At 67.9% G+C, this 55,910-nt stretch carries 55 protein-coding genes (2 of these 55 cut by a window edge); 34 read left to right on the plus strand and 21 right to left on the minus strand.

Going from position 1 to position 55,910, the window contains the following annotated elements; all coding sequences use genetic code 11:
• Nucleotides 1-11, minus strand: partial view of a VOC family protein gene (locus tag ACWGE0_RS17905; RefSeq protein ID WP_452261981.1) — the 5' end (the start) only. 814 nt of this gene lie to the left of the window's left edge; only the first 11 of its 825 coding nucleotides appear in the window; it begins with the start codon at nt 9-11; the stop codon falls past the left edge of the window.
• Between the two features lie 88 nt (nt 12-99).
• Here ACWGE0_RS17905 and ACWGE0_RS17910 point away from each other — a divergent pair, with 88 nt between their 5' ends.
• The 4 genes from ACWGE0_RS17910 (at nt 100) to ACWGE0_RS17925 (ending at nt 7,636) form a co-directional block, all read left to right on the plus strand.
• Nucleotides 100-843, plus strand: coding sequence for a class I SAM-dependent methyltransferase (locus ACWGE0_RS17910; protein WP_452261982.1), 744 nt, complete (start codon nt 100-102; stop codon nt 841-843).
• 8 nt (nt 844-851) lie between these two features.
• A complete protein-coding gene (locus ACWGE0_RS17915; RefSeq protein ID WP_452261983.1) occupies nt 852-1,640 on the plus strand; it encodes a GNAT family N-acetyltransferase in 789 nt (262 codons plus the stop codon).
• Nucleotides 1,641-1,721: 81 nt separating this feature from the next.
• Nucleotides 1,722-6,644, plus strand: a complete 4,923-nt coding sequence (locus ACWGE0_RS17920; protein WP_452261984.1) for a fibronectin type III domain-containing protein — start codon at nt 1,722-1,724, stop codon at nt 6,642-6,644.
• Between the two features lie 17 nt (nt 6,645-6,661).
• On the plus strand, nt 6,662-7,636 hold the full coding sequence (locus tag ACWGE0_RS17925; RefSeq protein WP_452261985.1) for an aldo/keto reductase: 975 nt from the start codon (nt 6,662-6,664) through the stop codon (nt 7,634-7,636).
• A 1-nt stretch (nt 7,637) separates the two neighbouring features.
• Here the strand turns inward: ACWGE0_RS17925 and ACWGE0_RS17930 are convergent, their stop codons facing one another.
• Entirely contained in the window at nt 7,638-8,024 is a 387-nt protein-coding gene (locus ACWGE0_RS17930; protein WP_319970140.1) for a PadR family transcriptional regulator, read from the minus strand.
• A 194-nt stretch (nt 8,025-8,218) separates the two neighbouring features.
• Between ACWGE0_RS17930 and rlmN the strand changes: the two genes are divergently transcribed.
• From rlmN to ACWGE0_RS17950, 4 genes are read left to right on the plus strand one after another with little or no spacing between them, the layout of a single operon-like run.
• Entirely contained in the window at nt 8,219-9,325 is a 1,107-nt protein-coding gene (rlmN, locus tag ACWGE0_RS17935; RefSeq protein WP_452261986.1) for a 23S rRNA (adenine(2503)-C(2))-methyltransferase RlmN, read from the plus strand.
• A 21-nt stretch (nt 9,326-9,346) separates the two neighbouring features.
• Nucleotides 9,347-10,126: a toll/interleukin-1 receptor domain-containing protein gene (locus tag ACWGE0_RS17940; protein ID WP_452261987.1), complete on the plus strand. Its 780-nt coding sequence runs from the start codon at nt 9,347-9,349 to the stop codon at nt 10,124-10,126.
• A 43-nt stretch (nt 10,127-10,169) separates the two neighbouring features.
• Nucleotides 10,170-10,829 (plus strand): hypothetical protein, encoded by a 660-nt coding sequence (locus ACWGE0_RS17945; RefSeq protein WP_452261988.1) that lies wholly within the window; start codon nt 10,170-10,172, stop codon nt 10,827-10,829.
• A complete protein-coding gene (locus ACWGE0_RS17950; RefSeq protein WP_452261989.1) occupies nt 10,826-11,050 on the plus strand; it encodes a hypothetical protein in 225 nt (74 codons plus the stop codon). Before ACWGE0_RS17945 ends, ACWGE0_RS17950 begins: the two co-directional genes overlap by 4 nt.
• A 62-nt stretch (nt 11,051-11,112) precedes the next feature.
• Here ACWGE0_RS17950 and ACWGE0_RS17955 read toward each other — a convergent pair whose 3' ends face one another.
• On the minus strand, nt 11,113-12,312 hold the full coding sequence (locus tag ACWGE0_RS17955) for a ricin-type beta-trefoil lectin domain protein (RefSeq protein WP_452261990.1): 1,200 nt from the start codon (nt 12,310-12,312) through the stop codon (nt 11,113-11,115).
• Nucleotides 12,313-12,448: 136 nt separating this feature from the next.
• On the opposite strand from ACWGE0_RS17955, the gene ACWGE0_RS17960 reads away from it, so the two are divergent.
• On the plus strand, nt 12,449-14,020 hold the full coding sequence (locus tag ACWGE0_RS17960; protein ID WP_452261991.1) for a serine/threonine-protein kinase: 1,572 nt from the start codon (nt 12,449-12,451) through the stop codon (nt 14,018-14,020).
• On the opposite strand, the gene ACWGE0_RS17965 is transcribed toward ACWGE0_RS17960, so the two are convergent.
• Nucleotides 14,021-14,383, minus strand: coding sequence for a winged helix-turn-helix transcriptional regulator (locus ACWGE0_RS17965; RefSeq protein ID WP_452262092.1), 363 nt, complete (start codon nt 14,381-14,383; stop codon nt 14,021-14,023).
• A gap of 103 nt (nt 14,384-14,486) precedes the next feature.
• Here ACWGE0_RS17965 and ACWGE0_RS17970 point away from each other — a divergent pair, with 103 nt between their 5' ends.
• On the plus strand, nt 14,487-15,386 hold the full coding sequence (locus tag ACWGE0_RS17970; protein ID WP_452261992.1) for an NADP-dependent oxidoreductase: 900 nt from the start codon (nt 14,487-14,489) through the stop codon (nt 15,384-15,386).
• On the opposite strand, the gene ACWGE0_RS17975 is transcribed toward ACWGE0_RS17970, so the two are convergent.
• A complete protein-coding gene (locus tag ACWGE0_RS17975) occupies nt 15,383-15,640 on the minus strand; it encodes a DUF2631 domain-containing protein (protein ID WP_452261993.1) in 258 nt (85 codons plus the stop codon). The genes ACWGE0_RS17970 and ACWGE0_RS17975 overlap by 4 nt on opposite strands.
• 155 nt (nt 15,641-15,795) lie before the next feature.
• On the opposite strand from ACWGE0_RS17975, the gene ACWGE0_RS17980 reads away from it, so the two are divergent.
• Together ACWGE0_RS17980 and ACWGE0_RS17985 are read left to right on the plus strand one after the other, a co-directional pair.
• Nucleotides 15,796-16,935 carry an ABC transporter ATP-binding protein gene (locus ACWGE0_RS17980; RefSeq protein ID WP_452261994.1) on the plus strand — a complete coding sequence of 380 codons (1,140 nt, stop codon included), beginning with the start codon at nt 15,796-15,798 and terminating at the stop codon, nt 16,933-16,935.
• Nucleotides 16,928-18,061, plus strand: coding sequence for an ABC transporter substrate-binding protein (locus tag ACWGE0_RS17985; RefSeq protein WP_452261995.1), 1,134 nt, complete (start codon nt 16,928-16,930; stop codon nt 18,059-18,061). The genes ACWGE0_RS17980 and ACWGE0_RS17985 overlap by 8 nt, the downstream gene beginning before the upstream one ends.
• On the opposite strand, the gene ACWGE0_RS17990 is transcribed toward ACWGE0_RS17985, so the two are convergent.
• Together ACWGE0_RS17990 and ACWGE0_RS17995 are read right to left on the minus strand one after the other, a co-directional pair.
• Nucleotides 18,048-19,160 carry a cytochrome P450 gene (locus ACWGE0_RS17990; RefSeq protein ID WP_452261996.1) on the minus strand — a complete coding sequence of 371 codons (1,113 nt, stop codon included), beginning with the start codon at nt 19,158-19,160 and terminating at the stop codon, nt 18,048-18,050. The genes ACWGE0_RS17985 and ACWGE0_RS17990 overlap by 14 nt on opposite strands.
• Nucleotides 19,135-19,674, minus strand: coding sequence for a TetR/AcrR family transcriptional regulator (locus ACWGE0_RS17995; RefSeq protein WP_452261997.1), 540 nt, complete (start codon nt 19,672-19,674; stop codon nt 19,135-19,137). Before ACWGE0_RS17995 ends, ACWGE0_RS17990 begins: the two co-directional genes overlap by 26 nt.
• A gap of 64 nt (nt 19,675-19,738) precedes the next feature.
• Between ACWGE0_RS17995 and ACWGE0_RS18000 the strand changes: the two genes are divergently transcribed.
• The 3 genes from ACWGE0_RS18000 (at nt 19,739) to ACWGE0_RS18010 (ending at nt 22,320) form a co-directional block, all read left to right on the plus strand.
• Nucleotides 19,739-20,578 carry an ABC transporter permease gene (locus tag ACWGE0_RS18000; protein ID WP_452261998.1) on the plus strand — a complete coding sequence of 280 codons (840 nt, stop codon included), beginning with the start codon at nt 19,739-19,741 and terminating at the stop codon, nt 20,576-20,578.
• Nucleotides 20,575-21,381: an ABC transporter permease gene (locus ACWGE0_RS18005; RefSeq protein WP_452261999.1), complete on the plus strand. Its 807-nt coding sequence runs from the start codon at nt 20,575-20,577 to the stop codon at nt 21,379-21,381. The genes ACWGE0_RS18000 and ACWGE0_RS18005 overlap by 4 nt, the downstream gene beginning before the upstream one ends.
• A gap of 87 nt (nt 21,382-21,468) precedes the next feature.
• Nucleotides 21,469-22,320, plus strand: a complete 852-nt coding sequence (locus ACWGE0_RS18010) for an ArsR/SmtB family transcription factor (RefSeq protein ID WP_452262000.1) — start codon at nt 21,469-21,471, stop codon at nt 22,318-22,320.
• On the opposite strand, the gene ACWGE0_RS18015 is transcribed toward ACWGE0_RS18010, so the two are convergent.
• Complete coding sequence (locus tag ACWGE0_RS18015) at nt 22,260-22,712, minus strand: peptidase inhibitor family I36 protein (protein ID WP_452262001.1); 453 nt, start codon at nt 22,710-22,712, stop codon at nt 22,260-22,262. The genes ACWGE0_RS18010 and ACWGE0_RS18015 overlap by 61 nt on opposite strands.
• Before the next feature lie 188 nt (nt 22,713-22,900).
• Here ACWGE0_RS18015 and ACWGE0_RS18020 point away from each other — a divergent pair, with 188 nt between their 5' ends.
• A complete protein-coding gene (locus ACWGE0_RS18020; RefSeq protein ID WP_452262002.1) occupies nt 22,901-24,505 on the plus strand; it encodes a sensor histidine kinase in 1,605 nt (534 codons plus the stop codon).
• A complete protein-coding gene (locus ACWGE0_RS18025) occupies nt 24,502-25,152 on the plus strand; it encodes a response regulator (RefSeq protein WP_452262003.1) in 651 nt (216 codons plus the stop codon). Before ACWGE0_RS18020 ends, ACWGE0_RS18025 begins: the two co-directional genes overlap by 4 nt.
• 122 nt (nt 25,153-25,274) lie before the next feature.
• Here ACWGE0_RS18025 and ACWGE0_RS18030 read toward each other — a convergent pair whose 3' ends face one another.
• Nucleotides 25,275-25,541: a GlsB/YeaQ/YmgE family stress response membrane protein gene (locus ACWGE0_RS18030; RefSeq protein ID WP_166043136.1), complete on the minus strand. Its 267-nt coding sequence runs from the start codon at nt 25,539-25,541 to the stop codon at nt 25,275-25,277.
• A 134-nt stretch (nt 25,542-25,675) separates the two neighbouring features.
• Between ACWGE0_RS18030 and dxr the strand changes: the two genes are divergently transcribed.
• From dxr to map, 7 genes are all read left to right on the plus strand, one after another.
• The gene (dxr, locus tag ACWGE0_RS18035) at nt 25,676-26,806 is read left to right on the plus strand and encodes a 1-deoxy-D-xylulose-5-phosphate reductoisomerase (RefSeq protein ID WP_452262004.1); all 1,131 of its coding nucleotides are present in this window, start codon (nt 25,676-25,678) and stop codon (nt 26,804-26,806) included.
• Nucleotides 26,807-26,813: 7 nt separating this feature from the next.
• Nucleotides 26,814-28,025 (plus strand): M50 family metallopeptidase, encoded by a 1,212-nt coding sequence (locus ACWGE0_RS18040; RefSeq protein ID WP_452262005.1) that lies wholly within the window; start codon nt 26,814-26,816, stop codon nt 28,023-28,025.
• A gap of 52 nt (nt 28,026-28,077) precedes the next feature.
• Nucleotides 28,078-29,208 (plus strand): flavodoxin-dependent (E)-4-hydroxy-3-methylbut-2-enyl-diphosphate synthase, encoded by a 1,131-nt coding sequence (gene ispG, locus ACWGE0_RS18045; protein ID WP_452262093.1) that lies wholly within the window; start codon nt 28,078-28,080, stop codon nt 29,206-29,208.
• A gap of 178 nt (nt 29,209-29,386) precedes the next feature.
• Complete coding sequence (locus ACWGE0_RS18050; RefSeq protein WP_452262006.1) at nt 29,387-30,238, plus strand: GNAT family N-acetyltransferase; 852 nt, start codon at nt 29,387-29,389, stop codon at nt 30,236-30,238.
• A gap of 18 nt (nt 30,239-30,256) precedes the next feature.
• Nucleotides 30,257-32,047, plus strand: coding sequence for a penicillin-binding transpeptidase domain-containing protein (locus tag ACWGE0_RS18055; RefSeq protein ID WP_452262007.1), 1,791 nt, complete (start codon nt 30,257-30,259; stop codon nt 32,045-32,047).
• Complete coding sequence (locus tag ACWGE0_RS18060) at nt 32,047-32,178, plus strand: hypothetical protein (RefSeq protein WP_452262008.1); 132 nt, start codon at nt 32,047-32,049, stop codon at nt 32,176-32,178. The genes ACWGE0_RS18055 and ACWGE0_RS18060 overlap by 1 nt, the downstream gene beginning before the upstream one ends.
• Before the next feature lie 10 nt (nt 32,179-32,188).
• Nucleotides 32,189-33,046 (plus strand): type I methionyl aminopeptidase, encoded by an 858-nt coding sequence (map, locus tag ACWGE0_RS18065; RefSeq protein WP_452262009.1) that lies wholly within the window; start codon nt 32,189-32,191, stop codon nt 33,044-33,046.
• Here map and ACWGE0_RS18070 read toward each other — a convergent pair.
• A complete protein-coding gene (locus ACWGE0_RS18070) occupies nt 33,033-33,713 on the minus strand; it encodes an alpha/beta fold hydrolase (RefSeq protein WP_452262010.1) in 681 nt (226 codons plus the stop codon). The genes map and ACWGE0_RS18070 overlap by 14 nt on opposite strands.
• 28 nt (nt 33,714-33,741) lie before the next feature.
• Between ACWGE0_RS18070 and ACWGE0_RS18075 the strand changes: the two genes are divergently transcribed.
• Nucleotides 33,742-35,241, plus strand: coding sequence for a cobyric acid synthase (locus ACWGE0_RS18075; protein WP_452262094.1), 1,500 nt, complete (start codon nt 33,742-33,744; stop codon nt 35,239-35,241).
• Here ACWGE0_RS18075 and ACWGE0_RS18080 read toward each other — a convergent pair.
• The gene (locus ACWGE0_RS18080; protein WP_452262011.1) at nt 35,165-36,058 is read right to left on the minus strand and encodes an EamA family transporter; all 894 of its coding nucleotides are present in this window, start codon (nt 36,056-36,058) and stop codon (nt 35,165-35,167) included. The genes ACWGE0_RS18075 and ACWGE0_RS18080 overlap by 77 nt on opposite strands.
• Before the next feature lie 73 nt (nt 36,059-36,131).
• Here ACWGE0_RS18080 and ACWGE0_RS18085 point away from each other — a divergent pair, with 73 nt between their 5' ends.
• Nucleotides 36,132-37,031 carry a LysR family transcriptional regulator gene (locus ACWGE0_RS18085; protein ID WP_452262012.1) on the plus strand — a complete coding sequence of 300 codons (900 nt, stop codon included), beginning with the start codon at nt 36,132-36,134 and terminating at the stop codon, nt 37,029-37,031.
• Here the strand turns inward: ACWGE0_RS18085 and ACWGE0_RS18090 are convergent.
• Nucleotides 37,006-37,578: a cytochrome P450 gene (locus tag ACWGE0_RS18090; RefSeq protein ID WP_452262013.1), complete on the minus strand. Its 573-nt coding sequence runs from the start codon at nt 37,576-37,578 to the stop codon at nt 37,006-37,008. The genes ACWGE0_RS18085 and ACWGE0_RS18090 overlap by 26 nt on opposite strands.
• 34 nt (nt 37,579-37,612) lie before the next feature.
• On the opposite strand from ACWGE0_RS18090, the gene ACWGE0_RS18095 reads away from it, so the two are divergent.
• Nucleotides 37,613-38,146, plus strand: a complete 534-nt coding sequence (locus ACWGE0_RS18095; RefSeq protein WP_452262014.1) for a hypothetical protein — start codon at nt 37,613-37,615, stop codon at nt 38,144-38,146.
• A 22-nt stretch (nt 38,147-38,168) separates the two neighbouring features.
• On the opposite strand, the gene ACWGE0_RS18100 is transcribed toward ACWGE0_RS18095, so the two are convergent.
• The 4 genes from ACWGE0_RS18100 to ACWGE0_RS18115 all read right to left on the minus strand — a co-directional run bounded on the left by ACWGE0_RS18100 (nt 38,169) and on the right by ACWGE0_RS18115 (nt 44,963).
• Nucleotides 38,169-41,975, minus strand: coding sequence for a phage tail protein (locus ACWGE0_RS18100; RefSeq protein WP_452262015.1), 3,807 nt, complete (start codon nt 41,973-41,975; stop codon nt 38,169-38,171).
• A 72-nt stretch (nt 41,976-42,047) separates the two neighbouring features.
• Nucleotides 42,048-43,139 (minus strand): winged helix DNA-binding domain-containing protein, encoded by a 1,092-nt coding sequence (locus ACWGE0_RS18105; protein ID WP_452262016.1) that lies wholly within the window; start codon nt 43,137-43,139, stop codon nt 42,048-42,050.
• Nucleotides 43,136-44,239, minus strand: a complete 1,104-nt coding sequence (locus ACWGE0_RS18110; RefSeq protein ID WP_452262017.1) for an epoxide hydrolase family protein — start codon at nt 44,237-44,239, stop codon at nt 43,136-43,138. The genes ACWGE0_RS18105 and ACWGE0_RS18110 overlap by 4 nt, the downstream gene beginning before the upstream one ends.
• 52 nt (nt 44,240-44,291) lie before the next feature.
• Entirely contained in the window at nt 44,292-44,963 is a 672-nt protein-coding gene (locus ACWGE0_RS18115; RefSeq protein ID WP_452262018.1) for a FadR/GntR family transcriptional regulator, read from the minus strand.
• Between the two features lie 105 nt (nt 44,964-45,068).
• Here ACWGE0_RS18115 and ACWGE0_RS18120 point away from each other — a divergent pair, with 105 nt between their 5' ends.
• Nucleotides 45,069-46,256 (plus strand): MFS transporter, encoded by a 1,188-nt coding sequence (locus ACWGE0_RS18120; RefSeq protein ID WP_452262019.1) that lies wholly within the window; start codon nt 45,069-45,071, stop codon nt 46,254-46,256.
• 78 nt (nt 46,257-46,334) lie between these two features.
• Nucleotides 46,335-46,739 (plus strand): VOC family protein, encoded by a 405-nt coding sequence (locus ACWGE0_RS18125; RefSeq protein WP_452262020.1) that lies wholly within the window; start codon nt 46,335-46,337, stop codon nt 46,737-46,739.
• 28 nt (nt 46,740-46,767) lie between these two features.
• Here the strand turns inward: ACWGE0_RS18125 and ACWGE0_RS18130 are convergent, their stop codons facing one another.
• The 3 genes from ACWGE0_RS18130 to ACWGE0_RS18140 all read right to left on the minus strand — a co-directional run bounded on the left by ACWGE0_RS18130 (nt 46,768) and on the right by ACWGE0_RS18140 (nt 49,544).
• Nucleotides 46,768-47,181, minus strand: coding sequence for a hypothetical protein (locus ACWGE0_RS18130; protein ID WP_452262021.1), 414 nt, complete (start codon nt 47,179-47,181; stop codon nt 46,768-46,770).
• A 98-nt stretch (nt 47,182-47,279) separates the two neighbouring features.
• A complete protein-coding gene (locus tag ACWGE0_RS18135; RefSeq protein WP_452262022.1) occupies nt 47,280-48,653 on the minus strand; it encodes a mycothione reductase in 1,374 nt (457 codons plus the stop codon).
• A gap of 363 nt (nt 48,654-49,016) precedes the next feature.
• Nucleotides 49,017-49,544 (minus strand): YbhB/YbcL family Raf kinase inhibitor-like protein, encoded by a 528-nt coding sequence (locus ACWGE0_RS18140; RefSeq protein ID WP_452262023.1) that lies wholly within the window; start codon nt 49,542-49,544, stop codon nt 49,017-49,019.
• On the opposite strand from ACWGE0_RS18140, the gene ACWGE0_RS18145 reads away from it, so the two are divergent.
• From ACWGE0_RS18145 to ACWGE0_RS18160, 4 genes are all read left to right on the plus strand, one after another.
• Nucleotides 49,543-50,406, plus strand: coding sequence for a polysaccharide deacetylase family protein (locus ACWGE0_RS18145; RefSeq protein ID WP_452262024.1), 864 nt, complete (start codon nt 49,543-49,545; stop codon nt 50,404-50,406). The genes ACWGE0_RS18140 and ACWGE0_RS18145 overlap by 2 nt on opposite strands.
• A gap of 66 nt (nt 50,407-50,472) precedes the next feature.
• On the plus strand, nt 50,473-50,919 hold the full coding sequence (locus tag ACWGE0_RS18150; RefSeq protein WP_452262025.1) for an AMIN-like domain-containing (lipo)protein: 447 nt from the start codon (nt 50,473-50,475) through the stop codon (nt 50,917-50,919).
• 20 nt (nt 50,920-50,939) lie between these two features.
• Complete coding sequence (locus ACWGE0_RS18155) at nt 50,940-51,407, plus strand: AMIN-like domain-containing (lipo)protein (RefSeq protein WP_452262026.1); 468 nt, start codon at nt 50,940-50,942, stop codon at nt 51,405-51,407.
• A gap of 63 nt (nt 51,408-51,470) precedes the next feature.
• Nucleotides 51,471-51,947: an AMIN-like domain-containing (lipo)protein gene (locus ACWGE0_RS18160; RefSeq protein ID WP_452262027.1), complete on the plus strand. Its 477-nt coding sequence runs from the start codon at nt 51,471-51,473 to the stop codon at nt 51,945-51,947.
• 66 nt (nt 51,948-52,013) lie between these two features.
• Here ACWGE0_RS18160 and lon read toward each other — a convergent pair whose 3' ends face one another.
• On the minus strand, nt 52,014-54,365 hold the full coding sequence (gene lon, locus ACWGE0_RS18165; RefSeq protein WP_452262028.1) for an endopeptidase La: 2,352 nt from the start codon (nt 54,363-54,365) through the stop codon (nt 52,014-52,016).
• A gap of 481 nt (nt 54,366-54,846) precedes the next feature.
• Here lon and ACWGE0_RS18170 point away from each other — a divergent pair, with 481 nt between their 5' ends.
• Nucleotides 54,847-55,644 (plus strand): SAM-dependent methyltransferase, encoded by a 798-nt coding sequence (locus ACWGE0_RS18170; protein WP_452262095.1) that lies wholly within the window; start codon nt 54,847-54,849, stop codon nt 55,642-55,644.
• Here ACWGE0_RS18170 and srmL read toward each other — a convergent pair.
• Nucleotides 55,617-55,910, minus strand: partial view of a PheS-related mystery ligase SrmL gene (gene srmL / locus ACWGE0_RS18175; RefSeq protein ID WP_452262029.1) — the end only. 735 nt of this gene lie beyond the right edge of the window; only the last 294 of its 1,029 coding nucleotides appear in the window; its start codon lies beyond the right edge, outside the window; its stop codon occupies nt 55,617-55,619. The genes ACWGE0_RS18170 and srmL overlap by 28 nt on opposite strands.

Genomic DNA, 55,910 nt, shown 5'->3' on the forward strand with positions numbered 1-55,910 from the left:
GACACTGCCACCTCCTGCAGGGAAGAGATGCGATCACGCTACGCCGCAGATGGACGAATTCGAACGGTCACCGGCAAATCGAAGCCCTACAGTGTCTTCGTGAGGGGATTCGTGCGGGCGGCGCTGAACGCGGTGCGCCCGGCAGACGTCGTGCCGAGCCCGAACATCTGGCATTGGCCTGACGTCTACGAGGTCGAGAATCGCGCGCAGGACGTGCATGGTGCGATTTGGACGGCGATAAGTAACGAATGTCCGTTTGACGGCCTGGACGTCGTCGACGTCGGCTGCGGCGACGGCTTCCACCTGCCGATCTTCGCCCGGTCCGCGAAGTCCGTGACAGGTGTCGAACCGCACCCGCCGCTCGTCGTGCGCGCCAAGCACCGGGTGGCTCATCTTCAGAACGCCCGCGTCGTTTCCGGTCCCGCGCAAGGGCTGCCGCTCGACGACGCCTCCGCGGATCTGGTGCACGCTCGCACCGCCTACTTCTTCGGGCCGGGCTGCGAACCGGGGCTGCGCGAGGCGGACCGGGTGCTGCGGCCTGGAGGTGCGCTCGCGATCGTCGACCTGGACGGCGCGGCCGATCCGTACGGGCCGTGGCTGCGTGCCGACGAACCGCGCTACGACCCCGCCGCGGTCGAGAAGTTCTTCGCGGACAACGGTTTCTCGCTCACCCGTGTCACCGCGGAGTGGCGGTTCGAAAAACGGGAAGACCTGGAGTCCGTGCTGCGCATAGAGTTCTCGGCCGAGGTCGCCGCACGCGCGATCGCGTCGGTGGACGGACTGAGCTTCCCGGTCGGTTACCGGTTGCACGTGCGCCGCAAGCCGAAGGGACTGATCGTGTGATCCGTGAGATGCAACGTCTCACCCAGCGGCTCTGGTCGCAGAGCGCGAACTGGCACGTCGGAGACCTTGCGTGGCAATGGTTCGAGCACGTCGGCCGCGAGTCGGAGTGGCAGTTCGAGCTGTGGGAGCGCGACGGCGAGACGGCCGCATGGGCCTGGGAGCAGCGCGGCACCGATCTGTTCCTCCAGGTCGACCCCGCGCACCCCGATCTCGCCGACGAGGTCCTGAAGCGGTTCCCCGACCGCGAGGTGATGATCCTCGACGCCGAAACCCACCTGGTGGCGGCCCTGGAACGCCACGGATACTCGCGGAACGACGGCGAGTACCAGGTCTTCATGACGCACGACCTGCGCGATCTGCCCGAGCCGTCGCTGCCGGAAGGCTTCACCGTCCGGTCCATCACCGAGGCGGATCTGGCCCGGCGCGTCGAGATCCACCAACGGGTCTGGCACCCGTCGCGTGTGACTGAGGAGAGCTACCGCAACGTGATGGCGGCCTGGCCGTACCGCGCGGATCTCGACTGGGTGGTGGAAGCACCGGACGGCCGATTCGCGGCCTATTGCCTGATGTGGCTGGACGACCAGAACCGCGTCGGCGAACTCGAACCCGTTGGCACGCATCCTGATTTCCGTCGAAAGGGCCTGGGCGCCGCGGCCTGTTTCGGCGCGATGCGGGCGTTGCGCGACTTGGGGGCGGATCAAGCGATCGTGTACCCGTTCCACGAAAATCCCGCGGAGAGGTTCTACGAGCGGCTGGGGTTCCGGCCCTACGCCCGCACGCTGAATTTCACCCGCTAGACCGTTCGGGCGCTGTTGCCCGAGGTCATCTCATATGTACATTCCCTCAGCTTCGTCGCCGCGACGTACTGGGGGTACGCGATGAGACGCCGGTTCCTGCTCGCGCTGTTGCTGTTGCTGGGTGTGTTCGTGGTGCCGCCAAGTCACGCGGCGCCGGCTTCAACCGACCTAAACAACTTGTTCAACACCTACGGCGACCAAGGCGGGCATTGGACCGGCGCCGACAGCACGGTGTCCGTGCAGCTGCCCGACGGACGTGTCGCGTGGCTGTTCTCCGACACGTTCCTCGGCACCGTCAACGCGGACCACTCACGCCCCAAGAACGCGCCGTTCATCCACAACTCGATCGTCGTGCAGCAGGGCAACCAGCTCGTGCAGACCTTGCACGGCGGCACGACGGCGAGCCCCACTTCGCTGGTCAACGCCACCAACCCCGACGAGTTCTACTGGATCGGCGCGGCCAAGGTGCAGGACGGCGTGCTGAAGGCGATCTACGGCCGCTACAGCAAGGCAGGCGAGGGACCGCTCGGTTTCACCAGGGTCGGCACCGCGCTCGTCACGTTCTCGCTGCCCACGCTCGCCGTCGCCAGCGTCACCGACCTCACCCTCGACCAGAAGGTCGGCTGGGGCTCGGCGATCGTCTCGGACGGCGGCTACGACTACGTCTACGGCACCGAGGACGTCGACGGCTACAAGTTCGCCCACGTCGCCAGGACGACGAACCTCGGCGGCGCGTGGCAGTTCTGGAACGGCACCACCTGGGTCGCGCAGGAGAGCCAGTCCGCGCGCCTGCTCTCCGGCGCCGGCACCTCGTTCTCCGTGGTGCGCAACGGAAACCAGTTCGTGCTCGCCACCCACGACGGCAACACGCCCTTCGGCCCGTGGCTCGCCGCGTACACCGCGCCCAGCCCGGCCGGACCGTTCTCCGGGCCCACGTACCTGTACAAGGCGCCGGAGCCGGAGAGCAGCACCAACTGGCAGTTCCCCTACGACGCCCAGCTGCATCAGGAACAGGCGAGCCCAGGCACGCTTCTGTTGTCCTACAACAACAACAGCCTCAACAACGAGGACAACTACAGCGACGCGCGGATCTACCGACCGCGGTTCGTCGACGTGCCGTGGCCGCCCGCCACGCCGGACCCGTCGACCGTGCCCGCGGCGCCGGCCGGGGTCGCGGCGACCACCGACACAGAGGGCGGCGGCAAGGTCACCTGGACCGCCCAGAACGGCCTGAGCTACTGGGTCTACCAGCGCGACGTCACGGCAGGGCAGACGCACTTCGCGCGCTCTCCCAAGCAGGACACGGCCGGAGAACACGGCCTCGGCGGCCTGCGCGACGGGCACACCTACGAGTTCAAAGTGTCCGCGACCAACTCGAACGGTGAAGGCGCCTTCTCCTCGACCGTCAGCGTCACCGCGCACGTCACGCCCCCGCCCGCGCCGGGCAACCTGCGTGCCACACCAGGCACGAACGCGGACGTGGCACTGCAGTGGAACGCCGTGACGGGCAACGCGCAGTACCAGATCTACAAGCGCGACGTCACCGCGAACGAAGCCGACTTCACCGAGGTGTGGTTCCCGAGCCCGAGCAACACCAGCTTCACCGTGACCGACCTCGTGCCCGGCCACACCTACGAGTTCAAGGTCCTGGCCCGCAACGGCGGCGGTCAGAGCGGCCCGTCCAACGTCGTTCAGGCCGTCGTGCAGGTCGCGCCACCGCCCGCGCCGACCGGCCTGACCGCTGCCGCGCAAAACGATGGCAGCGTGAAGCTGCAGTGGGCGTCCGCGGGCGAAGGCCTCTGGTACTGGGTCTACCAGCGCGATGTGACGGCGGGGGAGACCGACTTCAAGCGGCTCACCTACCCCGTCGCGGACGGCACCACCGCGCAGCCGGGTCTGCTGCAGAGCGGGCACGTCTACGAGTTCGCGGTCACCTCGATCAACCGGTTCAACGTCGAGTCGGCACGGTCGGGCGTCGTGTCCGCGACGGCTCGATGGGACAAACCCGCGGCGCCCACCGGACTGACCGCGGCCGCTCAGGGAGACGGCAGCGTGAAGCTGCAGTGGAACTCCGCGGGCGAGAACCTCTGGTACTGGGTGTACCAGCGGGACGTGACCGCAGGTGAGAGCTTCATCCAGCTGCAGTACCCGATCACCGACGGCACGAGCTTCCAGCCTGGTCTGCTGCTGAAGGACCACGTCTACGAGTTCAAGGTCAGCGCCATCAACGCGGGCGGTGAAGGTCCCGCGAGCACGGTCGTGCAGGCGACGGCCCGGTACGACGCACCCGGCGCTCCGGCCGGGCTGACCGCGACGCCAGGCGATGGCACGGTCGCGCTGAACTGGACCGCGGTGCCGAGCGCCTGGTACTGGGTCTACCAGCGTGATGTGACGGCGGGCGAGGAGAACTTCACCAAGCTGGAGTACCCGATCACGTCCGGTGCGTCGTTCACCGCGGGCTTGCTCACCAACGGGCACACCTACGAGTTCAAGATCTCCGCGATCACCAACGGCGGTGAGGGCGCGGCAAGTGCGGTGGTGTCCGCGAAGCCGATGCCACCGTTGCCCGCCAAGGTCGCCGGGCTCACCGCGACGCCGAAGCCGTCCGGTGAGATCGAACTCGGCTGGACCGCGCTGCCGAACGTCTACTACTGGATCTACCAGCGGGATGTCACCGCAGGTCAGGGCTTCACCAAGCTGCCTTACCCCGCCGGTGAGGCGAAGTTCACGGCCGGTGGGCTGACGCACGGGCACGTTTACGAGTTCAAGATCGCGGCGACGAACCTCGCCGGTGACGGGCCCGCTTCCGACGTCCGGTCGGCCACCGCGACCTACGCGCTTCCGGCTGCTCCCGGCAACCTGCGCGGTGGCGCTGCCGGTGACGGCAGCATCGACCTGCAGTGGGACTCGGCCGGGCCGAGCCTCTACTACTGGGTCTACCGGCGGGACGTGACGGCGGGCGAGACGGCGTTCACCCGTGCCACCTACCCGACCGACCAGACGACGATGAGCTGGGAAGGGCTGCGCGACAGCCACGTCTACGAGTTCCAGGTGCGCGCGGAGAACGCGGGTGGGCTCGGGGCCGTCTCCAACACCGTCAGCATCACGTCACGCGGCGGCCTGCCTGCTCCGCCGACGAACCTGACGGCGTCACCCGGCAACGGCAGGGTGGTGCTGAACTGGACCGCGTCGCCCACCGGGAGCGTCTACTACTGGGTCTACTACCGCGACACCTCGATCGGTGAGGGCTTCCGCAAGCTCGACGTGCCGTTCGGATCGCCGACCGCGACGCTGGAGCCGTTGACCAACGGCCACACCTACGAGTTCAAGGTGTCCGCGACGAACTCCGCCGGTGACAGCAAGACAACGCCGGTTGTGAGCGCACGGCCGTTGCCGCCACGTCCCGCTGCCGCTTCGTTGACCGCGATCGCCGGCAACGGTGAGGTGGGCCTCGGCTGGAACGCGGTCGAGCACGCCACGTACTTCTGGGTCGAATACCGCGACACGACCGCGGGACAGGCTGGCTGGCAACGACTTCCGTTGCCCGTGCAGGCCTGGACCCTCACCGTGAAGCCGCTCGCGAACGGCCACCGCTACGAGTTCCGGGTGATCTCCGGCAACGTCGCGGGGGAGAGCGGCGCGTCGAACGTGGTGGCCGCGACACCGGTACCGCCACCACCTGCCGCGCCGTCGAACCTGCGTGCGGTCGCGGGTGACAAGAGGGTGACGCTGACCTGGAACGCGAGTCCCAGCGGCCCGGTGTACTACTGGGTTTACTTCCGGCCGCAGGGCCACAGCCAGTGGTACTACTTCCAGTATCCGGCGAGCGGTACGTCGTTCACCGCCACGGGCCTGCTCAACGGGTTCAACTACGAGTTCCGCGTGACGGCGGCGAACCTCGGCGGCCAGAGCCCACCGTCCAACGTGGTCAGTGCGAAACCGTTCCAGCCCTTGCCTTCCGCCCCGAGTGGGCTGTCGGCGAGCGCTGGGGACGGGCGGGCCCAGCTCAGCTGGAACCCCAGCAGCGGAGCCGACTACTACTGGGTCTACTTCCAGCCGCAGGGCCAGTCGAGCTGGTTCTACTTCCCGAACCCGGTGCACGGCACGTCGTTCAACGCCACCGGCCTGCTCAACGGTTACAACTACTCGTTCTACGTGCGTGCGGCGAACGAGGCAGGCCAAGGCAATGCGTCGAACACCGTGACGGTGAAACCCATGCCACCGCTGCCCGTCGCGCCCGGCTGGATCTACGCCTCACCAGAGCGCAACACCGCGAAGGTGAACATCTCGTGGGGTTCGAGCCCGACAGCGGGTGTCCTCTACTCGCTCGAGTACCGCAATGTGTCCGACGGCGGCGAGCACGGTCCGTGGTACCCGTTGTCCAGCTCCTACCGCACAAGCGACTATCTGCACCAACGGCCGGTCGGTGTGATCTGGGAGTTCCGCGTAGCCATGTCCAACATGAGCGGCACGGTGTACTCGTCAAACGCGCAGGCGGTGTCGAACGTGTGGATGCCGGACTTCCAGTACAACTGGCAGAACATCGGCAACGGCTCGAACCTGGCCGCGTACCTGGTGGTTCAGAAGATGGGGCTGGAATGCGCGACGAGCAATCGCCAGCGGGTGTGCTTCGGGTTCAGCCCAGCGGTCACCGGCCAGCCGATCACGATCGGCGACTACTTCTTCTTCCCAGGCACCAAGGAGAGGCTGAACCAGCTGACCGAGTGCGAGGCGAGGGAGAAGCTGAAGCTGTCGAGGCCGCCGCACGCTCCCCACGTGGCGCAGCAGTATTCCCAGCAGCTGCTCAGGCACGAGGCCGTGCACACGTGGCAGGTGACGTTCTTCCCGCAGTACTCGCAGTTCGTGGCCGCCTACGCGGCCGCGTCCTACGCCTCGTGGAAGGCCACCGGCGACCCCGCGCTGCTGAACAAGTTCGAAACGGATGCGAACCTCTACTGGGGCAGCTACGCCGGGCCCTATCCAGGCACGCGGGCCTGCTACTAGCGCACTAGGCTCGGTTCGTGGAGAAGCGAATCGCAGGCAGGTTGAACCGCCAGGTCGGCGTCGTGGGGCTGGGTTGCTGGCAACTCGGCGCCGACTGGGGCGACGTGGACGAGAGCGAGGCGCTCGCGCTGCTGCACGCCGCCGCCGACACGGGTGTCGACTTCTTCGACACCGCCGACGTGTACGGCGACGGTCGCAGCGAGACGCTCGTCGGGCGGTTCCTCAAGGAGCGTCAGGGCGACGTGTTCGTCGCCACGAAGATGGGGCGGCGGCTGCCGGCGCAGACCACGGAGGGGTACAACCGGGAGAACTTCCTCGCGTGGAACGACCGGAGCCGCCGCAATCTGGGTGTCGACACGCTCGACCTCGTGCAGCTGCACTGCCCGCCCACGGCGACGTACAGCCGCGACGAGGTGTTCGACACCTTGGACGAAATGGTTGAGCAGCAACGGATCGCTGCCTATGGCGTGTCGGTGGAGAAGGTCGAGGAAGCGCTGGCGGCGATCAGGCGTCCGCACGTGGCCAGCGTGCAGATCATCCTGAACGCGTTCCGGCTCAAGCCCCTCGAGCAGGTGCTGCCGGCCGCGGCCGAGGCGGGTGTCGCGATCATCGCGCGGGTGCCGCTCGCGTCCGGGTTGCTGTCCGGGAAGTACACGGCGGCAACGACTTTCGGCGCGGACGATCACCGCAACTACAACCGCAACGGCGAGGCGTTCGACGTCGGCGAGACCTTCTCCGGGGTCCCGTACGAGGTCGGCCTGGAGGCCGTCGAGCGGTTGCGGCCGCTGGTGCCGGAAGGTGCCACGATGGCGCAGTTCGCGTTGCGCTGGGTCGTCGACCAGCCCGGCGTCACGGTCGTGATCCCCGGTGCGCGCAACGTTTCGCAGGCTGCCGCGAACTCACGGGCGGCCGCTCTGGCACCCGTCGACTCGGCGGCTGTCGCTGCTGTCTACGACGAGCTGATCCGGCCGCACGTGCACGACCGGTGGTAGGTCACTCCTCGGCGAGGATGGCGTACAGCTTGCGCCGCAACTCGTTGTAGAGCTCGACCGCGCGGGCCTTCTGCTCGGGCGTGCCCGCGTGGGAGATCTGCTCCATCGCGCTGCCCATCAGCCGGACCGCACTGCGCAGCTCGCCGTCGACCGGGTCGAGCTGGATGTCGATGTCGCGCCAGGGCGGGGCCGTGTGCTCCGTCCTGCCGTGCTCGGTGACGGTGAACAGCTTCTTGCCTCCTTCTTCGACCGCGGAGATGAGGCCTTCGTCGGCCAGCATCTGCAGCGTCGGGTAGACCGAGCCGGGGCTCGGGCTCCACACGCCGCCGGTGCGCTTGGCGATCTCCTGAATGATCTCGTAGCCGTGCATCGGCCGTTCTGCCAGCAAGGACAGAACCGCCGCCCGGACGTTGCCGCGCCTCTGGCGGCCGCCCCTGCCACCGCCCCCGAAGGGACCGTGGCGATGCCTGTGGTGGTGCTCTCTGTGGTGTGGTCTCATCATCATGTCGCTAACGATATATCGGAACCTATCGCGATGCAACGGTCTTGTGTCGCTGAAGTTCGTGGGACACTAGATGTGCTATGACCTCGCTTCCCCTTGTCTTCGACGCGCCCAAGCGCGGCCTGCCGCCGCGCCACCTCGTCGACCTGTCACCTGCCGAACGCGCAGAAGCCGTTGCGGCCCTGGGCGAAAAGCCGTTCCGCGCCAAGCAGCTGTCGAACCACTACTTCAGTCGCCTGACCGTGGACCCGGCCGAGATGACCGACATCCCGGCCGCCACGCGCGACAAGCTCGTCGCCGACCTGATGCCGCCGCTGTTCACAGTCGTGCGCAAGGTCACCACCGACGAGGGCACCACGGCCAAAACCCTGCTCCGCGCACACGACGGCACGCTCATCGAGTCCGTTCTCATGCGCTACCCGGACCGCGCGACCCTGTGCATCTCGTCACAGGCCGGCTGCGGCATGGCGTGCCCGTTCTGCGCAACGGGCCAGGGCGGCCTGCAACGCAACCTGTCGACCGCGGAAATCGTGGACCAGGTGCGTCTCGGCGCCGCGGCCATGCGCGACGGCGACATCCCCGGCGGCCCCGGTCGCCTCTCGAACATCGTCTTCATGGGCATGGGCGAACCGCTCGCGAACTACAAGCGCGTGATCGAGGCCGTGCACCGCATCACCGCACCGGCGCCGGACGGTCTCGGCATCTCGCAGCGCACCGTCACGGTGTCGACCGTGGGCCTGGTGCCGGCGATCAAGAAGCTGACCGAGGAGAAGCTGCAGGTGCGCCTCGCGGTGTCGCTGCACACCCCGGACGACGAGCTGCGCAACACCCTGGTGCCGGTGAACACCCGGTGGGACGTCGCCGAGGTGCTGGAGGCGGCGCGCGCGTACGCCGACCAGACCGGGCGGCGGGTGTCGATCGAGTACGCGTTGATCCGCGACATCAACGACCAGGGGTGGCGGGCGGACCTGCTCGGCAAGAAGCTGCGCAAGTACCTCGGGCAGCTGGTGCACGTGAACCTGATTCCGCTGAACCCGACTCCCGGGTCGAAGTGGGACGCGTCGCCGAAGCCCGTTGAGCGGGAGTTCGTGCGGCGGGTTCGGGAGCAGGGTGTGGAGTGCACCGTGCGCGACACCCGTGGGCAGGAGATCGCCGCAGCTTGTGGTCAGCTGGCGGCTGAGGGCTGATCTGACGCTGGGGGCGCGTGGATGGTCGACGAACTCGGCTACGGGCCTGTTGCGGTGCGTGAGCCTGGGCGGGACGTGCGGATCGGGTACTACGACAACGATGAGTCCGATCCGGACACGGGTGACGACGTCGCTGTCATCTACTACAGTTCGCCGCCGTTTCTGAACGGCTACCACTTCGTCGATCCTTCGTGCCTCGCGCCGATCGACACGGATGCGCTCTGGGAACGCCGGTCCGTGCTCCGGAGAGTGATGTCCGAGGCGGACATGGCGAGGGCGTTCGGCAAGCGCTCGGGACACACGTACAAGCGGTTGTACACGCTGACCCTTGAGCTGATCTTCGTCGAGTCACTGCTGTCCGACCGCATGATCAGTGCCCAGCAGAACGAGGGACGCGGTGGCGTCAAGGTGTTCATCTCCTACTCGTCAGTCGATCGCAAAATCGCCACGTGGCTCTCGGTCGACCTGGCCAACGAGGGACACCTGCCGTGGCTGGACGAGTGGGAGATCAAGGCGGGCGACTCCATCCCGAACAAGATCGGTCGCGGGCTGGACGAGTGCGACTACCTCCTCGTGCTGCTGAGCCCGGACTCGGTTGAGTCGGGCTGGGTGGAACGGGAGTGGTCGGCGAAGTACTGGGCGGAGGCCGAGGACGGCCACATCAAGGTCATCCCGGTGCTTTTGCGCGAGTGCACGGTTCCTGCGCTCCTGCGCATGAAGAAGTACGTGGATCTCAGGCGCGACTATCACCGCGGTCTCGAACAGATCATCGAGGCACTCGCGGCCCCGGTGAGTGGCTGAAATCGATCGCTGAGACAGCTCCAGGCGTCTACCGTCTCCCGCGATGAAACTCGAGGGGGAACGCTGGCGCACGCTCGTCAGCACAGTGCGGCTGGGCCGCGACGAGTACCGGGTGGTGCAACCTGCCCGGCCGGTGGCGCATGCGTCGATGCACCTCGCGTCCTGCGGTGTGAGTGTGACGGTGAACAAAGCAGCGGCCAAGGAGTTGGCGATGGCGTGGGCGTTTGCCATGCGGTCGCCGCGGACGTTGGTTTACTTGCCGTTGCGGCGCACGGAGTGTGAGTGCCGGATGTATGCCGCCGAGAACGACATTTCGGTGGATCTTGTGCTGTTGCACCACACTCTGGGGTTTCCGGCTTCGCGGTGGAAGGACGTGCGGGCGCGGCTTCGGGGAGGTCGGCCGCGCACCGTGGTCTGTCGCGGGTTGCCGAGGGAGGTGTCGTGGCGGGGTGATTATCGGCATCGGGAGTTCAGGGACGAGTTGCGATACCACTTCGCTGCGGACACGGCGTTCTTCACCGGGAGTTGGAAGGCGTTCGCGGCGGGCGGTGCCGAGTTGCGGGAGATGGTCGAGGACTGGCCGCGGTTGATGCACGAGGAGCAGCGCGAGGGGTTCTGCGCCGAGATCTGGGCTGAGGGCATGCAAGGGGAGCAGTTGCATGTCCAGTACTGCCTCGAACATCGGGTCAGCACTCGCCGATGAAGCTCGAAGGGGAGCGCTGGCGCACGCTGGTCAGCACGGTTCGGCTGGGGCGGGACGAGTATCGGGTGGTGCGGCCGGCTCAGCCGCTGGCCCATGCGCCGACGTACTTGTGCGGGCGTGGGGTTCAGGTGGTCGTGGACAAGGCGGCGGCCAAGGAGTTGGCGATGGCGTGGGCGTTTGCCATGCGGTCGCCGCGGCTTGGGCGAAGGCTGAAGAACTGAGCGGAACTGTGCCCAGGAGGTGGGGAAGGCCCCCACTCAGACACAAGCGGGGGCCGGCACGACTAGAGCTGCCAGTTCTGGTTCGTCCCACCGGTGCAGGTCCAGATGATCAGGCGCGTGCCGTCGGCCGAGGAGTTGCCGGACGCGTCCAGGCACTTGCCGGACTGCGGGTTGCGCAGCGTGGTGCCGACGCGCGACCACGCCTGGGCGCCGCTCGAGTTGCAGGTCCACAGCTGGACGAGAGTTCCGTCAGCGGTGCCGCCGGATGCGACGTCCATGCACTTTCCCAAGGCGCGCAAGGTGTCGCCGGAGCGCGACCACTGCTGGGCGCCCGAGGAGTTGCAGGTCCACAGCTGGATCGCGGTGCCGTCGGCGGTGCCGGAGTTGCTCACGTCGACGCATTTCCCGCCGATGCCGACGATCGCGCCGGAGCCAGCGCCGGAAGCAGTGAGGAACTGGCTGCGCGCCACGTTCCAATGCGTTGCCAGGTAAGAACCTGCGGCCGGGTTGGTGTGGAAGTAGTCGTCACCACCGCAGTCGAGCTGGTTCTCCGGTGCGCCGGGACAGACGTTCACCAGGCCGCCGGGCGGGTTCGGGATGCCGCCGTCGTTGTAACACATGATGTCCTGGTCGTCCCAGCAGTGACCGAACGCCGTCGAGTGCGGTGCCGAACGTTGCACGGCGCCCAGCGTGTGCAGCAGCTCGTGGCCGCTCGCCTGCCACGTCCAGCAGCCGGTTCCCACTGCGGCGTAAGAAGGTCCGGAGTTGTAGCCGTTGTCGGCGCCGGGACGGTCGTCGCCCGGCGCGCCCCACGCCACGCCGCAGCCGCCGGAGTCGTGCCAGAACAGGTACTTGCGGTCCGTGCGGTTGTAGCCGCGGGCAGCGAGCTGGTCGGCGACGGCAGAAGGGGAGGACATCGCGGACTGCGGCACGACAACGTTGTCCACCTTCGCGCGGCAGTCGGGCTGAGTGACGAAGCGGACGTGCCGGACGCCGCCACCGAGGCGAGACGCGGCTTCCACGAACGAGTTGTCGATCTGGTCGGCGAACGTCTGGAACTGGCCCACGAGCTGTGGGTATCGGTCTGCGGATTGGTCACCACGCACGTACACCGCCTGCACGCGCTTGCCGCTCACCCCGTCGCCATCACACACAACGGACTGGATGGAGATGTCAGAAGAAGGCTGCCGGAACTCGTCCGGAAGGTCGTCGACAATGGGGCTGAACAGGGATAATGCTGCGAGAAGTACGCCAAAAGACATGACAGGACCGCCTTCAACGCGAGTACAGGGAAGCGGTCTAGACCTTCAAAAACGGTAGCGAATCGACCACGCACTGTCAGCGGACAGGACCGGACAGGAAACCGGCCGACACGGGCGTGCGGATACCATGCCGCGCGTGGGGGAAGCGACAAGGCTGGTCGCGGGCAGATACGCGACGATCAGAGAGCTCGGCCGGGGCGGCATGGGGGTCGTCTGGCTGGCCGAGGACCGGGTCATCGGACGGCAGGTCGCGCTCAAGGAGCTGCGGACCACCGAGACCGAGCGCGTGCTGCGCGAGGCGCGCACCGCGGGGCGGCTGAACAGCCCGAACGTCGTCGCCATCTACGACGTCATCGTCGAGCACGGCGTCACGTACCTGGTCATGGAACTCGTCGAGGCCCCGACGCTGTCCGAGGTCATGACCCGCAGGCAGCTCACCGAGGACGAGGTCGCGGACATCGGCCTGCAGACGCTCAACGCGCTCGAAGCGGCACACGCGGCGGGCATCGTGCACCGGGACGTCAAGCCCAGCAACATCATGGTGCTGCCAGACGGACGGGTGAAGCTCGCCGACTTCGGCATCGCCCGCGCGATCGACGACCCCGGTCTCACGGCCACCGGCGGCATCATGGGCTCGCCCGGTTACATGGCGCCGGAACTGTTCGCCGGCAAGGTTCCTTCGCCGGCGACCGACCTCTGGGCCCTGGGCGCCACCATGTTCCACGCCTCCGAAGGCCGCGCGCCGTTCCACCGCGACACGACCGCGGCCACCATGCACGCGATCATGTACGAGGAGCCGGTGCTGCAACGCACCACGGGCCCGCTCGCCGCCACGATCATGGCGCTGCTCAACCAGAACGACGCCGCCCGCCCGACCGCGGCCCAGCTGCGCGAACGACTGAGCGATCGCACCACGGTCGTCACGCCGCCCACCCAGTCCGAGCAGACCGTCGTCATCGAACCCGTCACGACGTTCGTGGCGCCGCAGACCACGCGCGACGAGTGGAACGACGAGAAACCCAAGTCCCGCAAGAAGATCGGCGTGTTCGCCGGCGCCGCGGCGGCGGTGGTCATGATCGCCCTCGCGGCGATTTTCGTGTTCAAGCCCGAAACGCCCGGCAAGGCGTCGGCGCAGCAGGGCCCGAACTCCAGCAAGCAGCCGACGTCGCAGAGCAGCACCGCGTCCAGCGCGCCGAGCAGCAGCGCGGTGTCCAGCAGCAGCGCCGCACCCAGCAGCCAGTCGAGCGCACCGAAGCCCACCCAGGCCACGCAGCCGAACCAGCCCGCGCCGACCACGACGCAACCGAAGCCGCCCCGGGAAACGCTCGCGTTCTCCCGCTACCGCAACGCAAACGGCTGGCACTACAGCGGCACCTCACGCGTGCCGGTCCCGGCGGGCTTCACCGTGGAGAACACCGGCGGACTCGGCAAGCTCCTCGCGAACCCGGAAGCCAACACGAAACCGCTGTACACCTGCAAGATCAAGAACTCTGAGGACCGGATGACGTCGTCCTCGTCCACCTGTGAGGGCCAGGAGATCTACGACGCGCGCCCGCTCGGCTACGTCTTCACCGCGAAGCCGGCGGACGTGAAGACGCTGGAGCTGTACCGCTGCAACATGGGCGGCCACCACTTCGACTCGGTGGTGAGCAACTGCGAGGGCGACCAGTACAAGAAGGAGTTCCTGCAGGGCTGGGTCGTCGCCTGATCACCGGACGGTCGCGGGCTCCAGCCCGAGCGGTTCCGCGGTGTCGAACGTCTCCCGCGCCTCGGCGACGGACTCGTAGTTCTTCTGCGCCCACAACCGCAGCGCGGCCAGCGGCTCGGTGACGCTGCGCCCCAGCTCGGTCAGCTCGTACTCGACGCGCAACGGCACCGAGGGGTACACCGTGCGCGTGACGAGCCCATCGCGCTCCAACGTGCGCAACGTCTGTGTGAGCATCTTCTGGCTGACGCCTTCCAACCGGCGTTTGAGCTCACCGAACCGCTTGGGCCCGTCCTCGAGGTCGCCGATCACCAGCGCCGTCCACTTTGATGCGACCATGTCCAGCAGGTCGCGGCACGGGCACATCTTCAGATAAACGTCCCTGATCACGGCTAGTTTCTATCAGGTACCTAGTGCACAAGATAGTGCCTAATTGCCTGGAGAGACCTGCTCTCCCAAACTTGTGTGCATGCGAGCGATCACCCAGAACGAGTTCGGCGGCCCTCTCACCCTCAGCGACGTGCCCAAGCCCGCCCCGCTCCCGACCGAGGTGCTGGTCAGGGTGCACGCGGCCGGCGTGAATCCGGTCGACTGGAAGACCAGCGCGGGCCACGGCATGGCGGGCCTGCAGACGCTGCCGTTCATCAACGGCTGGGACGTCTCCGGCGTCGTCGAGGAGGTCGGCTTCGGCGTCACGACCCTCAAGCCCGGCGACGAGGTCTACGGCATGCCGCGCTTCCCGCACGCCGCGAGCGCCTACGCCGAGTACGTCACCGCCCCGTCCCGCCACTTCGCGAAGAAGCCGCAGAGCCTCACCCACGTCGAGGCGGCCGCACTGCCGCTGGCCGCGCTCACCGCGTGGCAGATCCTGATCGACACCGCCGACGTGCAGCCGGGGCAGAAGGTGCTGGTCACGGCGGCGGCAGGAGGTGTCGGCCATCTCGCCGTGCAGATCGCGAAGGCGCACGGCGCGTATGTGATCGGTACCGCACGCGAGCCCAAGCACGCGTTCCTGAAGGACCTCGGCATCGACGAGACGGTCGACTACACCCAGGGCGACTACGCGGGCACCGACATCGACCTGTTCGTCGACCTGGTCGGCGGCTCGTCACCGCGGTCCGTGCGTCCCGGCGGGTTGTTCGTCGGCGTGCCGTCCGGAGTGGACAGCGTCGTCCGAGACGACATCAGGATCAGCCCGATCCTGGTCGAGCCCGACCGCGCGGGCCTGGAGGCGATCGCGGCGCTCGTCGAGTCCGGCGAGCTCAGGGTGCACGTCGACGCGACGTTCCCGCTGGAGGACGCCGGAAAAGCACATGCCCTGGGCGAGACGGGCCGCACCCAGGGCAAGATCGTGCTGGAAGCTCTCTAGCGGCGCCAGGACGTCCGGCGGCGAGCCGTGTCCCACACCAGGAAAGCGATGATCGTGACCCCGGTGGCGACGAGGAAGATGTTCTCGGTCTGACCGTGGTGGTTGCCGATCAACATCAGGAAGCAGAAGCCCGCGGAGAGCCAGCCGGCGATGCGCGTGCCCTTGGGGAACGTGCCGTGCCAGCCCCACTCGTGCGACGGCTCCTCGTGAGGGTCGACGGCAGGACGCTTGTCCAGTTCCGAGGACGAAGCCACGGTTTCCTCCACTGCTCATCCGGATTACGAGGTCATCGTCGCACATGTGAGTGAGCACGGATGTGTGAGGTCGCGCGCGCTCGTCTTACGAGCCAGGTCATGCGCCGTTACGCTCAGCGCGGCCACGCTCATCCGATCTCTGAAGGCGCCTCGACTTGACCGGCTTCTCTCCCGCTGAGGCCTCCACCCCGGACACGTTCGCCCCCGTCGAGATCGGTCTGCACGGGGTGCGCAAACGCTTCTCCGACCAGGTGGCGGTCGACGGCATCTCGCTGAACGTCCACGAAGGCGAGTTCTTCTCGGTGCTCGGCCCGTCCGGCTGCGGCAAGACCACGGTCCTGCGCATGATCGCCGGGTTCGTCCACCCCGACGAGGGCCGCATCGAGCTCGACGGCAACGACATGGTGGGCGTCCCTCCTTACCGGCGGGACGTCAACACCGTCTTCCAGTCGTACGCGCTGTTCCCGCACATGTCCGTGTGGGACAACGTCGCCTACGGCCTCAAGCGCAAGAAGGTCCGCGGCGACGAACTGAAGAAACGCGTCGGCGAGCACCTCGAACTCGTGCGGCTTTCTCAGTTCGCCAAGCGCAGGCCCACGCAGCTGAGCGGTGGTCAGCAGCAGCGCGTCGCCATCGCCCGTGCGCTCGCAGCAGGCCCGCAGCTGCTCCTGCTCGACGAACCACTCGGTGCGCTCGACGCCAAGCTGCGCAAAGAGCTGCAGATCGAGCTGATGCGCATCCAACGCGAGGTCGGCACGACCTTCCTGTACGTCACGCACGACCAGGAAGAGGCGTTGGTCCTCTCGCACCGCATCGCCGTGATGAACGCGGGCAAGATCGAACAGGTCGGCTACCCCGAGGACGTCTACGAACGTCCCGCGACCCGGTTCGTCGCCGGGTTCATCGGCACGTCCAACATCCTGGACGCCGAGGTGTCCGGTGTGGACGGTGAGCTGGTCACCCTGAAGGCCCCCGGTGCCACGAACCTGCGCGCCAGGTTCTCCGGCAGCATCAGCCACGGCAAGAAGGTCGCCGCCACGGTCCGCCCGGAGAAGGTGCACCTGTTCGACGAGACCGCCGAGCCGCCCACCGGCTGGTGCGTGCTGCAAGGCGTGGTCCAGGACGTCGTCTACACAGGCGTTTCCACCCAGTTCGTGGTCGACACCCCTGGTGGCGAGCTCGTGGCGTTCGTGCAGAACGCCCAGCGCATCGACGACGCGGGCGCGCCCGGTCAGCCCGTGCGAATGGCGTGGGACCCCGAGTTCACCGTGCTGCTGGACCCCTCCGATGGCTGAGCAGGTCCGGATCGCCCGGCTGTGGGACGTCGACAGTCCGCGGGTGACCCGGCGCACGATGCTGGGCTCGATGGCGTTCTTCGCGCTCGCGGCCTGCGCGGTCGGTCCGGCGCCTGCCAACAGCGGTGGCGTGAGCGCAGCCAGGGCCACGAACCTGAAGGACGAGCCCAGGCTCAACTTCTACAACTGGACCGACTATATCGCGCCGGAGACGTTGCCGGGCTTCCAGCAGATCTCCGGCATCGAGGTCACCTACGACAACTTCTCCACCAACGACGAGATGGAAGCCAAGATCGCGTCCGGCCAGGCGGGCTACGACCTGGTCGTGCCGAGCGACAACTTCCTGCGCCGGTTCCTGCGGTCCGGCCTGCTCCAGCCGCTGGACCACGACGCGATCCCGAACCTCGCGAACCTGGAGCAGCGGTTCGTCGAGGCGGAGTACGACGCCGGCAACAGGTACTCGGTGCCGTGGGCTTGGGGCACAACGGGTCTGGCGTACTCGAAGTCGCAGATCGGCGGCGACGTCACCGGGTTCGACGCCTACGACCTGCCGAACGCCGAGGGCCGCAGCTCGATCCTCGACGAGGCACGTGACGGCATGGCGATCGGCCTGCTCGAGCTCGGCCACGACCCGAACACCACGGACGCGAAGCAGATCGACGACGCCGCGAACTTCCTGCTGTCGTTGAAGAAGAAGCTCGGGCAGATCACCTCCGACGTGATCGAACCGCTGACGTCCGGCCAGGTGCGGCTCGCGCAGGCGTACTCCGGCGACGCGTTCCAGGCCCGCGAGACCAGCGAGGACGTCGGGTACGCGATCCCTGCCGAGGGCGGACTGTCCTACGTGGACCTCCTGGTCATCCCGAAGGACGCGCCGCACGCCGGGAACGCGCACAGGTTCATCGACTACGTCCTGGGCGCTGAGGTGGGTGCGGCGCTGTCCAACGCGGTTCGCTACGGCAGCCCCAACGCCGCCGCCAAGCCGTTGATCGACAAGGACCTGCTGAACGACCCGGTGGTCTACCCGTCGGAGGAGCAGCTGAAGAAGCTCCCGTTCACCAAGGACCTGGGCGGCGACGTCGAGGCGCTCTACGCCGACGCCTGGACCAAGGTCAAGACCGGCTGACGGGGAAGCTCTTCAGCCCGCGGATCACCACGGAATCGCGGAACACCACCGGTCCCGTCTGCCGGAGGTCCGGCATCCGGCGGGCCAGCGCGCGGAACGCCACCTCGCCTTCCATGCGTGCGAGTGTCGCGCCCAGGCAGTAGTGGATGCCGCTGGAGAACGCGAGGTGCTCCGGCTGGTGCACGCGCATCACGTCGAACTTGTGCGCTTCCGGGTAGACGTTCGGGTCGCGGTTCGCGGCGCCGATGAGCAGGGTGACCATCTCGTCCTTGCCGATCCCGTCGACCTGCTCGTGCGCGATCCGGCTGGTCAGCTGCACCGGCGGCGCCCACCGCAGGGTTTCCTCGACGACCGCGGACGCGAGTTCGGGATTGGCCTTGAAGAGCCTCCACTGCGACGGGTGGTCGAGCAGCGCGCGGGTGCCGTTGCCGATCAGGTTGACCGTGGTCTCGAAGCCCGCGACCAGCAGCAGCACCAGCGTACCGAGCATCTCCTGCGCGGTGAGCTTCTGGTCGGCCTCGGCGGCGACCAGCGAGCTGATCACGTCGTCGCCGGGGGTCCTGCGGCGCTGCGCGATGAGCCGGTCGAACAGCGCGAGCACCTGGTCGTTGGCGTTGGCCATCGCCGCGGTGACGCCCGTGTCGAACGACGCGGCGACCAACGCGCCGTAGTCCGCGAACTCGGCGGTGTCCTCTTCCGGAATGCCCAGCAGGTCGCTGATCACCGAGATCGGCAGCGGCGCCGCGAAGTCCGTGATCAGGTCGAACTCGTCCTTGTCCAGCAACGCGTCGGCGACCTTCTCGACACGGGCGCGGTACTCGTCGATCTTCTTCGGGCTGAACGCGGGCATGGCGAGCCTGCGCAGCCGCGTGTGGTCGGGAGGATCCAGCTCCAGGAACGACTCGGGCAGCAGGCCACCGTTGCCCGGGTAGGTGCCGTCGGAGTACCGGACGCCGAACCGCCGGTCCCGCAGGAACTTGTTGGCCAGCGGATGGCTCGTCGTCACCCAGAGACCGCCGTCCCTGGTCAGCGGTCCGTGCGCGCGCAGCCGTTCGTAGATCGGATGCGGATCTTCATGTCCGGTCAGCAGTTCCAGCATTGCTTACCCCCTCGAACACCGTGGTCAGCACGAACCTGGGAGCGTCCAGCGGCGCGAGCCGGCCGTTGCTGATCGCCTCCCAGGCGTTGAAGAGCCCGGCGTAGAGGGTCTGCAGGATCCACCACGCGGGCAGGTCGCCGCGCAGGCGTGAGCCCTGCAGCCGGGCGATCAGGTCGAGCACCGGCCGGTCCATCGCGAGGATGCGGACCGCGATCTCCTCGTCGCGTTCCAGGCCGGGGAAGCGGAGCAGGAACTCCACCCGCGGGCCGAGCGCGACCAGCCGGGTCATGAGGTCCTCGATCGCGTCGTCGGCGCCGAAGTCCACCTGGCACGACACGGACTCGACCAGGTCCAGGGCGTCGTTCGCGATGGCGCGGACGAGCGCGGCGCGGGTCGGATAGCGCTTGTGGAGTGTGGTCCTGCCGACACCGGCCGCGCGCGCCACGTCACCCAGGGCCGCGGTCGGGTCCTTGAGCAGCACGGATGTCGCCGTCTGCAGCAGGTGAACACTCATGTTCACAACGGTACACGGATGTTCGCTCGGCTTGGCGGGAGTGCTGCTGGCATCATCTGATCTCGTGTCACGACGCTGGCTGAAGGCCAACGCCCTGCTCGCGCCCACCGGGCTGTGGCTGGGGATCTTCCTGATCGCGCCGCTGGCGGTCGTCGTCCAGTTCAGCTTCGCGACGCGGGACACCGGTGTCGCCCGCGCGGTGCTGCCGTGGACGACGCAGGCCTATCTGACGGCGCTCGACCCGGCGTTCCTGCCGATCTTCGGCCGCACCCTGGTCTACGCGGTGACGACCACGGTCGCCTGTCTGCTGCTGGGATTCCCGCTGGCGTGGTTCATCGCGCGCTACGGCGGCAGGTACCGGACCGTGCTGCTCGCGGCGGTGCTCATCCCGTTCTGGTCGAGCTATCTCGCGCGGATCTACGCCTGGAAAGCGCTGCTCGACGGTGAGGGCCTGATCAACACCGTGCTCGGGTGGGTCGGCCTGGACCGCGACGGCGGATTCCTGCTCACGCACGGAGCGGTGATCCTCGGGCTGACGTACGGCTTCCTGCCGTTCATGGTCCTGCCGCTGTACGTGGCGTGCGAGCGGTTCGACTTCCGGCTCGTGGAGGCGTCGTTCGACCTCGGCCACGGCCGGGTGTCCACGTTCTTCCGGATCGTGCTGCCGGGGGTGTTCAGCGGTGTGGCGGCGGGGTCGCTGCTGGTGCTGGTGCCCGCGGCGGGTGACTTCGTGACGCCGAAGCTGCTCGGTGGCGTCGACCAGTCGACGTTCGGGTCGGTGATCGACGACCAGTTCCGCGGCGGCAACAACTGGCCGCTGGGTTCGGCGATGGCGGTGCTGCTGCTCGTTCTCGTCGTGCTTGTGCTGGTTCTCCGCGGACGGCGTGGGGAGGACGTGCTGTGAACCGTCGTCCGTGGGCGCTCGGGCTCGTTGTGGCTTTGGTTTTTCTGTTCCTCTACGCACCGATCGCGTGGCTTGCGCTCGCGTCGTTCAACTCCTCACGGTCGTTGTCGCGCATCAGCGGTTTCTCGACACAGTGGTACGCCGAGCTGTTCGACGACACGCGCGTGCTGGAGTCGTTGCAGCTGACCCTGGAACTCGCGTTGGCGTCCGCGGTGATCTCGACCGTGATCGGAACGCTGGCGGCGTTCGGGCTGCGGCGCGCGTTTCCCGGCCGCGGGTTGTGGACCGTGCTGCTGTCGCTGCCGCTGGTGGTGCCCGAGGTCGTCATGGGCGTGGCGATGCTGGGGTTCTTCGTGAAGCTCGCCGGCATCCCGCTCGGGTTCGGGGCTCTGCTCTTCGCGCACGTGGCGTTCTCGCTGAGCTTCGTGGTCGTCGTGGTGCGGTCGCGGGTGTCCGGAATGGACGTTCGGCTGGAGGAGGCCGCGGCGGATCTCGGGGCTTCACCCTGGACGGCGTTCCGGACCGTGACGCTGCCGCTGGTGGCGCCCGCGGTGGTGGCGGGTGCGGCGTTCGCGTTCCTGCTGTCGTTCGACGACGTGGTGATCTCGTCGTACCTGACCGGTGTCGGGTCGACGACGTTGCCGGTGTTCGTCTACGCGCAGGCGTCGAAACGCGGCATCTCACCGGAGATCGTGGCGCTGTCGACGTTGATGGTGACGGCGACGGCGCTGCTGTTGATCATCGGTGTGGTGATCGCGTCGTGGCGCGCCCGCAAGACGGGATCCACCGCGCAGCTGGTCTAACTTCAAGCCAGGCCTGTATCTCCGCGTGTGCGCGGCCGACTTCTCCTGTGGTGACACCGGCAGCTCTTGGGGGAAGACGTGCCGCAGTTGCGCATCCATTTCACCGATCGGGACATCGCGCGCACACGGTTGAAACTGGAACCCGACCTCATGTGGGAGATCGTCAGCAGCGCCCAGGTCCTGCAACACGGAGATGGTGATCTCTGCTTCGGTCCGTGGCGCAGACGCGTGCGCGAACTCGCGGCTCACGACGCGGACCTGCGGACGGCGCTGCACACGGTCCTGTCGACGCGGCCGCAGCACCTGCACGCGGAGGTCGAGGCCTTGCGCGCCTACTTCAGGTCCGTGATCGAGCCGCACCTGCCGACGATCGAGGACGCGCTGTGCACCGATGTGGCCGCGGGGATCCAGCAGTACCTGCACCGCGGACCGGAAGGACTGCTGGGCAGGCTCGGACCTGCCACGAGGTGGGATCCGCCGGTGCTGTCCGTCGACCACCCGCACCACCGCGACCTGCACCTCGGCGGACAGGGGATCGTGCTGGTCCCCTGCTTCTTCGCCCTGCACCACCAGGTCGCCGTGGGGCCAGTGCTGGCCTGCCCGATCCGCACGGAGTCCCGGCTCGCAGCGCGGCCAGGGCGGGCCGGCGGCGACGCGGTGGCCGCGCTGCTGGGCGCCACCAGGGCGTCGATCCTGCGGTCGGTGATCGGCGGGAGCACCACCACCAGGCTGGCGAAGCTGGTGGGGGTGGCTCCCGCCACGGTGAGCCATCACACCGGTGTGCTGCGCGAAGCCGGGCTCATCGCCACGGAGCGCGAGGAGAACTTCGCGCGGCACCTGATCACACCGCTGGGACTGAGGGTGCTCGCCTCAGCTCGTCAGAAGCAGTCCGCGAAGTTAGGCACCCACTTGTGGGACCGGAAGATCCTGTTCGGATAGTTCTCCTGTGCCTCGCCCTGCCTGAAGAAGTAGGCGACGTTGCCCCCGTAGTTCGCCGCCAGGTACAGGCACACCCCGGCGTTGGAGCTCTGCCCGTGGTTGTAGACGGCCAGCACCGGTGTGGTCCTCGACCACGAGCACACGACGGGCTGGTTCCACCAGTCGTTGTCGCGGTTCGTCCAGCTGCAGCGGCCCGCGCTGCCGTTACCGGTCCGCCACACGCACAAGTCGCCGGGATCGCACGCCAAGGCCTGCGCCGAGACGTCCTGCTTCATCGGCACCTGCACGATCACCTTGGGGTCGACCAGCGCGCTGGGATCCGCGCTCGCGGTCCCGAGAAACGACAACAGCGCGAAGGCCGCGGCCAACAGCACACACAACGGTTTTCTCATCTATCCCCCTGAGATCGGATGTGCGGGGGACGGAGTCTGCCGGTGCCGGCCCGCGCCGGATGCGTCCTTCGAATGTCGTCGAAGCGCTTCCACGTGACCTGGATCAGCCTTGCGGAGTCAACTTTCGTCGCGCCAATTCGATACTCCAGCGTGCCGCGCGAACATGGGACGTCTCGTAGCTTTAGAGCGTGATTACTGCTGTGCGGACCAGGGCCGAGGCGTTCCGCGCCGACACCCTGGCCCGGCTTCGGGCGCTGACCCCGGTGCGGCTCGTCGGCGACGTGATCGTCATGGTCGCCGTGATCCTGCTGGACCTCTGGCCGGGGCCGTGGGCGGAGGAGAAGGTGTCGGGCTGGCTGCTCGCCGCCTACTTCGCCGTCTACGTGGTGCTGCTCCCGTTGCGGCACCTGCTGCCGGCGACGGTCATGATCGGTGGCGCGGCGATCCCGTTCCTCGGGCCCGCGCTGATGGTCGTGCTGAGCTACACGGCCGGCCGCCGGATCGAGTCGTGGGTCAAGGCGGTCGTGTCGACCACGATCACGTTCGTCGTCGTGGTGCTGGTGTGGGACTGGGACGCACGTCCGCTCGACATCGAACCCGTCTACGGGATGCTCATCCTGATCACGATCTTCGGCGTGGGCGTGGCGCTGCCGTTCCTCGTCGGGCGGTACCTGGCGCAACGCGAGGCGCTGGTGCAGGCCATGCAGGACCGCGAGGAGCGGATGCGCGGCGAGAACAAGATGATCTCCCGGCAGGTGCGCCTGCGCGAACGCAGCCGCATCGCCCAGGACATGCACGACAGCCTCGGCCACCGGCTGTCGCTGATCTCCGTGCACGCCGGCGCGCTGGCGATGGACCCGTCGCTGGGGGACAAGCAGCGCGAGGCGATCGGGGTGCTGCGCTCGGCTGCGTTGACCGGCATGGGGGAGCTGCGGGCCATCATCGGCGTGCTGCGCGCGGAGGACGGCCCCGACGACGACCCCGCGACCAGGACCGCGGAGTCCATCGACTCGCTGGTGAGCGACGCGCGCAAGGCCGGGGTGCTGGTCAGCCTGGTCCGTGGCGGCCAGGCGCACCCGTTGCCGTCGAAGGTGTCACACGCGGCCTATCGCGTGGCGCAGGAGGGCCTGACCAACGCCGCCAAGCACGCGCCGGGCGCCGCCGTGCAGGTGACGGTGAAGTACGAGCCCGACGCGCTGGTCGTGGAGGTGCGGAACAACCCGTCGCGCAACGGCTCGCAGGTGCGCGATCCGGGCGTCGGCCTGATCGGGCTCACCGAACGCGTGCGCGTGGCGGGCGGAATCCTGCACGTCGGCGCTCTGCCGTCCGGCGGCTTCCGGATCGCGGCCGTGCTGCCGTACGAGGAGACCTCGCTGCCGGACGAGCCGGAGGACGAGCAGGACGAGACCGAGTCGCCGCGGGGGATCCGCAAGTGGGCGGGCGTCGGGTCGATCGCGGGCGCGTCCATCGTGCTGACGCTCATCATCGGCGGCTTCACCTACCTCGGCGCGCAGCCGGTGACCGAGGTCGTGTCGCAGGAGAACCTCGACCGGATCCAGGTGGGCCAGTCGGAGGCCGACGTGCTGAAGTTGCTGCCGGCCGGCGACGAACCCCTGGTCGCGGACGGTGAACGCAAGTCCCAGGCCTCACCGGAGCCACCGGGCGCCCGGTGCGTCTACCACGTAACGGATGAGCAGTCGTATCTCGCGAAAGGCACCCGAGTGGTGCGTTTCTGCTTCCGGGACGGCAAGCTGGTCGAGAAGAAGATCCACGTGCAGAGGAACAATCCATGATCCGGGTGCTCATCGCCGACGACGAGCCGCTGATGCGCGCCGGCATCAAGGCCATTCTCGGCACCGCTGACGACATCGAGCTGGTGGCGGAGGCGGGCGACGGCCGAGAGGCGTTGCAGATCGTGCGCGAGCGCCGCGTCGACGTGGCGGTGCTGGACATCCGCATGCCGCGGATGGACGGCCTGGCCTGCGCGAAGGAACTGCAGACCGTCGCACCGTCCGTGCGGGTCGTGATGCTGACGACGTTCGGCGAGGACGAGAACATCGTCCGCGCCCTGTCCGACGGCGCCGCCGGGTTCCTGCTGAAGGACTCCGCGCCCGAGGAACTGCTGCGGGCCGTACGGGCGGTGAACAACGGCGAGGCCTACCTGTCGCCGATGGTCACCTCACGCGTGGTCGGCATGGTCGCGACGTCCGGCCAGCCGAAGCGGCAGGAGGCGCAGAAGGCCGTCGAGGGGCTGACCGAGCGCGAGGTCGAGGTGCTCGCGCTGCTCGGGCAGGGCATGTCGAACGCGGACGTCGGCGCGAAGCTGCACATGTCCGAGGCGACGGTGAAGACGTACGTGTCGCGCCTGCTCGCCAAGCTGGGCCTGACCAACCGCGTCCAGGCGGCGCTCCTCGCAAGGGACGCGGGTCTCGCCAACTAGGAGCGTCATCGCGAGTTCGTGCCGACCGGCTTCTCGACGAACTCGCCGCCGTCTGCGGAGCAGCGGCAGAAAACACAGGGCCGTTCGGGTGTCACCCGAACGGCCCCAAATGTCTCTAGCGGCTAAGCGTGGCTTCGCCTGCCCGTCACCAGGCGGTAGATGCCCAGCAAGATCAGCGAGCCGACGATGGCGAGCAGCCACGTCCGCAGATCGAAGAACGATCCGAGATCGGTCGCGAAGAGCGCCGATCCGATGAAACCACCCAGAATCGCACCGACGATGCCGAGCAGCATCGTGATGATGAAGCCGCCGGGGTCGTTGCCAGGCATGATGGCCTTGGCGATGGCGCCTGCAAGCAATCCGAGCACGATCCATCCGAGGATGCCCACGGAGAGTCTCCTTCCATCGACTGTCGAGGAAGGAATGCCCCCGATCTGGCGACTTCACGCCTCCAAAACCACTCCGTTATCAAAGTAACGGGCTGTGCCGGGCTCTCAGGCACTCTCCGGAACAATGAGGGGCGATGAGTACTCCACGCACTGTCCTGATCCTGGGATCGACCGGCTCAGTCGGCACCCAGGCGCTCGACGTCATCCGGCGCAACCGCGACCGCTTCCAGGTCGTCGGGCTCGGCGCGGGCGGGCGTCAGCTGGACCTGCTCAAGCAGCAGGCAGCCGAGTTCGACGTGCCCGTCGTCGCCGTCGCGAACGGTGCCGAGGTTCCCGGCGTCAAGACGTTGACCAGCATGGTCGACCTGATCGAAGCCTGCCCCGCGGACGTGGTCCTCAACGGGATGGACGGCTCGCGCGGCCTCGAGCCGTCGCTCAAGGCCCTGGAGACCGGCGCCACGCTCGCGCTCGCCAACAAGGAGTCGCTCATCGCGGGCGGGTCGCTCGTGCTGAAGGCGGCCAAGCCGGACCAGATCGTGCCGGTCGACTCGGAGCACTCCGCGCTCGCGCAGTGTCTCCGCGGCGGCACGGCCCACGAGGTGCACAAACTGGTGCTCACGGCGTCCGGCGGGCCGTTCCGCGGCAAGACCCGCGCCGAACTCGAGGCCATCACCGTTCAGCAGGCCATGGCGCACCCGACGTGGTCGATGGGCCAGGTCGTCACCATCAACTCGGCGAACCTGGTGAACAAGGGCCTCGAGCTGATCGAGGCGCACCTGCTGTTCGGCGTGCCGTACGACCGCGTCGACGTGGTGGTGCACCCGCAGTCCATCATTCACTCGATGGTGACCTTCACCGACGGCTCCACGCTGGCCCAGGCCTCGCCGCCGGACATGCGGCTGCCGATCTCCCTCGGCCTCGCATGGCCCGAGCGCGTAGCCGGTGCCGCGGCCGCCTGTACCTTTGACACCGCCACCTCGTGGACGTTCGAACCGGTGGACAGCGTCACGTTCCCGGCCGTCGAGCTAGCGCGACAGGCGGGCACGGCCGGTGGCTGTCTCCCCGCGATCTACAACGCCGCGAACGAGGAGGCACTCGCCTCCTTCGTCGCCGGCTCCACGTCGTTCCTGTCGATCGTGGACACCATCGGCCAGGTTCTGGGCGAGGCGAGTGACTGGCAGAGTGACCCCGCGGACGTCGCGGAAGTGCTCGCCGCCGAGGACTGGGCACGCGCACGTGCCCGCGAGCTGGTTGGAAGGAACTGAACTTCTCGTGAACACATTCATCAACATCCTCGGGGTGCTGCTGTTCGCGTTCGGCATCGCGGTGTCCATCGCGCTGCACGAGTTCGGGCACCTGCTGACCGCGAAGTTCTACGGCATGAAGGTCACCCGCTACTTCATCGGCTTCGGCCCGAAGCTCTTCTCGTTCCGCAAGGGCGAGACGGAGTACGGCCTGAAGGCGATCCCGGCCGGCGGCTTCTGCGAGATCACCGGCATGACGGCGCTGGAGGAGGTGCACCCGGACGACCGCAAGCGCGCCTTCTACAACCAGAAGGTGTGGAAGCGCGTCGTCGTGCTCTCCGCCGGCTCGATCACGCACTTCATCCTCGGCTTCATCATCCTGCTCGTCCTCGCCATGTCGCTCGGCCTGCCGAACAACAAGGACCTCCCGGTCCTCGCCGAGATCACGCCGTGCGTCCAGGACCACACCGTCGGCCTCACCGCGCCGTGCCAGCCCGGCGCCCCGGCCCCGGCCAAGGACGCGGGCCTGCGGGCGGGCGACGAGGTCACCTCCATCGCGGGCAAGCCCATCGCGACCTGGTCGGACATGCTGCGGATCACCCGCGACCTGAACGGCCCGACCGAGTTCAAGGTGCTGCGCGACGGCAAGGAAGTCGCCCTCACCGTGAACGTGCCGCAGGTCACCCGCGAGGTCACCGACGGCAAGGGCGGCCGCGAGGTCAAGAAGGTCGGCGCCATCGGCGTCACCTGGCAGCAGAACTTCGAGTACAGCCCGCTGGCGGCCGTCCCGGCCTCCATCGCGTTCACCGGCGACATGTTCGTGAACACCTGGAAGGGCCTCATGCGCTTCCCGGAGCGCATCCCGGCCGTGGTCAAGGCCATCGGCGGCGGCGAACGAGACCTCGACACCCCGATCTCCGTCGTGGGCGCCTCCCGCCTCGGCGGTGACGCGGCGGAACGAGGCCTCTGGGCGTTCTTCATCCTGATGCTGGCGGGCCTGAACTTCTTCGTAGGTGTGTTCAACCTCCTGCCGCTACTCCCGCTTGACGGTGGTCACATCGCCGTCAACCTCTACGAACGGGTGCGAGACTGGATTCGGAAGCTGCGCGGGAAACCCGCCGGCGCCCCGGTCAACTACATGCGCCTGCTGCCGCTCACCTACGTGGTCATCTTCATCGGCGGCGCCATCACGCTGCTGACCGTGACCGCCGACATCGTCAACCCCATCAGGTTGCAGTAGCAGTGAATTACGGAAAGGTGCACAACCCATGAGTGACGGCGTGATGCTCGGAATGCCGGCACTGCCGCCGCCGGTGCTGTCGGAACGTCGCAAGACCAGGCAGCTGATGGTCGGCAACGTCGGTGTCGGCAGCGAGTTCCCCGTCTCAGTCCAGTCGATGACGACCACGTTGACGTCCGACGTCAACGCGACTCTGCAGCAGATCGCAGAGCTGACGGCGTCAGGCTGCGACATCGTGCGCGTCGCCTGCCCGTCGCAGGACGACGCCGACGCCCTACCCGCGATCGCCAAGAAGTCCCAGATCCCGGTGATCGCAGACATCCACTTCCAGCCGAAGTACGTCTTCGCCGCCATCGAGGCTGGTTGTGCCGCGGTCCGCGTCAACCCGGGCAACATCCGCAAGTTCGACGACCAGGTCAAGGAGATCGCGGCCGCCGCCAAGGACCACGGCACCCCGATCCGAATCGGCGTCAACGCCGGTTCACTGGACCCGCGCCTGCTCAAGAAGTACGGCAAGGCCACCCCGGAGGCCCTCGCCGAGTCGGCCATGTGGGAAGCCTCGCTCTTCGCCGAGCACGACTTCCACGACATCAAGATCTCGGTGAAGCACAACGACCCGGTCGTGATGGTCCGCGCCTACGAACTGCTCGCCGAGCAGTGCGACTACCCGCTCCACCTGGGCGTCACGGAGGCCGGTCCGGCCTTCCAGGGCACCATCAAGTCCGCAGTGGCCTTCGGCGCCCTCCTCCGCCAGGGCATCGGCGACACCATCCGGGTGTCGCTGTCCGCCCCGCCGGTCGAGGAGATCAAGGTCGGCCACCAGATCCTCCAGTCGCTCAACCTGCGCCCGCGCAAGCTGGAGATCGTGTCCTGCCCGTCCTGCGGCCGCGCCCAGGTAGACGTCTACACCCTCGCCGAGCAGGTCACCGCCGGTCTCGAGGGCATGGAGGTCCCCCTCCGCGTAGCCGTCATGGGCTGCGTCGTGAACGGCCCCGGCGAGGCCCGCGAGGCCGACCTGGGCGTCGCGAGCGGCAACGGCAAGGGCCAGATCTTCGTCAAGGGCAAGGTCATCAAGACCGTGCCGGAACACGCGATCGTGGAAACCCTCATCGAGGAGGCCATGCGCCTCGCCGAGGAGATGGAACCGATCGAAGGCGGCGAACCGGTAGTCAGCGTCGGCTGACAGCAGCCACACACATCGGGGGCGTTCCTGGCCGGGAACGCCCCCGATGCTTTTGCTTTCCAATGCGCTCCGGGCAGGGTCCCGTCAGCGCCCCCAAACCCCCAGGTGCGGACCGTCACCCCCGCGCCCCACAACTGGCTGATGCCACACCCCCACTCAATCTGGCACGCTAGGTGACGTGCTGAGGCTGGCCGGAGCGCGCGTTCTCGACGAGCGCGACCTGATCGACGTACGCGGGGCGTTCGAACACGACCCCGTAGCCGCGTGCATGGTCGCCGCAAGAGTGGAAGTAGCCGGCCTGGACCCGTGGCGCCTGGGCGGCGAAATGTGGGGCTCAGACTCCAGACCACTCCGAGGCCGAGTGGACGGCCTCTGCTTCTCAGGCCCCAACCTGATCCCTCTAAAGGGCAGCGCCACGGCCATGCGCATGTTCGCCGACCGAGCCCGCCGCCGCGGCCGAGTGTGCTCCAGCCTCGTAGGCCCAGCCGAACAAGTCTTAACCCTCTGGGACGAACTACAACCAGACTGGGGCCCCGCGAGGGAAGTCCGCGGCGACCAACCACTGATGGCCATCTCGAGCCCTCCGAAAATCACCCCGGACCCGCTGGTCAGACAGGTCCGCCCCAGCGAACTGAACCGCTACCTCCCCGCCGCCATCTCGATGTTCATCGAGGAGGTCGGCATCGACCCCTGCGCAGAAGACGGCGGCGCCGGCTACCGAGCCAGGGTCAGCGAACTGATCGCGGCAGGCCGAGCCTTCGCCCGGTTCGAACACGGCGAAGTGGTCTTCAAAGCTGAAATCGGCGCCATGTCCTCCCGAGTGGGCCAGATCCAGGGCGTCTGGGTACGACCGGACCGCCGGGGCGCGGGCATCGGCACCGCCGGAACAGCCGCCGTGGCAGACCGCCTGACCAGGGTTCTCAACCGCACAGCCAGCCTCTACGTCAACGGCTACAACCACGTGGCCCAGGCCGCCTACCGCAAAATCGGCTTCGAACAGGTCGGCCAGTACGCGACTGTCCTCTTCTGAACCGGCATACTCGCGCGAGTGCGCCTTCTCGCGACGATCACGGTGGTGCTGGTGACGGTGAGCGGCTGCGGCCTGTTCAAGTCCGAACCAGGAGCGCCGGAGATCACCAACGAATTCCTGGCGAAGCTCGCGTCCGGTGACGTGCAGGGTGCTGCCGGGATGACCGACAACCCGAACGAGGCCAAGGAGACCCTGGAGAAGTTCCGGGGCGCGTTGAAGCCCGAGGGGCTCTCCAGCAAGGTCGACCAGATCCGCAAGAACGGTGACACGGCCTCCGAGGCGAGCGTGAGCCTCGACTGGGACCTCGGCAAGAACCGCCACTGGACGTACCCGACCAGGTTCGACGTGCGCCAGGAAGGCGACACGTGGAAGGTGCACTGGGCGTCGTCGGTGGCGCATCCCAAGCTCGCGCCGCAGCAGTCCATCAAGGTCACCGAGCTCAAGCCGGACCCGGCACCCGTCCTCGACCGCGACGGCACGCCGTTGCTGGCCCCTGAACGCGTCGTCTCGGTGCTGCTCGTCGCGAAGGAGGCCGGTGACGTCGCCGCCGTCTCCAAGGCCCTCGCGGACGCGCTGAACCCGCTGGACAAGGCCATCACCGTGCAGACGATCACCGAGGGCGTCGGCAAGACCCCGGAAGGCCAGGCCTACCAGGTCGCGGCGCTGCGGGACCCGGACTACCAGGCGGTGAAGCCGAAGATCTACGAACTGCCTGGCGTGCGGTTCAGCTCGCAGACGTCGCTGCTGGCGCCGAGCCGCACCTTCGGCTCGCAGGTGCTGCCGGCCGTGCGCAAGCTGATCGAGAACGACATCGCAGGTCACGAGGGCTTCCGCGTGTCCACGGTCGACGCGCAGGGCGCCGAGATCGACGAGCTGACCTCGAAGGCCCCCGAGCCCGCCAAGGCCGTGAACATCGCGTTGTCCCGCGCGATCCAGACCGCCGCCGAAGACGCCGTCGAACCGATCACGCAGCCCACGATGCTGGTGGCCATCCAGCCGTCGACCGGCGACATCCTGGCCGTCGCGCAGAACGACCCGGCCGACGCCCAGGGCGCCCTCTCGCTGACCGGCCGCTTCCCGCCGGGTTCGACGATGAAGGCCGTGTCCGCGCTCGCCGCGCTCCAGTCCGGCAAGGTCACCGCCGACACCCCGCTGCCGTGCCCCGGCAAGACCACCATCGACGGGCGGCGGATCGTGCCGAACTCCAGCGAGTTCGACAAGGGCACGATTCCTCTCCGCAGCGCGTTCGCGTTCTCCTGCAACACCACGTTCGCGCAGCTCGCCGTCGACATGCCGGCCGACCTGCTGCCGAGCGCCGCGCTGTCGCTCGGGCTCGGGGCCGACTTCGACATCGCGGGCCTGACCACGATCACCGGGTCCGTGCCGCCCGCGACCGACGTCGTGGAACGGGCTGAGGACGCGTTCGGCCAGGGCAAGGTGCTCGCGTCGCCGTTCGGCATGGCCCTGGTGAGCGCGTCCATCGCGAAGGGCTCCATGCCGGTGCCGCAACTGGTGCGCGGCAAGGAGACCAAAGCCGACAAACAGCCCACCGCGCCCACGCCGGCCGTGCTCGACCCGGTGCGGCAGATGATGCGCGAGGTCGTCGACTACGGCACTGCACCGCAACTCAAGCCGTACGGCGATGTCCGCGGCAAGACTGGTACCGCACAGTTCGGTGACGGCGTGCACTCACACGGGTGGTTCATGGGCTACCGGGGCGATCTCGCGTTCGCGACCTTGGTGCTCAGCGCGGATAGTTCGACTCCAGCCGTGGACGTGGCGGCGAAGTTCTTGAAGGCGGTGCCGTGATGACGACCAAGACCACAGACCTGACGATGCGGGAACGCCTGATCCGGGCGGGCGTCCTGCTTCCAGCGCCACGGCTGCCGGAGCCCCGCGCCGAGGACCAGGTTCAGAGCCGCCCCCGCACGGACGGCTAATCTGGAGCGCATGGCCGTTCGTTCCGTGCTGCAACCCGGTGTGCAGTCTCCGCGTCGTCAGGTGCCCTCGCGCATCGTCCGTCCCGAGTACGTGGACAAGCCCGCGCCCCAGCGCGGCAACGACCCGTGGGTGCAGACGCCGGAGATCATCGAGGCCATGCGGATCGCGGGCAGGCTCGCCGCCCAGGCGCTGCAGGAGGCCGGCAAGGTCGTCGTGCCCGGCGTCACGACGGACGAGATCGACGCGGTGGCGCACGAGTTCCTGTGCGACAACGGCGCGTACCCGTCGACGCTGGGCTACCGCGGCTTCCCGAAGTCGTGCTGCACCTCGCTGAACGAGGTCATCTGCCACGGCATCCCGGACTCCACGGTCGTCGAGGACGGCGACATCGTGAACATCGACGTCACGGCGTTCATCGGCGGCGTGCACGGCGACACGAACGCCACCTTCCTCGCGGGCAACGTCTCCGAGGAGAACAGGCTGCTGGTCGAGCGCACGCACGAGGCGACCATGCGCGCCATCAAGGCCGTGAAGCCCGGCCGCGAGATCAACGTCATCGGCCGCGTCATCGAGGCGTACGCGAACCGGTTCGGCTACGGCGTCGTCCGCGACTTCACCGGCCACGGCATCGGCCGCGCGTTCCACAGCGGTCTCGTGGTGCTGCACTACGACGAGCCGTCGGTGAAGACCGTGCTCGAACCCGGCATGACGTTCACGATCGAGCCGATGATCACGCTCGGCGGCTACGAGCACGACATGTGGGACGACGGCTGGACCGTCACCACCCAGGACAAGAGCTGGACCGCGCAGTTCGAACACACTCTCGTCGTCACCGACACGGGCTCGGAGATCCTCACAGTCTGTTGAGGACGGCTTTCAGCGCGGCCGCGACCGCCGAGGGCGACGTCGCGGCCGCCAGGTGGTGTGACTCCAGACGCTCAACCGGCCACCCCAGCTCGTCGGCCTTGTTCGCCGCGGCCTCGTAGAACGACGACAGCAGCACGTACCCGCACGGCCCGGCCCACTCCACGACCGGCCGCTGCTCCTTCAGGAACTCCCACGGCACCTCGGGCGCCTCGTCGCGCATCTCCTCGCGCAGTTCGGCGGGCACGAGCTTCAGCGGGTCCGTGTCGAACCAGCGGTCCCAGCGCGGCAGCTTGCCGTCCCGCACCGACGCCTTGACCTGGCTGACCAGGGCGGGATCGACGGTCTCGCGCCACGCCTTGCCCGGCGTCGGCAGGTCGGAGTCGAGGAACACCAGGCCGGCGACGTCCAGTTCCAGCGCGTCGGCGAAGCCCGGCAGCAACGGACCCGCGCCGCTGTGACCGACCAGGACGATCTGCCCACCGACGCCTGCGTCTTCCAGGGCGTCCGCGAAAGCACCCATCAGCCGCTGGTGCACAGGTGCCTCGTTGATGGTCATCTGCAGGTCTACCAGCAGAACCGCTACCCCGTCGGAGGCCAGTTCGTCGGCGAGCGGGCGCATGCTCGAAGGGCCGAGAAACGGGCTGTGCATGAGCACGACGGTGAGCATGCCCGTGATGATGGCAGCATTGGCGTCCATGCGGGGCGCGATGTTGATCTGTGGGACGACCTCGGACGCTGGTAAGAGCGTCCTGGTCGCCGGTCTGTGCCGCTTTCTGGCACGCCAGGGCGTTGACGTCGTGCCGTTCAAGGCGCAGAACATGTCGAACAACTCGTTCGTCACACTCGACGGCGGTGAGATCGGGCGCGCTCAGGCCGTGCAGGCGCGAGCGGCGTTCAAGGAGCCGAGTGTGCGGTTCAACCCGGTGCTGTTGAAGCCCGGTAGCGACCGCACCTCGCAGGTCGTCGTGCTGGGCAAGGCGGTCGGCGAGGTCTCCGCGTTGAGCTACCGCGAACGCAAGCAGCAGCTGCTCGACACGGTGCTGTCCACTTTGGATGGTTTGCGGCGCGACCACGAGGTCGTCATCTGCGAGGGCGCGGGTTCGCCGGCCGAAATCAACCTGCGCCCCAACGACATCGCGAACATGGGCCTGGCCACGCGCGCCGGTCTGCCGGTGCTGGTGATCGGCGACATCGACCGCGGTGGTGTGTTCGCGCACCTCTTCGGCACGGTGGCGGTGCTGGACGCGGCTGATCAGGCGCTGGTCTCGGGGTTCGTCATCAACAAGTTCCGCGGCGACCAGCGACTGCTCGAACCGGGTCTGCATCAGCTCAAGGCGCTCACCGGACGGCCGGTGCTCGGCGTGCTGCCGTGGCGCGAGGAGCTGTGGCTCGACGCCGAGGATTCGTTGTCCTACAACGCGGACGGCGTGATCGGCCGTCCGGTGGCGCCGGTCCGCGACTGGCTGCGGGTCGCCGTGATCCGGTTGCCGCGCATCTCCAACGCCACCGACGTCGAGGCGTTGGCGTGCGAGCCGGGCGTTTCCGTGCGGTTCGTGACCGAGCCGTCACGGCTGGCGGACGCGGATCTGGTCGTGCTGCCCGGTTCCAAAGCGACCGTGTCAGACCTCGCGTGGTTGCGTGAAACCGGTCTGGCCCAAGCGATTCAACGGTTCGACGGCCCGATCCTCGGCATCTGCGGCGGTTTCCAGATGTTGTCGCAACGCATCGAGGACGACGTGGAGTCCAAGGACGGGATTACCGAAGGACTTGGCCTGCTCGACGTCGACATCCGCTTCCAGCCGCGGAAGACCCTGGCCACGCCATCGGCCACGGCGTGGGACGAACCGGTGACCGGCTACGAGATCCACCACGGTCAGGTCGTGCGCAGCACCGAACGGCCGTTGATCGCCGACGAAGGCGCGGAGACCGAGCGCGTGCTGGGCACGCACTGGCACGGTCTGCTGGAGAACGACGCGTTCCGCCGCAAGTTCCTGCGCTGGGCCGCCGACCGCTCCGGCCGCGACTTCGAGCCGGGCGAGGTGAGCTTCCAGGCCGCCCGCGAGGCCCAGCTGGACCTGCTGGGCGACCTGGTCGCGGAGAACCTCGACACCAAGGCCGTCATCGACCTGCTGGAACGAGGAGCTCCGGCTGGACTGCCGTTCGTGCCGCCCGGCGCCCCACCAGCTGCGGGATAGCGAGCCCCGCCAGCACCAGGCCGCCGGCCGCCGCCTGCAGCCCGCTCAGGTCCTCGCCGAGGAACGCCCACGCCGAGAACATCCCGAACACCGGCACCAGCAATGAGAACGGCGCCACGACCGATGACTCGTACTGGCGCAGCAGAAATCCCCAGATGCCGAACCCGAGCAGCGTCGAGATCCACGCGACGTACCCGATCGCGCCCACCCCGGCCCAGTTCAGCCGTCCCAACGCTGACACGTCCTCGGTGAGCAGCGACAGCGCGAACAACGGCAGCACCGCGACCGCGCTCACCCACACCATGAACCGCACCATGTCGGCGGGCCTCGCGTACCGCATGATCACGTTGGACACGCCCCAGCACGCACCCGCCGCGACCAGCAGCAGGAACCCGAGCAGCGGCGAACTCTGCCCGTAGTCCCACGCGATCACCCCGATGCCCGCGATCGCCAGCGCGATGCCGGTGATCTGCACCGGCTTCGGCCGTTCGCGCAGGACGACGGAGGCGAACACCGCCGTGAAGATCACCTGGCTCTGCAGCACCAGGCTCGACAGTCCGGCCGGCATGCCCGCCTTGAGTCCGATGAACAGGAAGCTGAACTTCGCGACGCCCAGCACGAGCCCGACCGCGATGACCCACTTCCACGCCACCGACGGCCGTCCGACGAAGAAGATCGCGGGCACCGCCGCGGCGAGGAACCGCAGCGCGGAGAACAGGATCGGCGGGAACTCGTCGAGTCCGATCTTGAGCATGACGAAGTTGAAGCCCCAGATAGCGGCAACCAGCACAGCGAGCAGGACGTGTCGGGGACTCATGCCTCCAAGCTTGCGCGCGCTAACTATTAAGCACCAGTTCCGATTTCTAAGGCTATGGGTTTAGCATTGCTACATGCTCGACCTGGGAAGGCTCAAAGCCCTGCACGCCGTCGCCACCCACGGCACGGTAGGGGCCGCAGCGGACGTGCTCGGCTACACGCCGTCCGCGGTCTCGCAGCAGATCGCCAAACTCGAACGCGAAACCCGCACCACGCTGCTGGAACGCCGTGGCCGAGGCGTCCGCCTGACCGACGCGGCCCTGCTGCTGGCCGACACGGCCGGTCAGGTCCTGAAGCTCGTCGAAGAGGCAGAGGTAGCGCTCGAGGAACAACGCGGCGCCGCGATCGGCCGCCTGTGCATCGGCTCGTTCGCCACCGCCGCGCGAGGCCTGCTGCCCGACGTCCTGGCCGAGCTGATCGACCGGCACCCCGCGCTCGACGTCCGCCTGACGGAGATCGACCCGCCCCACGCCACCGAGGCCGTCGCGCGCGGCGAGCTGGACATGGCGATCGTGCACGACTGGGCCAACACGCCACTACCGGTACCGGAGTCGCTGTCGCGCGTCTTCATCCGCAACGACGTCGCCGAGGTGCTCGTCCCGGAAGCGAACCCGTTGTCCCGCAAGGAGTTCCTCGAACCCGCCGACCTCGCCGGCGAGCGGTGGATCTGCCAGACGGAGGGGTCGATCTGCTTCGACTGGCTGGAGCGGACGTTCCACGGCGCGGGCATCGAACCCGTGGTGGCGTACCGGATCAGCGAGTACCGCACGCAGATGGCGTTGCTGGCCAAGGGGATCGGGGTCGCGCTGATCCCGCGGCTGGGCAGGGAAGAGGTGCCGGACGGTGTGCGGGTCGTGCCGCTGCGGCCCACCCCGACGCGGCGGCTCTACGCGGTGTGGCGCACACAAGCCTCGCGCCGGCCCGCGATCACCGCGGCGCTGGAAGTGATCAAGCAGGTCGCGCCCGAACGCTGAGCGAGGACACCCCGCGAAACACCGGGAACGGCAACCACTCCGGTTCCGCGGCGAGGCTGAGGTCCGGAAAACGGTGCAGCAGCACGTCGAGGGCCACCTCGCCCTCCATCCGCGCCAGGGCCGCACCGACGCAGCGGTGGATGCCGTGGCCGAACGAGAGGTGCGGATTGTCCACCCTGGACAGGCCCAGCACGTCGGGTTCGCTGAACCTGCGCGGGTCGCGGTTCGCCGCGGCGATGCCGACGATCACCACGCTGCCCTCGGGCACGGCGACACCGCCGATCTCCAGGTCCTCGGTCGCGTATCTCGGTGACGCACGAGCCGTCGGCCCGTCGTAACGCATGAGCTCGTCCAGGTCCGGCGCCGCGGTTCCCGGGTTGCGCACCAGGGCGATGACCGCGTTCCCGATCAGGTTCGTGGTGGGTTCGTGGCCCGCGAAGAGCAGCTGCTGTGCCAGCGCGACGACCTGGTCGGTGTCCAGGCCGGCCGCGATCAGCTCGCTGAGCAGGTCGTCGCCCGGCCGATGCGAAGCGACGAGCCCGGTCATGTGTGCGTGCAGCTTCTTGCCACCCTCGGCGCGGGTGGCCGGCGTCAGCGCGGCGATCGTCCACGAGGCGGAACGACGCGCGGTCCTCGACCGGCACGCCCAGCACCTCAGCGATCACCGTCAACGACAGCGGATAGGCATACTCGGCTATGACGTCGAACGTGTCGCCGGTCGCCTCGAGCAGCTCGCCGGCGATCTCCCGCACGCGCGGCTTCAGCGCCGCCACCCGGCCTGGGGTGAACGCCTTCGCCACCAACGACCTCAGCCGCGTGTGCACGGGCGGATCGGTGGTGTGCAGATCGAACGTCGCGTCCTGCGGCTCCCCGCTCACCATGCCCGCCGCACGCAGGGCCTCCCACGCGTGCCGTGGATCCTTGGCCAGCCTGGGATCGGCGAGCGCGGCACGGGCTTCGGCATAGCGCAGCACGAAGAAGTGCTCGAGTCCGTTGGGTTCGGCGACGTGGTGCACGGCCGCTTCCTCGCGCATGCGCGCGTAGGTCGGATGCGGGTCGGTGAAGAAGTCGGGCGAGTACGTCAACGCGGTCATGCCGAACCCCCAGCTCGGTGATACACCGAGCTTAGGCCGCACCTCACTTCGTCGACGGCAGGTAGCGGACCCCGCTGCCGCCGAGCAGCGCACCGCGCAACGAGTTGGGGCCGGACGGCTCGATCTCGTAGTTGTCGGGATCCTCCATGAACCTCCGCGCCTCCGACGACTGCGGGCCGGTGAAGCGGCCGTTGCTGTTCCACCACGTCACGGCATCGATGAGGTGCCCCATGACGCAGGCGCTCAGCGGATAGCGCGTGACCTGGCCGGGCGGCAGCGCGGTGCCGGTAGCGCTTCTCGCGTACAGCACCTCGTTCCCGACGATCTTGCCCTCGGCCCGCATTCTGGCCTCGACCTGCTTGCCGATCTTGCTCGTCTTCGACTGTGTCGGCCCGAGATAGAAGTTGCGGCGATCGTCGACGTACTCCTCCCAGTCGGACTCCACCACGCTGGGCGACACCGCCTCCGGCCCGCCGGTCCTGCCTCTGGTCGGGGCCTCCCATCCGTCGGTCGAGACGAGCCGCGGCCGGATGATCTGGTACCTGACCAGCGTCCCCACCGGGGTTGACCTGTCGATGGCGGTCACCATCGCGTAGCGGTTCTCCTTCTTGAGTTTGACCAGGTTGAACGGCTGCACCCAGGGCTTCAGCGAGCCAGGGGTGGTAGTGGCCGTCGCCGGGAACAAGATCGGAACCAGTGGGATCATCAAGGTGGCCAGGTCGTTCATCGCGTTGTTGAGCGCGTCGACGTCCGTCGGAACGCGCCCCGCCTCCACGATCCTCTTCAGCCTGCGGATCTCCGCCTGCTTCGCCTTCGCGGCCTGGAGCGCGGCGTGCTGGGCATGACCGCTGGTGATCAGCCGGGTAGCTGTCACGAGCACGCTCTCAACCGGGGTCGGTGTCGACGCCACGGTCAGCCTGGCCGCTGTGCCCCGGCCCTCCCAGTAGAGCGTGTGCGTGCCGTCGGTCGCCTGGAACGTCTTGCGCAGGCCGAGCCAGTCCCGCACCGCCGCCACCGCGCCCGTCGCCTTGCCCTTCACCCAGGCCTTGCCGGCGGCCACCTTCGCCTTGACCTTGGCGCCGACACCCTTGGCGGCCTTGATGATCGGCCCCGCCAGCGTCAGCCCCTTCTTGATCACCCAGTCCAGCGCCTTGTTCACCGGCTTCTGCAGGGTCTCGAGGATCGACCGGATCTTCGCGCCGATGCCGCCCAGCCCGATGGCGCTCGCGAGGAAGCCGATGATGATCGGGACCATCTGGCCGAGCACGTCGTTGATCTTGTCGACGACGCCGCCCACGTTGCCGCGCACGATGTCGGCCACCGAGTCGATGACGGTGTTGACGAACTTCATGATGCGGCTGCCGTTGGTCACGAAGAACATCACGACGTCGTAGATCAGCTTGCAGGCCTTGATGAACGCGGCGGCGGGGTTGAGCAGGCCGATGAGCCAGGTGATGCCGACGGTGATGATCTTCGTGATCACGAAGTCCTTCACCTGCGCGAGGATCGTCTCCTTGATGTCGCTGAGCTTCTCCATCAGCATCTGCCACAGGCCGGAAACACCCTGGGTGGTCAGGACCTGGAAGATCTCGACGCCCTTCTCGGCCGCGGCCATGGCCTTCTCGCCGATCTGCCTGACCAGGCGGCTGCGGATGTTCGACCACGTCAGGCCGAAGATCGACGCCAGCAGCTTGATGATGCCGCGCACGTCGAACTTCTCCGGGAGTTCGATGCCCGCGTCGGCCAGCGCGCCGAACAGCCAGCCCATCAGGCCCTTGCGCAGGTGCTCGAGGATGTTGTCCTTGAACTTGAGGATGCCGCCTTTCACGCCGGCGATCAGGTTGCCGAGGAACTCGACGGGCTTCTTGACGATGTCGCCGACCACTGCGGCGGCACGGGACAGGACGTCGCGCAGCATCGCGGCGAGTTCGCGGATCGTGTTGACGACGCCCTTGACCGCGTCGATCGCGGCGTCGACGAAGCCCTTGTTCTCCGCCTGCAACGCTTCGATGCGTTCGTCGACGGCCTGACGGGCCTCGGTGTACTTGGTGGCGAGGGTGTCGACGACGGCGTTCTGCTTGTCGGTGACGTCGCTTTCGAGCTGCTCGAAGCGGTCGTTGATCTCGGCGGACGCGTCGGCGCCGACCTTCTGCAGGTCGGGGGAGAGCGTTTTGACGAACGCGGCGATCTCGGCCTTGCCGGTCGCGATCTTCTGCTTGGCCAGGGAGAGATCGTTGCCCACGATGTCGGCGACGCGGGAGATCACGCCGTCCATCTGCTTCAGGTACAGCTCGCGGCCGGCGGTGTAGAACTCGTTCACCTTGTCCGGCACGCTGAGGACCTTGTCCTTGATCCAGCGGTATCCGCCGAGCCAGCCGCTGTACCGGTCCTGCTTGTAGGCGTTGACTTTGGCGGCCACGAAGGACTCGAAGGCTTGCCGGGCGGCGGCCTCGCCCTTGGTGAACTCCGTCTCGACCTTCGCGTCGATGCCCCCGAGGATCTTCTTCACCTCGGTCTCGGTGGCCGCGAAGATGCCCTGGATCCTCGTCGTCACCTCCGCGCGCTTGGCCTCGTCCTTGGTCTTCGTCTTTCCCTTGTCCGCCACCAGCTTCGCCAGCGCCGCACCCTTGGCGCCCTGCATCCCGGCCACGCCCCCGGCCGTGACCGCGCCGGCGTCGGCCTTGGCCTGGCCGATCACCTGCTGTTCCTGCGCGCGGACCTGGGCCGGTGCGGTGTCGGCGTGCGACGCGGCGGTCTGCTTGGCGTCCAACGCCTGGTGGAACTGCGGCTCGTTCGACTGCCGCATCTGCTCGTCGGTGACGTCGCCCTGTTCCTGCGCGACCTGCTGCTTGCCCGCCGTCAGATCGGTTTGCGACGGTGGCGCGGGCTTCGGCGCGGCACCCGCGGCCGGGATCGCCGGGGCGGCGCCGGGGTTCTCCTGAGCCATCGGCGTGACCGGCTTCGGCACCGCCTTCGACTGGTCCGGGGCTGCGTCGGTGGCCGCCTCGATGTCCTTGGCCTGGCCCTCTTTGCCTTGGGACACCATGCCTTTCACCTCGGAGGCGACCCCGTCGGCCTTGCCCTGTGGTGAGGTCCCCTCCTGCAACGTCTTGGGCGACTTCGCCTCGATCGCGGTCTTCACCGCCGCGATGAACGCCTGCTTGTCGAACGACCCCGCCTGCTGCGCGTCCATCGAGTCGACCTTGGAGGCCTTCGCCTGCCCCGCGAGGTCGTCGGCAGGGGCCTGCGCGGCGTCCTGCGCCTCCTTGGCCTTGGCCGCGGCGGGCGGATGAGCCTTCTTGGCCGCCGCGACCCCCTTGACCTTCTCGGTGACCTGCATGAACGCCGGATCAGCCGCGGCCACCGCGGGAACAGCGGGAGCTGCCGCGGGTTTCGCCGACGCACCACCGGACTTGGCGGCGGGACGAGCGGCCGCCGTGCCGAGCTTGGACTTCGCCGGCACCGGTTTCGCGGGCGGCACCGGCTTCTTGGGCTGCACCGCGTTCGGGCCGAACCCCGTCGTCGTCACGGCCAGCGCGGACGCGGGCGGCTTCGGACCCTCCAGCGTCACCGGCACCCCGGCCGACTGGGCCGCCTTGAGGCCCTTCTCGACCGTGTCGATCTCGGGCTCGCTGCCGCGGACCTCCTCCAGCGCCGCGTCGATGTGACCGAGCGCCGCCGGGTCCGGCTGCTTCTGCTTGGCCGCCATGAGCGCGCCCACGGCCGCGTTGCCCGCGTCTCGTTGCAACGCGAGCAAAGCGTGCGGGCTGCCGGAGACCGCAGGGCCCGCCTTGCGCTTGCCGTCCGCGAGAGCACCCGTGACCTCGGCTGACCGACGTGCGGAGACCATGCGACGAGCCTGGTCGGCCCACCTCGGGTGGAACACGACCCCGAGACACCCGCAGGGGCACGAAAACCCGCCCTAAGGGGCAGCGATCACGTGCGCCTTCTTGGGCGCCATCACCTTCAGCACCGACCTGGCCTCGCGGACCACGCCCGCCATGTCCTGCTTCGTGGTCTTGAAGTACGGCTCGATCGTCAACGTCGCGGTGTCCTTGGTCTCCACGACGTTCCACGTGCCGCGCAGGAACCCGTCCACGAGGAACGTCGGCGGGAACACGCCGTTGCGCACGGCACCCCACCGCGAGCGCGCGTCCTCGCTCATGATCCGCGTCCGGTCCGCGTGCCCCAGCAACACGTTGTCGAACGCGGGCAACAGCCGTGCGGGCGCGGGGGTGTCCTCCGGCACGATCACGCCGTCCGGCACGTCCAGCAGCACCTTGCCGGCCTCGTTCCGGTACTGCACCAGATCCAGCCCGGCCGCGTGCGCCTTCAACCCGGTCAACCGCGACCAGGCCTGCATGTCCGCGAGCGTCGCCGGCCCGAACGCCCGCAGGTACCGCGTGATCAGCTCCGGCACCGCGGCGGTCTCCGGCAGGTCCCGCCCCAGCCACGTGGCCATCGCGACGTTCTGCGGAACGCCGCCCACTCCCCAGATCCCGCGCGGCGGCACCTGGACCATCGGCACCAGCATCTGCGCCTGCGTGGACAGCTCCCGCGCTTTCGCCTCGGGGAAGTGCGTCTCGAGGTGCGCGCCGACCTCGGCGACCGTGCGCGGTTCGGTGTCGACGTACTCGCGGGTGATCCGCGCCAGCTCGGCCAGGTCGAGTTCGACCCTGCCGGCCGGCGGCATCACGTTGCGCGCCCACTTGTTCAGCTCCGGCTGCAACGCCGTGCGCATCAGGTACACGTCGTCGGCCGAGATCAGGTGCAACGTGCCGCGCCACAACGTCATCCGCACCAGCGAGCGGTCGATGATCAGCCTGCTCAGCGCGTCGACCTGGAACGGGTCGAGTCGCGTCCACAGCGCCAGGTACGGCGGGATCGGTGCCTGGGCCTGGAGACCGCCGAGGTGCTCGACGGCCGCCACGATCGGCATGGCCGTGCGCTCCAGGAGCAGTTGCCGCGCCAGCAGCGTGCGGTTGAGGGTGCGGGTCGAAAGTGTTGTGCTCACAGTGATCCGAAGAACTTCCTGATGTCCTGGACCAGCAGGTCCGGTTCCTCCATCGCGGCGAAGTGGCCGCCGCGGTCGAACTCCGTCCAGTGCACGATCGTCGGGATCATCTTGTCCGCCAGCGAACGCACCGGCGCGCCGATGTCGTGCGGGAACACCGCGACACCGGTCGGGACCGTGGTCGGCTGCTGCTTGCCCCACGCCGCCGACTGCTCCTTGTACAGCTGCCCGGACGAGCCCGCGGTGCGGGTGAACCAGTAGATGGACACGTTGGTCAGCATGTGGTCGCGGTCCACCGCGTCCTCCGGCGTGCCCTCGTTGTCCGTCCAGTCGTGGAACTTCTCCACGATCCACGCCAGCTGCCCTGCCGCCGAGTCCGTCAGCCCGAAGCCGAGCGTGCGCGGCCGCGTGCGCTGGACGTGCATGTAGCCGGAGAGTTCCTTCTGGTAGTGGTCGAGCGACTCCAGCGCCCGCAGCTCGTCGGACGTCAGGTCGTTGACGCCCTGCGGACGGAACGTCATCAGCATGTTCAGGTGCACGCCGACGACGTGCTCAGGGAACACCCGGCCGATCTCCTGCGCGATGGTCGAACCCCAGTCGCCGCCCTGCACGCCGTAGCGGTCGTAACCCAGGCCTTCCATCAGCTTCGAGAACGCCCACCCGACGCGCAGCACGTTCCAGCCGGGCCTGCGCACCGGGCCGGAGAAGCCGAAACCGGGGATCGACGGGATCACCAGGTGGAAGTCCTCGGACAGCGGCCCGATCACGTTCAGGAACTCGACGAACGAGCCGGGCCAGCCGTGGATCAGCAGCAACGGCAGCGCGTCCGGGTTCTTCGAGCGGACGTGCAGGAAGTGGATGCGCTGCCCGCTGATCTCGGTCGTGAACTGCGGGTAGGAGTTGATCCGCTCTTCCTGGGCGCGCCAGTCGAACCCGGTCGCCCAGTACTCGGCGAGCGGTCGCAGGTAGCTCAGCGGGATGCCGTAGGACCAGCCGACACCCGGCATGTCCTCCTCCGGCCATCGCGTGTTGCCCAGGCGGGAGCGGAGGTCGTCAACCTCGGCCTGCGGGACCTCGATGCGGAACGGCGTGATCTCCATGGCCCCCACGCTATGAGCTCATGCGGACAGGTGCGGTCCGCTTTGACCGTGATCAGCAGAACTTCTCGATCAACTCCTCGAAGAACCCGCCCGCCTCGATCGCCGCCTTCTCCTGGTCGCCGTCCCGGACCGCGTGCAGCAGGCCGGTGTGCGACACCTGGTCGGTTCCAGGCTGGCTGGTGTCGACAGATGCCGCCACCGAAGCCTTAACAGCCTCGGTCAAGCCCTGGTAGAGCTCTGCCAGAAGGGTGTTGTGCGAGCACTGGACGAGCAGCACGTGGAACGCGGTGTCGTGCTCGATCACCTCGGCCCACTGCTCGGCCTCCATCGCCGAGTCGCGCTTGCGCAGCAGCTCGGTGAGGCGTGCCAGCTCGGCGTCGGTGCGGTGCTTGGCGGCCAGACGCGCGCCTTCCATCTCCAGGGTGCGGCGGACCTGGAGGACTTCCTTCAGCTCTGTTCCGCACATGCGGCGGACCGCGCCGGAGAGCTCACTGGTCGCGCGGACGAACGTGCCGTCGCCCTGCCGCACCTCCAGCAGTCCGGCGTGGGAGAGAGCGCGCACGGCCTCGCGAACCGTGTTCCGGCCCACCCCGAGCGCGGTGACCAGCTCGGGCTCGGGCGGGATGCGCTGCCCGACGGGCCATTCGCCAGTGGTGATCGCGCTGCGCATCTGCTCGATCACCTGGTCGACTAGGCCCGCCCGTCGGGTAGTGGCCAACGGCACAGCGTCATCCTTTCATCCGAACATCCTACGTCTGCGATAGTGGTGCGCGTGACGATTCAGCAGACGACTTATTCCGCACAGACTGCCACCGATCGAGGTCGCAGGGTGACGGTCGTCAAGAATCGTCACGTTCCGCTGGTCGGGTCCACGCTGCTCGCGATCGGGGTCGCCCTCGCGGCGGCGAATCTCCGCCCTGCGGTGACCAGTCTGGCCTCGGTGCTCGGCGATGTCCGCACGGCCCTTGGGGTTTCGGCCGCTTGGACCAGTGCGCTGACCGCCGTTCCGGCGCTCTGCTTCGGCTTCGCGGCGTTCGCGGCGCCGTGGCTCGGCCGCCGCCTCGGCATGGCCCGTGCGATCGGACTTTCTCTGGGGGTGCTCACGCTCGGCCTGGTGCTGCGCGTGATCGACGGTCCATGGGTCGTGCTGGGCGGCACTTTTATCGCCTGTGCGGGCATCGCGGTGTCCAACGTGCTGATCCCGGTCGTGGTGAAGGCGTCCTTCCCGGACAAGGTCGGCCTGTTCACCGGTGTCTACACGGGAACGCTGGCCGCCGGTGCCGCACTCGCCGCCGCGCTGACCCCGCGGCTCGAGGACTACCTCGGCTCGTGGCGCCTCGCGGTCGGTGCATGGGCGCTGCTGTCGGCCGGCGCGGTGATCGTGTGGTTCGCCGGTGCGCGGCACGGTTCCGAGGCGTCCGTCGTCCGCTCTGCCGCTCCGGTGGAGAAGCGCTCGTTGCTGCGCAGCCCGCTGGCGTGGGTGATCACCGTGTTCTTCGGCCTGCAGTCGCTGTTCGCCTACACCGTCATGGGCTGGCTGCCCGCGATGCTCGTGGACGCCGGGGTCGACCGGAACACCGCCGGCATGCTGCTCGCGGTGTCGATGCTGCTGAGCGTCCCGGTCAGCCTGTTCGTGCCACCGATCGCCGCACGGTTGCGCAGCCAGGGCCCGATGGTGCTGGCGCTCGGCGTGCTGTCGTTCGCGGGCATCCTGGGCATGCTGGTGGCGCCCGCCGCGGCCCCCGGTCTGTGGATGGTGTTGATCGGGTTCGGCATGGGCATGTTCCCGCTGGCGCTGCTGGTGATGTCGCTGCGCACCAAGTCCACTTCGGACACCGCACGGTTGTCGGCGATGGCGCAGAGCCTCGGCTACCTGATCGCGGCTTCCGGGCCGTTCGCGTTCGGTGTGCTGCGCGAGGCCACCGGCACCTGGACGACGTCGCTCGTGCTGCAGCTGGTGCTGCTCGCGGTGCTGACCGTGCTGGGCGTGATCGCGGGCCGCCCGCGCTACATCTAGTCAGGAACCATCTGCCAGGAAATCATCTGGTCAGGAATCGAGAAGCGGTGGATTCGCGCTGGTCCTAGCGTTGTCGGCATGGAAATCAACATCGCTGCCACGTTCCTTCCGCACACCGACCCCGAGGCCTCGCTGGCCTTCTACCGCGACCTGCTCGGCTGGGAGGTCCGCCTCGACGTCGGCAAGGGCACGATGCGCTGGATCACCGTCGCACCGGTGGGTGCGGCCTCTGCCGTCGTGCTCGAACCGCCCGCGATGGCCGAGGGCCTCACGGACACGCAGAAGACCGCCATCACCGAGATGATCGAGAACGGCTCGTACGCGTACATCAACCTGTCCACGCCCGACCTCGACGGCGTGTTCGACAAGTTGCAGGCGGGCGGCGGCGACGTCGTGCAGGAGCCGACCGACCAGCCGTGGGGCGCCCGCGAGTGCGTGTTCCGCGACCCGGCCGGCAACACCGTCCGGATTCAGCAGGCCTAGGTACTGGCAGGCCTGGGTTCTTGAGGTACTAGTTCGAGACGAACCCGCGGTGCAGCACCGTGAGCTGATCGGCGAGGTAGCGGGCCCATGCCTTCGCCCGATCCCAGTCCGGTGCCGCACCGCCGAAGCTCACCGGCCCGCCGGCCCCGAGCTTGCGCACCATGCGCGTGACGTCGTTGGGCACCGGCGGTATACCTCGATGGAACAGCCACACGGGCGTGTGTTTGAGGTAAACCTTGTGCCGCCGCACAAATCGATGCGCGTCGCGCGTCGCGGCATCGCCCATGATCACGGCACCGAACCCGTGCAGTGTTTCCGCGGCGGCGACCGAGAGCACGGTGACTCTCAGCCCACAACCCGCGAGTTCGGTGCCGATGATCTCGGCGATCTCGTCGGTGGCGGCGATGTTCGAGGTGTAGGCGACGAGAACTCTGTCTGTCATCACCGCATTGTTGTCGGTTGTCAGGCATTTCGGCAGTTGCGGAAGGCCCTGTCGGATAAGGCCTTCAGTCGTTCAGAGAACTTCAGTTCGCCCGAGGTTCAGTCCAACGGCAGGTTTAGAAGTGCGTTCTCGACCAGTTCGGGCATGGCCGGGTGGATCCAGTACTGGCCACGTGCCATGGACTTCGCGTCCAGGCCGAAGCTCATCGCCTGAATGAGCGGCTGGATCACCGATGATGCCTGCGGGCCGATGATGTGCGCACCGATCAGCTGGCCGGTGGCCGGGTCGGCCAGGAGTTTGGCGAAGCCGGTCGTGTCTTCCATCGCCCAGCCGTACGCGATGGACGCGTAGGCCTGGCTGGCGGTGACGTAGCGAATTCCCTTTGCCTTGGCCTCTTCTTCGGTGAGGCCGACGCTGGCGATCTGCGGGTTGGAGAACACCGCTGCCGGGACGAACCGGTGATCGCTCGCAATGGGGCTGTCCGGGTTCAGCAGGTTGTGCTGGACGACGCGGGACTCGTGGTTGGCGACGTGCTTGAGCTGGTAGTCCGAGCTGATGTCGCCCAGCGCCAGGATGTGCGACTGGCTGGTGCGCTGGTACTCGTCGACCTTGATCCGGCCGTCCGGGTGGAGGTCGAGGCCCGCCTTGGTCGCGTTGAGCAGGTCCGTGTTGGGCTGCCTGCCGACTGCGACCAGGAGTTGGGACGCCTCAACGGTTTCCTCGCCGTCGGGGCCCTCCATGTGCAGCTTCACGCCGGTTGCGGTCTTCTCGGCGCGGGTGGTCTTGCGTTGCAGGCGGACGTCCCACTTCTGCTTGGCGACTTCGGTGAAGCGCTCGGCGATCTCCAGGTCCTCGTGGCGGAGGAGGAGGTTCGAGCGGGCGATCAGGGTGACCTTGACGCCGAAGCTGCTGAAGACGTGGGCGAATTCCGAGGCGATGAAACCGCTGCCGAGGATGATCAGGCTCTCGGGGAGTTCGTCCAGGCGCATGATGGTGTCGCTGGTGTGGAATCCGGTGGTTTCCAGGTCGGCGATGGCCGGGATGGTGGGGCGGCTGCCCGCCGCGATCACGATGCGGTCCGCGGTGATGGTTTCGCCGGTGCCGGTGTTGATGGTGTGCGGGTCTTCGAAGGTCGCGGTGCCTTCGTAGACGGTCACGTTGGCGTTTTCGTTGGCGCGCCAGTTTCGGCCGCCTTCGGCGATCGGATCGATTCGGTTGAAGATTCGGTCGCGGATTTCGGGCCAGTGGATGGCATCCGTGTGTGCGTCCACGCCCAGCTTCTTGGCGTTGGCCGGGGCTGCGGCCTGGTCTGCGGTGTGGACGAACATCTTGGTGGGGATGCAGCCCACGTTCAGGCAGGTGCCTCCGAAGGTGCCCTTTTCGAGGATGGCGATGTTCCAGCCCGCCATCGCGTCGTTGGGGATGGAGTTGCCGGAGCCGGTGCCGATGATGACCAGGTCGAAGTGCCTCACGTGTGGATCCAACCATTGGGTGGGGGCTGGTGTTCCCTGGATGGGGGTTACGTGGGGCTTACGACCGGTGGTTGTGGTGGTCGGGTTGGTACCGCCGGTTTCTGTTTAGGGCTTTCGGGGCTCCGCCCCGGACCCCGCCAATCTGATCAAAGACCTGCCTACGCCACGCGTGGGTTGATGGCACGCCTGTTGCGTTGGGCGGAGTTGCGTTGCGTAGGTGGTGCGGTTCGGGTGGGTGGTCCCGTCACAAGCCGTACCAGAGCGTGCAGCAAGAGCTGAGGCACGACTCGTGACGGGACCACCCACCGGAACCTCCCGTTTCAAGCCAAGAGCAGCTCGGCTTCGCCGTCGCTACTGCTGCGGTCAGTGCTGGTAGGTCGGGGTGATGATGGCTCGCGCGAGGGTGTGGAAGGCGAGGTTGAAGCTGACTACTGCGGGGGAGGCGTCGCTGTCTACGTCGAGTTTGTCCACGTCTACGGCGTGGACGACGAAGTAGTAGCGGTGTGGGTGGTCGCCCTTGGGTGGGGCGGCGCCTCCGAAGGCGTGGGTGCTGTAGTCGGAGCGGACGTGGAAGGCGTCACCCGGAAGTGTGGCGTCCGAGGTGCCTGCGCCGGTGTCCAATTGGGTGGTGGTTGCGGGGAGGTTCACCGCTACCCAGTGCCAGAAGCCGGAGGGGGTGGGGGCGTCGGGGTCGAAGCAGGTGACTGCGAAGCTGCGGGTTTCGGTGGGGAAGCCTGACCAGGCGAGTTGGGGTGAGGTGTTGCCGCCTTCGAAGACTTGGGCGTCGGGGAGTTGTTCGCCGTCGCGCACGTCTGTGGAGGTCACGGTGAAGGTGCCTACCTGCGGGAGCAGCTGGTAGGGGTCTGGAGCGACTGGGCGCTCGAGGCTCATGGAACTCCTCCTTTTTGTGATCAGTTCGAGCCTATCTCCGTGCAACCGGGAGGGCCCGCGCGACGTCTTTCGCGTGGAGGGGGAAATTTCGATGGGTGGGTTGCGGCTTTTTGCTGCGTTTTTGCTGGTTGTCGGGTTGGTGTCGTGTGGGGAGCCGCCTGACGCGGGGTCCGGTGGGCCGGTGCTGACGACTGGGTCGTCGGCGGTGGCTACCACTACGCCGGAGCGGCCTAAACGGATGTTCGAGCCGCCTTATCCGTATGGGACGGTGCAGGCCAAGGCGCCTGCGGTCGTGGACGGGATGGTGCCGGTTGTCACGCACATTCCGATGGATAAGCCGTATGTGTTCATCACGATCGACGACGGGGCTGTGCAGCATCCGAAGGCCCGTGAGTTGATGATCGAGGCCGGGGTGTGGCCGTCGGCCTTTTTGAACACGAAGTACGCCGAGGGGCACAAGGACTACTTCAAGAACTTGCCTGTGACGGTGCACAGTCACACGAGCAACCACCCGAACCTGCAGGGCAAGGGGTTCGAGTTCCAGAAGAACGAGATCTGCGGGAACGCGGACTTCCTGGCAGCCGACTACGGCAAGCGGCCGACGTTGTTCCGGCCGCCGTTCGGCAACTACGACGCGACTACTCGGCATGCGGCTGCCAGCTGTGGGTTCAAGGCGCTGGTCAACTGGACGGCTGCGGTCAACGACGGGCGGGTGCAATTTCAGTCCGGGGACAAGCTCAAGGCAGGGGACATCGTGCTGATGCACTTCCGGACGACGTTCGTCGAGGACTTCACGGCGTTCCTGAACCGGGCGAAGCAGGACGGGCTCACGCCGGTGCCGTTGGAGGACTTCCTGGGGTAGGTGGGCAACCCGGAGGGCCGCCCGCGCGTGAGCAACGCGGGCGCCTTCGTGGCAAGAGGGGGAAAGATGAAGCGAATCGCAGCAGCGCTCGTCGCCGTGGGGATGGCGATGAGCATCGTTCCGGCGGCTTCTGCCGCCGACTATGCGCAGCTCACCAACGTTCGGACTGGGCACCATGCGACGTTTGATCGCGTGGTTTTCGATCTGACGGGTGGGCAGCCGGAGGACAGCGTCTCGTCGGTTTCGGAGCCGGTGAGCTGCGGCTCCGGCAAGCCGATCTCGGCGCCGGGGGTGGAGTTCCTGGAGGTGCGGTTGCAGCCGGCTGACGGGCACTCGTACACCGGGCCGCGCAAGATCACCACGGGACTGCCGACGGCGCAGAGCGTCGTGTTCACGTGTGACTTCGAGGCGGACCTGTCGATCGCGATCGGCGTGAACCACCGGAACCCGACCTACCGGGCCTACTTCCTGACCGGCCCGCTCCGGTACGTGGTCGACATCAACCACAGCTGACGTTCGCAGGGGGAGAAGAAATGAAGCGACTTGTAGCGGTGCTGCTCGCCGTGCTCGCGGTGTTCACGGTCGTGCCGATGGCGTCGGCCAGTGGACACGCTGAGCTCACGAACATCCGGACCGGCAAGCACGAGAACTTCGAGCGGATCGTGCTCGACATGAACGGCCTGCCGAGCAACTCCATCTCCAGGGAGACGACCGAGGTCTCGAACTGCGGTTCGGGCAACCCGGTTCCCGTGCAGGGCGCGGAGATCCTTGAGACGATGCTCTACACCGCCGCGTCCTACGACGAGAACTTCAATCCGACGTACACCGGGCCGCGCAACTTCGTGCCGCAGGGGCTGACCAACGTGAAGGGCGTCGCCATCACGTGTGACTTCGAGGCGACTCTCGGCATCGCGGTCGGGTACAACGACCCGAACTCGTGGCACAAGGTCTTCACGCTGACCAACCCCGACCGGGTTGTCATCGACGTCTACTCGTACTGACGCAACTGTGGCCTGGGTCACACGTCTTACTGAGCATCAAGAGCCCTGGAGAGGGGGCGCAAGATGAACAGACGCCTTGCCGCGGTGCTGCTGGCGGTGCTGACGGTGTTCACGTTCGTCCCGATCGCGTCGGCGCAGAGCACGCCCACGCTGTCGAACATCCGGACCGGCCAGCACGACAGGTTCAGCCGGGTGGTGCTGGACCTGTCCGGTCTGCCGACGGAGCACTGGGTCAGTGAGGTCACCAGCGTCTCGAACTGCGCTTCCGGCAATCCGATCACCGTGGCAGGCCCTGGGATCCAGGAGATCCTGGCGGTCACGCTGAGCGGTGCGGCAGCGCACGACGACAACGGGAACCTGACGTACACGGGGTCGCAGAACTTCGCGACGCCCGGCCTTCAGCACATCCGCGGGGTCGCGCTCACGTGCGACTTCGAGGCCACGCTGGGAGTTGCGGTTGGCTACAACAACACTAACTCGTGGCACCGGGTGTTCACGCTGACGAGCCCGAACCGGCTCGTCATCGACGTTGGCCTGTAGCAGCAGAAAGCCTCGTGGGGCAGTAGTCGCCGCTACTGCCCCACGAGGGGTCTTAATCAGAAGCCGTTACGCCGCAACGGTCGTGACGGCTTCTTCCTTTGACAGCGCGTGCTCCAGCACCTCGGCCACGTCCGAGACGAAGTGCACGGTCAGCTCCTTGCGAACGGACTCGGGCACGTCTTCCAGGTCCGGCTCGTTGCGCTGAGGCAGCAGCACGGTCGTGATGCCCGCACGGTGAGCGGCGAGCAGCTTCTGCTTCACGCCACCGATCGGCAACACCCTGCCGGTCAACGAGATCTCGCCCGTCATCGCCACGTCCGAACGCACCGGGCGGCCGGAGAGCAGTGACGCCAGCGCGGTCGTCATCGTGACGCCCGCGGACGGACCGTCCTTCGGCACCGCGCCCGCCGGGACGTGGATGTGCACGCCACGGCCTTCCAGCGTCGCCGCCTTGTCGTCGTGCGAACGCAGGTACGACAACGCGATCTGTGCGGACTCCTTCATCACGTCGCCCAGCTGGCCCGTGAGGGTCACGCCGGACGCGCCGGTGTCCTTGGGTGCCAGCGAGGCCTCGATGAACAGCACGTCACCGCCGACGCCCGTGACGGCCAGACCCGTTGCCACGCCGGGGACCGAGGTGCGCTCGGCCGACTCGGGCGTGTTCTTCGGGCTGCCCAGGTACGACTTCAGCGACGGCTGGTCGACCGTGATCGGCAGTTCCTCCTCGCCCAGGGCCACCTTCGCGGTCACCTTGCGCAGGACCCGCGAGAGGGCCCGTTCCAGTTGCCGCACACCGGCTTCCCGCGTGTACTCGCCCGCGAGCTGGTGCAGCGCGGCCTTGTCGAACGTGACGTCCTCAGGGGTGAGGCCGGCGCGTTCGATCTGGCGCGGCAGCAGGTGCCCGCTGGCGATCGTGACCTTCTCGTCCTCGGTGTAGCCGTCGAGCTGCACGAGTTCCATGCGGTCGAGCAGCGGCGCCGGGATCGACTCCAGCACGTTCGCGGTCGCGAGGAACACGACGTCCGAGAGGTCGAGCTCGACCTCCAGGTAGTGGTCGCGGAACGTGTGGTTCTGCGCCGGGTCCAGCACCTCGAGCAACGCCGCCGTGGGGTCGCCGCGGTAGTCGGAGCCGACCTTGTCGATCTCGTCGAGCAGCACGACGGGGTTCATCGACCCGGCCTCGCTGATCGCGCGGACGATCCGGCCCGGCAGCGCGCCGACGTACGTGCGGCGGTGGCCGCGGATCTCGGCCTCGTCCCGCACGCCACCGAGGGCCACGCGAACGAACTTGCGGCCCATTGCCCGTGCCACGGACTCGCCGAGCGAGGTCTTGCCCACGCCGGGAGGGCCCGTCAGAGCCAGCACGGCGCCGGAACGACGTCCGCCGACGACGCCCATGCCGCGGTCGGCACGACGCTTGCGCACGGCCAGGTACTCGGTGATGCGCTGCTTCACGTCGTCCAGGCCGGCGTGGTCCGCGTCGAGGATCTCGCGCGCGGCCTTGATGTCGTAGGAGTCCTCGGTCCGTTCGTTCCACGGAATCTCGAGAACGGTGTCGAGCCACGTCCGGATCCAGCCCACCTCCGGCGACTGCTCGGAGGTGCGCTCCAGCTTGTCGACCTCGGCCAGCGCGGCCTTGAGGACCTTCTCCGGCAACTCGGCGGCCTCGACGCGGGCCCGGTAGTCCTCCTGCTCGGTGGCGGGCTTGCCGTCGAGCTCCGCCAGCTCCTTGCGGATCGCGGCCATCTGCTGGCGCAGCAGGAACTCCCGCTGCTGCTTCTCGACGCCTTCCTTGACATCCTTGGCGATCGTCTCGTTGACGTCCAGCTCGGTCAGGTGCGCCTGACCCCACTCGACCAGCTTCTCCAGCCGCTCGGTGACGTCACTCGTCTCCAGCAGCCAGACCTTCTGCTTCTCGTCGAGGTACGACGCGTAGCCCGCGAGGTCGGCCAGCGCCGACGGGTCGTCGATCTGCTGGACCGAGTCGACCATCTGCCACGCGCCACGCGTCTGCAGGATGTTCGTCACGAGCGCGCGGTACTGCTTCGCGAGCTCCCGCGTCCGCTCGGTGATCGGGGACTCGTCCGCGATCGTGGCCTCGACCCACAGCGCCGCGCCCGGCCCCGTGGTGCCCGTGCCGATGCGCACGCGCTTGGTGCCGCGCACGACGGCAGCGCGCTCACCGCCCGGCAGGCGGCCCACCTGTTCGATCTCGGCCAGTGTTCCCACGGCCGCGTACTTCCCGTCCAGACGTGGAACGAGCAGCACTTGATGATTCGCCGCGGTCGTGGCCGCGTCGACGGCCGCGCGGGCCTCGGCGCTCGCGTCCGCACCGGAGATGCGGATCGGCACGACCATGCCGGGCAGCACCACGACGTCGTCCAGCGGCAGTACCGGCAGGGCCAGCGTCTCGCCCATCACATCATCCTCCAAAGTTGAGTCTATACCGCTCAACCATCTGGAGCCGGGTGGTGTTCCCCTGAGGTGTTCGCTGTCAGCGAGCAAGCTCTGACGGGTGGCTGACCAGCGAAATCGGCCTGCGTCGGACGGGCAGGGCGTCGCCTTCTTCGACGGTACGCCCGCTCGGGACGTCCGGGCGGCCGGCGAGGGTTCGCTCCGGGGCGCGCGCGGGACGTGCGACGCGTCAGGGCGTGCGGTGGGGCACCCGCCAGCTGGCTTCTGGCGAGCGAGATCGGTCCGCGTGCCGACCGCGCCGATGGCGGCGACCTCACTGGTTCCGACCTGACGCCCGCTCGGGACGATCGGCGGCCACCCGCCGGAGTGGGCGGGCGCGCGGGCTGAGGGATGTCGTCGTAACGGGTGACGTATCGGCGAGCGACATCGGTTCGGGTGCGCGACGGTGGACACCCGTGCGGCGACGAGCGAGGATGCGCGCGTGATGGAAGAGCTGAAGTGGGTCCCGTCCACGGTCGACGTCACCCGCCCGAGCGTGGCGCGGATGTACGACTACTACCTGGGCGGCTCGCACAACTTCGAGGCCGACCGCGCCGCCGCCAAGCAGGTGGAGCAGATCTTCCCCGGCGTCGCCCAGAGCGCGCAGGCGAACCGCTCGTTCCTGCGCCGGGTGGTCCGCCACCTCGCGTCCCAGGGCGTCGACCAGTTCCTCGACCTGGGTTCGGGCATTCCGACCGTGGGCAACGTCCACGAGATCGCCCAGCACGACAACCCGGACGCCCGCGTGGTCTACGTCGACTTCGAGCCCGTCGCGGTCTCGCACAGCAACGCCCTGCTCGCCGACAACCCGAACGCCAGCGCGATTCTCGCCGACCTGCGCGCGACCTCCGCGGTCATGGCCGGCGCCCGCGAGATCCTCGACTTCTCCCGGCCGATCGGCGTGCTGATCATCGCGGCGCTGCACTTCGTCCCGGACAGCGACAGCCCGTACGAGGCCGTCGCCGAGTACATGTCGGAGCTGCCCAGCGGGTCGTACCTGGCCATCACCCACGCCACCTGGGACACCCTCAGCGCACAGGAACGCGCGGAGGCCGCCGAGATCGCCAAGATCTACAGCAGCTCGGACAACAAGCTCACGATGCGCACGCACGCCGAGGTCGCCCGGTTCTTCGACGGCATGGAGATGCTGGAGCCGGGCGTGGTCGTGGTCAACGACTGGCGCCCGGACTCCTTCGAGGACAGCCACACCGGCATCTACGGCGCCGTCGCCCGCAAGCCCTGAAGCAGGCGGTCGCGGATCCCGTTCGTCTCGAGGTCGGTGAGGGTGCGCTCCGGCGCCCTCATCGTCACGCGGATGAGCACGTTCTTCTGGCCAGGCCTCGCTTCCAGCCGTTCCTGGACGTGCGCCGGCAGTTGTTCGGCCGGGGTCTCGCTCAGGATCGTGATCTCCTCGATCACGTCCTCCGGCACGAGCGCGCGGATCTGATCGCCCAGCGTCTCGATGTCCTCGTCGAGGCCGGCCATGATCGAGATGTCCCTGATGGCGGC

It is taken from the genome of Lentzea sp. NPDC054927, assembly GCF_053610285.1.

What these genes read in the sequence shown, in the direction of transcription:
- dxr (WP_452262004.1), top strand. Translation starts at nt 25,676, where the DNA reads ATGAGTACTCCACGCACTGTCCTGATCCTGGGATCGACCGGCTCAGTC.
- rlmN (WP_452261986.1), top strand. Translation starts at nt 8,219, where the DNA reads ATGACCTCGCTTCCCCTTGTCTTCGACGCGCCCAAGCGCGGCCTGCCG.
- ACWGE0_RS18145 (WP_452262024.1), top strand. Translation starts at nt 49,543, where the DNA reads ATGGAACTCCTCCTTTTTGTGATCAGTTCGAGCCTATCTCCGTGCAAC.
- ACWGE0_RS17920 (WP_452261984.1), top strand. Translation starts at nt 1,722, where the DNA reads ATGAGACGCCGGTTCCTGCTCGCGCTGTTGCTGTTGCTGGGTGTGTTC.
- ACWGE0_RS17970 (WP_452261992.1), top strand. Translation starts at nt 14,487, where the DNA reads ATGCGAGCGATCACCCAGAACGAGTTCGGCGGCCCTCTCACCCTCAGC.
- ACWGE0_RS18125 (WP_452262020.1), top strand. Translation starts at nt 46,335, where the DNA reads ATGGAAATCAACATCGCTGCCACGTTCCTTCCGCACACCGACCCCGAG.
- ACWGE0_RS17995 (WP_452261997.1), bottom strand. Translation starts at nt 19,674, where the DNA reads ATGAGTGTTCACCTGCTGCAGACGGCGACATCCGTGCTGCTCAAGGAC.
- ACWGE0_RS17985 (WP_452261995.1), top strand. Translation starts at nt 16,928, where the DNA reads ATGGCTGAGCAGGTCCGGATCGCCCGGCTGTGGGACGTCGACAGTCCG.
- ACWGE0_RS18150 (WP_452262025.1), top strand. Translation starts at nt 50,473, where the DNA reads ATGAAGCGAATCGCAGCAGCGCTCGTCGCCGTGGGGATGGCGATGAGC.
- ACWGE0_RS18110 (WP_452262017.1), bottom strand. Translation starts at nt 44,239, where the DNA reads ATGGAGATCACGCCGTTCCGCATCGAGGTCCCGCAGGCCGAGGTTGAC.
- ACWGE0_RS18100 (WP_452262015.1), bottom strand. Translation starts at nt 41,975, where the DNA reads ATGGTCTCCGCACGTCGGTCAGCCGAGGTCACGGGTGCTCTCGCGGAC.
- ACWGE0_RS17965 (WP_452262092.1), bottom strand. Translation starts at nt 14,383, where the DNA reads ATGTGCCCGTGCCGCGACCTGCTGGACATGGTCGCATCAAAGTGGACG.
- ACWGE0_RS17990 (WP_452261996.1), bottom strand. Translation starts at nt 19,160, where the DNA reads ATGCTGGAACTGCTGACCGGACATGAAGATCCGCATCCGATCTACGAA.
- ACWGE0_RS17940 (WP_452261987.1), top strand. Translation starts at nt 9,347, where the DNA reads ATGGTCGACGAACTCGGCTACGGGCCTGTTGCGGTGCGTGAGCCTGGG.
- ispG (WP_452262093.1), top strand. Translation starts at nt 28,078, where the DNA reads ATGCCGGCACTGCCGCCGCCGGTGCTGTCGGAACGTCGCAAGACCAGG.
- lon (WP_452262028.1), bottom strand. Translation starts at nt 54,365, where the DNA reads ATGGGCGAGACGCTGGCCCTGCCGGTACTGCCGCTGGACGACGTCGTG.
- ACWGE0_RS18085 (WP_452262012.1), top strand. Translation starts at nt 36,132, where the DNA reads ATGCTCGACCTGGGAAGGCTCAAAGCCCTGCACGCCGTCGCCACCCAC.
- ACWGE0_RS18080 (WP_452262011.1), bottom strand. Translation starts at nt 36,058, where the DNA reads ATGAGTCCCCGACACGTCCTGCTCGCTGTGCTGGTTGCCGCTATCTGG.
- ACWGE0_RS18170 (WP_452262095.1), top strand. Translation starts at nt 54,847, where the DNA reads ATGGAAGAGCTGAAGTGGGTCCCGTCCACGGTCGACGTCACCCGCCCG.
- ACWGE0_RS17915 (WP_452261983.1), top strand. Translation starts at nt 852, where the DNA reads ATGCAACGTCTCACCCAGCGGCTCTGGTCGCAGAGCGCGAACTGGCAC.
- ACWGE0_RS18075 (WP_452262094.1), top strand. Translation starts at nt 33,742, where the DNA reads ATGCGGGGCGCGATGTTGATCTGTGGGACGACCTCGGACGCTGGTAAG.
- ACWGE0_RS17950 (WP_452261989.1), top strand. Translation starts at nt 10,826, where the DNA reads ATGAAGCTCGAAGGGGAGCGCTGGCGCACGCTGGTCAGCACGGTTCGG.
- ACWGE0_RS18025 (WP_452262003.1), top strand. Translation starts at nt 24,502, where the DNA reads ATGATCCGGGTGCTCATCGCCGACGACGAGCCGCTGATGCGCGCCGGC.
- ACWGE0_RS18140 (WP_452262023.1), bottom strand. Translation starts at nt 49,544, where the DNA reads ATGAGCCTCGAGCGCCCAGTCGCTCCAGACCCCTACCAGCTGCTCCCG.
- ACWGE0_RS18060 (WP_452262008.1), top strand. Translation starts at nt 32,047, where the DNA reads ATGACGACCAAGACCACAGACCTGACGATGCGGGAACGCCTGATCCGG.
- ACWGE0_RS18015 (WP_452262001.1), bottom strand. Translation starts at nt 22,712, where the DNA reads ATGAGAAAACCGTTGTGTGTGCTGTTGGCCGCGGCCTTCGCGCTGTTG.
- ACWGE0_RS18070 (WP_452262010.1), bottom strand. Translation starts at nt 33,713, where the DNA reads ATGCTCACCGTCGTGCTCATGCACAGCCCGTTTCTCGGCCCTTCGAGC.
- map (WP_452262009.1), top strand. Translation starts at nt 32,189, where the DNA reads ATGGCCGTTCGTTCCGTGCTGCAACCCGGTGTGCAGTCTCCGCGTCGT.
- ACWGE0_RS18160 (WP_452262027.1), top strand. Translation starts at nt 51,471, where the DNA reads ATGAACAGACGCCTTGCCGCGGTGCTGCTGGCGGTGCTGACGGTGTTC.
- ACWGE0_RS18130 (WP_452262021.1), bottom strand. Translation starts at nt 47,181, where the DNA reads ATGACAGACAGAGTTCTCGTCGCCTACACCTCGAACATCGCCGCCACC.
- ACWGE0_RS17945 (WP_452261988.1), top strand. Translation starts at nt 10,170, where the DNA reads ATGAAACTCGAGGGGGAACGCTGGCGCACGCTCGTCAGCACAGTGCGG.
- ACWGE0_RS18090 (WP_452262013.1), bottom strand. Translation starts at nt 37,578, where the DNA reads ATGACCGGGCTCGTCGCTTCGCATCGGCCGGGCGACGACCTGCTCAGC.
- ACWGE0_RS18155 (WP_452262026.1), top strand. Translation starts at nt 50,940, where the DNA reads ATGAAGCGACTTGTAGCGGTGCTGCTCGCCGTGCTCGCGGTGTTCACG.
- ACWGE0_RS17955 (WP_452261990.1), bottom strand. Translation starts at nt 12,312, where the DNA reads ATGTCTTTTGGCGTACTTCTCGCAGCATTATCCCTGTTCAGCCCCATT.